The organism is Rahnella perminowiae (genome assembly GCF_019049695.1).
GTDB lineage: Bacteria > Pseudomonadota > Gammaproteobacteria > Enterobacterales > Enterobacteriaceae > Rahnella > Rahnella perminowiae.
Genome location: NZ_JAFMOT010000154.1, coordinates 1 through 57,671, shown reverse-complemented (window position 1 = coordinate 57,671; position 57,671 = coordinate 1). Strand labels below are relative to the sequence as shown.

The window sequence follows — 57,671 nt, the reverse complement described above, 5'->3', positions numbered from 1 at the left end:
ATAATCCCTCAAGCCGCCCGGAATAAAGCGGCGTTACAGGTTGAGTTTATTTGAATAATTCACGGTTTATCATCTGACGGGAAATGTATGAAATCCTCTGTTCACGTTCGTTCTCTCTCTGCGCTCGCGCTGTTAGTGCTCTCTTCCGGCCAGCCGCTGTATGCAGCTGAACAACCGCAACAAGGTGGCACACTGACGTGGGGCGTGGAAACTGAACCTAATACGCTCAATCCGCAGTTAAACGGCCAGTCAAAAGCCGAGCTGATCCTGCGCGTCGCTTATGAATCACTGTTAGCGCGCAAGCCGGACGGTTCGTATATCCCGTGGCTGGCCACCGGCTATAACGTGTCTGGCGACGGCAAAACCTATACGTTTACCCTGCGCGATGACGTGAAATTCTCCAATGGAGAAAAATTCGATGCCGCCGCCGTCGCCGCAAACTTCCGTCATGCACAAGATCCGGCGTATTGCGCAGGGTCGAGTATTTGTGCGCTGGCCGGGAGAATCGCCAGCGTCGCTACGCCGGATGCACACACCGTCAGCATTACGCTGAAAGATGTTTACAGTCCGTTTCTGTCCTTTGCTGCCGGTCTGAAGCTGATTTCGCCCTCTTCCTGGTCTTCGCCGCAGCTGAAATCCGGAGGCACCGACATCGCGGGTACCGGCCCGTTTATTCTGAAACGCTATGAGAAAGGCCAGCAGATTGAGTATGTGCGTAACCCCGCTTACCACTGGGCATCAGCCAATGCTAAACATCAGGGCGCGGCGTATCTCGAGGGGGTGACTTACCGTTTCCTGCCTGAATCGTCAGTGCGCACCGGCGCTCTGCTTTCCGGCCAGGTGGATGTCATTGAAGGCGTTTCGGGTAACGATGCCGGTGAGTTCAAAGATAATCCTGATTTCTCTTACCAGCACGCACTCAATACCGGCACGCCTTATTCGTTGTTTCTTAATGTGAAATATGGCCCGACACAGGATGTGAATGTCCGTCAGGCGATTTTACAGGGGCTGGATATTTCCCCGATCTTGCAGTCGATTTATCGCGGCGAACGCACCCGCGTCTGGGGCATTACATCACCGGTGGATCCGCTGTATGACGCCAGCCTGAGCGGTAAATACGGCAATAACCCGACCCTCGCCAACCAACTGCTTGATGACGCAGGCTGGAAAACCAGGGGGGCTGACGGTATCCGCACCAAAGACGGCCAGCCCCTGCGCATTGAAATCATTCAGGCACAGGCAACGGTGCGCGATCAGCGTGATGTGCTGTTACAGGCAATACAGGCGCAGGCACGGCAACGCCTGGGCATCGACCTGAAAATTCGTTATGTCGATTCCGGGACCTATACCGAAGTGCGCAAAACCGGTCAGTTTGGCTCGATTGCTAACTCCAATACGGATACCGACGGCATCGATATTGAAAACCACTATTTGCCGGTCGAGGGCGGCGGTTCAATCAACTACAGCCGCACCGATGCGCCGGAAATCATTCCGCTGCTCAAAGGCGCGTCGCTGACGCAGGATAATGCACAGCGCAAAACGTTCTACGGCCAGTTGCAGAATTTCGCGGTGTTGCAGCAGGCACTGGCGATCCCGCTTTACGAGCCGGAAGACCAGATTGCGGCAGCGGCTTACGTCCACGGTGTCGGCTTCAGGCCGTTCAAACAGATGCCGGAAAATGCCTATGACGTCTGGCTGAGCAAGCATTAATCAGAAGTAAGGAGTCAGCACATGTCGGCTGAAACTGCATTTATTTCACCCCGCAGGCCGAAGGCCAAACCGTCATGGGGCGGGCGGATCACCCGGCGGATACTCACCGGCGTGCTGGTACTCTGGGCGGCGGTCACTTTGTCGTTTATCAGCGTTTACCTCGCGCCGGGCGATATTGTCAGTTTACTGATGGGCGAACAGGTGCACACCCCGGCGATTGAGGCGGCGATCCGCGCTGAATGGGGATTGGATCAGCCATTGTATCTGCAATATCTGCATTACCTGTGGCGGGTACTGCACGGCGATTTTGGCCGTTCGTACCTGCTTAATACGGACGTCAGTTCACTGGTGTTATCGCAACTGTGGCCAACGCTGAAACTCACCGCTCTGGCGCTGGTGGTCAGCCTGGTCTTTGCCGTGCTGATGGCGGTCACTACCGCGCACCGTCGCTGGGGACAGCGTATCGCCGGCTGCGTGGAACTGATTCTGGCCTCTACGCCCTCTTTCTGGCTTGGCATCGTGCTGCTGTTTATCTTCAGCTTTACCCTGCGCTGGTTTCCGGTCGCCGGTGACCGCAGTTTTTCGTCACTGGTGTTACCGGCGTTGTCACTCGGGCTGGCACAAGGCGCTGTCGTTTCGCAGGTGCTGCGGCGCGGGCTGGAAGATGCACTCAATGAACCTTTTGTTCTGACGCTGCGCGCCTGGGGTTTGGGTAACACCGTTATCCGTTTACGCCATGCGCTGCGCCATGCCGCGCTGCCAGCCGTCACCCTCACCGGCTGGCTGATCGGCGGTCTGCTCAGCGGTGCGGTGATCACTGAACAGGTGTTTGGCCGTCCGGGTTTGGGCAAAATTACCGTCGATGCCGTGCTGGGTAAAGATTTGCCGGTAGTACTGGCGGTGGCGATTTTTTCGGCACTGGTGTACGTAGTGCTGAGCACACTGGTGGACATTTTGTACCTGTTTATCGATCCGCGCCTGCGCGACGCACCCGCTGCCGGAGAGGAAAATCCATGAGTCAGTTTCTGATGTCCGGGCGCATCACACGCCGCTTTCCCGCCGGCTATTTACTGGCTGCCAGTTTTTTATGTCTGGTGCTGCTGGCGGTGGTCTTCCCCGGTTTGCTGACCCATCACGACCCGTTAAATGCCGATCCGGTCAATGCGCAGCTTCCCCCTTCTGCCGGGCACTGGCTGGGCACCGATCAGCTTGGCCGCGACGTGCTGGCGCGCATTATTTATGGCAGCCGCTATTCCCTGCTGATCAGTCTGGCGGCGATGGCCGTGGCAGTGAGTATTGGCAGCCTGCTCGGCCTGCTGGCAGGCTTGTTTAAAGGACCGGCGGATGAACTGATCAGCCGCGCGGTGGACGTGGTTTCTGCCTTTCCCGATCTGCTGCTGGCGCTGATGCTGATCGCGTTTACCGGCCCCGGCACCACCAATCTTATCTTCGCCCTGGGGGTGGCCTCGGTGCCTCGCTTCACCCGCGTGGTGCGGGCACAGACCTTCGTGGTGATGTCTTCCGGTTATGTCGAACAGGCCCGCACGCTGGGGCTGAAACGTCATGTGCTGGTCTGGCGTCACGTTTTGCCGCACGCCATTGCGCACGTTCCGGCGCTGGCTACGCTCGGGCTGGGCACAGCAATTATCGGCACCGCCGGGCTGAGTTTTCTCGGTATGGGGCCGCAACCGCCGACCGCCGAATGGGGGCTGATGCTGGCCGAAGGCCGTAATTATTTGCGCAATGCCTGGTGGATTGGTGTCTGGCCGGGTGTGGCGATCACCCTGACCGTCATTTCTGTGAATACCCTCGGGCGTCACTGGCAGGCGACTTTTGAAGGAAAACGCCCATGAGCAGCGAACTGTTTATTGATATCCGAAACTTGTCGATTTTCTTTCCGTCTGCGGGTGGTGAGAAAGCGGCGGTCAGCGGGCTGAATCTGCAACTCCGGCGCGGTGAATCCATTGCATTTGTCGGTGAATCCGGTTCGGGGAAAACGGTCACGGCGCGCAGCCTGCTTGGCTTGCAGGATGACAAAGCGCGTATTACTGCGGATCGTTTTATGATCGGCGGCGAAGACATGCTCGGCGCGAGCCAGCGACGCTGGCGTAAAATTCGCGGCAGCCAGATTGGCTATGTATTGCAGGATGCGCTGGTCTCACTCGATCCGCTGCGACAGATTGGACGACAACTTCGCGATGCGCTCACTGCCAGCCGCCAGACCGATCCGAAGACACTCAGTGCACAGGTGATCGCTTCGCTAAAATCGGTGGGATTTCCCGATGCGCAAAACCGCCTCGGTGCCTATCCGCATCAGCTTTCCGGCGGTTTGCGCCAGCGTGTTTTGATTGCCAGCGCGCTGGCCGGAAATCCCTCTTTGCTGATTGCCGATGAACCCACCACTGCCCTGGACATGACAGTGCAAAAGCAGATTTTAGATCTTCTGCAGCAGCGGCGTGACAACGGCCAAAGCCTGCTGCTGATCAGCCACGATTTGGCGGTCGTCGGGCAACTGGCGGACCGCATTCTGGTGATGCATCAGGGGAAAGTGGTCGAAGAAGGCCCCGGTGAAAAACTGCTGACCGCACCGGATCATCCGTATACGCAACAATTGCTGGCGGCGGTTCCAAGCCCGGCAACGCGCGGTTTGCAGCTCTCCGGTCAGCGTGGCGTCCCCCTGCCTGTGCGCAATATCTCAACGCAAAATCCTGTACTGGAAGCCAGTAATCTCAGCAAAGAGTACGCCGGGAAAACGGTGGTCAGTCACGTCAGTCTGCACCTGTTTGCCGGAGAAACGCTGGGTATTGTCGGCGAATCCGGCTCAGGGAAAACCACACTGGCCCGCATGATCCTCGGGCTGACCGAACCGGTTTCCGGCACCATTAACATCCAGGGACACCGCTGGAGCCAGGTTGAGGAAGCGCAGCGCAGGCTGCGACGCCGGGGTATTCAGCTGATTGCACAGGATCCGCTGAGTTCGTTTGACCCGCGCTATAACGTGGAGAAAATCATCGGCGAAAGCCTCGACAATGCAGGCATTTTTGGCGCACAGCGGCGCAACCGCATCCGGCAGTTGCTCGATGAAGTGCAGCTGGGCGACAGTTTTTTGCACCGTTATCCGCGCGAACTTTCCGGCGGCCAGCGTCAGCGCGTGGCGATTGCCCGCGCCTTTGCCCCGAATCCGGCGCTGCTGGTGGCCGATGAGCCGGTGAGTGCGCTGGATGTCTCCGTTCAGGCCCAGGTGCTGGACTTACTGGCAAAAATGCAGGCCGAGCACCGTACCGCGCTGTTATTTATCTCGCACGATTTAGGTGTAGTCCATCATCTGGCTGACCGGGTAATGGTGATGAAAGACGGCAGCGTGGTGGAGCACGGGCAGGTCGATGATGTGTTTCACCGCCCTGCCCATCCGTGGACGCGGCAGCTTATCCACGCGCTGCCGTCGGCGGGTTTAGGTGTGCAAACGGCGGCGACGCCGTAAGGCTTTACCGGCTAACGCAGCAAGCGACGCGCACAGCAGGTAATACATCAGTCCGACAAACAGGAAGATTTCCGCCGGGTAAATTTGCACCCGGTTATTGACCTGCCCGGCCACGGTGGTCAGCTCCGGCACATTCACGATGAACGCCAGCGACGTATCTTTCACCAGCGAAATCAGCAATCCGAGATATGACGGCAACAGGTTCGGCCATGCCTGCGGCAGTAACACGAACAACAGCACCTTGCCGTAGCTCATGCCGGACGCGATCCCCGCTTCGGTTTGCCCGCGCGGCAAGGCTTCCAGACCCGCCAGCGTCGAATGCATCACCGCCGCCGAGGTAAACCAGGCCAGTGCCAGGATCACCGTCAGCGGGCCGGGAATCGATCCGCCAAACACCACCGGCAGCAGGAAATACAGCCAGAAAATCACGAAAATCAGCGGGATCCCGCGGATAAAGGATGCCCAGATGAACAGGATTTTTCGCGTCCGGCCGCCGAAACGCCACGCCAGTGCCGCCATCAGCACCCCGGCCAGTAACGCCAGAACGCCCGCCGATGCCGCCATGATTAATGTGAGCAACACCCCGCCCGGCTCACCGTCGGCCAGTCTTCCCCACAGCAGATAAGTGAAATTATCCTGCAAAACAGACCAGTCAAATTCCATCGCGGGTTTCCTCCGTCATTGCCGCCTGCGGCCTGCGCTGCGGACGTTTCGGACCAAACGCCGTCATCAGCCCGCCGAGGAACAGCCCGAGCGCCAGATACAGCAATGTTCCGACCGCAAACCCTTCGAAGGCGTGTGCGTTATAGCTTTCAATCTGACTGACCTGATACGTCAGTTCCGAAAAACCGATGCCGGTCGCCAGCGAGGAAAGCTTCATCAGATTCAGATACTGACCGGTGACTGGCTGCCAGGCGTTGGTCAGCGCCTGCGGCAAAAGAATGGAAAGCAGCAATGTCTTGCGGCTGAACCCCTGCGAAATCGCCGCTTCAGTCTGGCCTTTGGGCACGGAATTCAGACCCGCCTGCACTTCTTCCACCAGAAACGCCGCCGTGAACAGCGCCAGCCCCCAGGCGGCACACAAAAATTCCGGCGTCAGCCATGAAATGTTGCCCGGAAACGTCGCCCACGGATGATTGTCGCCGATGTAAAAACGCCAGCTTTGCGGCAACGCGCCGTAAGCGGCGAAATACCAGAACAACAGTTGCACCAGCAACGGCGTATTCCTGAAAACAGAAACAAACGCCGCCACTGCGCCGCGGGCAATACGTGACGCGCTCAGACGCAGCGCGATCAGCAGCACTGTCAGTAACGTGGCGATCAGACTGCCCGCAAGGCTGACATACAGCGTGGTAAGAAAGCCGGAGATAATCCACTGCAACGGCTGGCCGCTCAGCACACCCGCCCAGTCAGGATGCCAGATCATCGCCCTGCTCCTGTCTGCGGATGCAGCGGAAACAATACTTTCTGCAAAAACCGCTGCGCACGCGGGTGCTGCGGACGCAGGAAGAAATCTTCCGGCTGTGCCTGTTCAAGAATTTCGCCTCCGTCCATAAAAATCACCCGGTCGGCAATTTCACGGGCGAAGCTCATTTCGTGCGTTACCACGATCATCGTGATGCCGCTTTTCGCCAGCTCCTGCATCACCAGCAATACTTCGCCAATCATTTCCGGATCGAGCGCTGATGTCGGTTCATCAAACAAAATAATGCCCGGATCGGTGACCAGCGCACGGGCAATCGCCACGCGCTGCTGCTGTCCTCCCGAAAGCTCATCAGGATAATGCAGCGCTTTATCCCCCAGCCCGACACGCCCGAGCAATGCCCGTGCTTTTTCGCGTGCCACATTTTTCTTCCAGCCATGCACTTTGATCAGCGCCAGACTGACATTGTCCTCGGCAGTGAGATGCGCATACAGATTGAACTGCTGAAACACGAAACCGATATGTGTGCGCAACTGGCGTAATGCCGCACCTTTGAGGTTTTGCGCCGGCTGATCGTTGATGAGAATTTCACCGCGGGTGACGGATTCAAGCTGGTTTATCAGGCGGATCAGGGTGGATTTGCCGGAACCGGAAGGCCCGCAAACGGCCACCACTTCGCCGCTGTCCACACGCAAATCGACGTTGCGGATCACCTCATGCGGACCAAAAGATTTACTGACCTGACGAAATTCGACGGCGGCGGTTTTAGCGGCCGGTGAATGTGAAAAAACCGCAGGCGATGCTGCGGTTGAGATAGTGTCCTGCTGCATGTGTCTTACCTTGCATAAAACAAATTATTTGGCTTCAATTTTGAACAGTCGCGGCTGAGGAGATTTAGTCTGCGGGCCGAACCAGACGTTATAAATGCTGACCGCCTGGCCATTTTTCTCCAGATTCAGCAGTTCGTCGTTGACCACTTTCAGCAGGCTGGTTTCGCCTTTTTTCACGCCAACGCCAATCTCTTCCTTGCTCAGTAATTCAGGCAGCACTTTATATTTTGCCTTGTCCGGCGCGCCATCCAGCAGACCGGCCAGAATGGTGCTGTCCTGGGTAATCGCCTGCACGTTGCCGTTACGTAAAGCGGAAAGCGCCAGCGGAATATCGTCATAAGACAACACACGGGATTGCGGGAAGCGGTTATGCAACTCCTGCTCGCCGGTGGTGCCTTTCACCGCGCCAATGCGCGCCGTGGCATAGGCATCCAGTTTATCCGGTGAACCCGCAGGCACCAGGAACTGCTGGCCGGTGACGAAATAAGGCACGGAGAAGTCGATTACTTTCGCGCGTTCCGGCGTGATGGTGATATCAGCCACGATCAGATCCGCCTTGCCGGACTGCAACAACGGAATACGGTTGGCCGGATTAGTCGGCACCAGTTGCAATTTCACACCCAGTGTTTTCGCCAGCGCTTTGGCGAAATCGACGTCATAACCGACAATATCGTGCGTTTTCGCATCCACAGACCCAAACGGCGGATTGGAATCAAAAGTCGCCACTTTCACAACACCGGCTTTTTTGATATCCGCCAGCTGGTCAGCATGGGCGGCAAAAGTGGAAAGCGTGCTGAGTGCCAGAAACAAACCGGCAGCAATTTTGCTTGTTGTCATTTGACGTTTATTAAACTGAATAACGGCCATCGTTTTTCCTTATGAATAGTCTGCAGAGGGCTCGCGCCCCAAATTTACAAAGCAGGAGATTTAATTTTTTTTCTTTTGTGAGTCAGAGGATTGCATAAGGAATGAGGTCGGTGCCACTAACAAAAAAGGATATAGATGGATCAATTAAGCATAAGCTTTTCGGATGGGTTCACTGAATGTTGAAATGGAAATTCCGCTTGCTCATTTTAAAACCCTGGGCTTGATGCCCACGGTCTTAACCTTGGAGTTGGAGTTGGAGTGGAAATACTGCTGACCTATTCCTCCCCATATGCCTGCGTATGAAAATCAATCTCCCATCGCAATACGTCATCGTACAGCGCTGATAATGCCGATTTCTCAGCCTCACTGAGCGTTTGTGCACATCGGTCCAGTTCCGTTTTCAGCCAGCCTGCCTGCTGGAAAAATTCCTCCTCCGCATGCAGTTCTACCCAACGGCGGATATCTTCGTCGGACAGGCTCTTCTCACTGACACGCTTGCACCAGCTGTAATACATCCATTCCGCGCCAAACATCAGGACGATAAATTGCGCATAACTGCCCTCGCGGGCAACGTTCAGCATGCCGTCGCGAAAACGGATGACGCCGGGTAAATCGTTCGGATAATCCGCGGGGCTGACCTGCCGTTTTGCCAGCACGGCGTCGAACCAGGTGATCTGCGTATCCAACAGCGCATTCAGCACGCCAGTCAGCCAGCGTTGCTGGCTGATATCCGGTGCCTTGCTGATACCCAGCGCAAAAATCGCAATTGCAGTGGAAACAAACTGGCCTTCAAACACCAGATAACGGTTAAACACTTCCGCTGGCAACCGGTCCTGCTCAATATCACAAACAAAACGGTGTTGCTGCATCGCCTGCCAGGTGTCCTGATGTTCGCGCAGCAGACGCTCGCTGAAAGTTTCCATCATTATTCCTCCAGTGCCACACGGGCGGCGGCCATAAAATGTTTCACGCGCGCCAGTTCCACATCATTCCACCACACACCGCCTTCTTTCAGGGCGCTGGCAACAATCACCCCTTGAGTACGCGACAAGATTTCCACCACATTATCCGGCGTGACCCCCGAACCGACCAGCAATGGCAGTTCGGTTGCACTGCGGATTTCGTCAATTTCACTGAGCGTTGCACTGTCCCCGGTACGCTGGCCGGTGGCGATTACCGCATCGGCTTCAAAGAAATCGACATCACGCGTCAGTTCTTTGATAGAGCGATCGGCCACTATCGCATGGCTGCCGTGTTTAACGTGGCTGTCGGCGAAAACACGAATATTTTCAGCACGTAACTGGCTGCGGTAGCGTAATGCTTTGGCTGCCGCGCCTTCGATAAATCCTTCGTTGGCGATATACGCATTGGCCCACTGGTTGACGCGCACAAAATCCGCGCCGCCTGCCAGCGCGGTCGCCAGTGCAGGAATTGCGGCGTTCGCCAGCACGTTGATACCCAGAGGCACATCAAAACGGGTGCGGATACGGTCGGTGATCACCGCCATCAGCGCGGCGGTTTCCGGGCCGATATCTTCCGGTTTGGAAAAAGGAATATCGCCATGATTCTCAATAATCAGGCCATGCATGCCGCCGGAAATATAATTATCCGCATCGCGAAGTGCACGCTCAATAATATCAGCAACACTTTTTCCCGTGTATTTTGGTGAGCCGGGAAAAGGGTCACAATGAATAACGCCAATCACCGCTTTCTTTCTTGAAAAAATATCTTGTATTGCATTGATTTTTTCTGCTGATATAGAAGACATCTTCTTAATCCTGTTTAAGGAAACACAATGTGTGTTTATGTTGTCGGTAATATTACTGTCGATGAAACCTGGGCAATAGCAGATATCCCCGCAAAAGGATCCTCTGTTCATGGTAATAAAATATCACAAGACATCGGTGGCAAAGGAGCAAATCAGGCAATACTGCTGTCCCGCTGTGGAATTAATACAACATTAATTGCCGCCATCGGAAATGACCTGAACGGTCGCTGGATTTACGAAAAAATTCATCACGAACCCCTGCACCATGCGCCTGAATATTTATTCCCCTGCAACAGCGATACCTCACTGATATTTAACTGTGCCGATGGCGATAACGCCATCATTACCACGACCACGGCGGCGGATTCACTCAGCATTGAGATCATCACCCGGGCGCTGGTGCGGGCCGTACCTGGCGATATTCTGCTGCTGCAAGGCAACTTCTCGTTTGAGAAAACCCGTGACCTGCTTTTACTGGGCAAACAGCGCGGTATGACCACGGTGTTTAACCCTTCGCCGGTGCGCGATGGCTTCAGCCAACTGTGGCCCTGGGTTGACATCGCGGTGCTCAACCAGCCCGAAGCCGAAAAGTTGCAACCCACCGGTGTGAGCAATCTGGTGATAACGCAGGGCGCGCGCGGGGCAATGCTTATCAATGCCTCGCAACAACAGTTTTGCCCGGCAACCCCGGCACTGGCGGTGGATACCACCGGTGCGGGCGATACGTTTCTCGCCGTGATGCTGGCATCAGCGCTGCTTCGCAAAACTGAAATCGATGCCCTGTCACTCACTCACGCCAGCCTGGCGGCGGCTATCACCGTCAGCCGTCCCGGTACCTGCAGTGCGTTTCCCGATGTGGCCGAACTGAAAACACTCCTCAGCCACCGCGGATAAAAAAACTGACCGGTCTGCTTTATACAGACCGGTTAGTGTCTTATTTAAACATCGTGCGATAGGTATCCACGTTAGCTTTGGTCACCACCGTGGCTGGCACCAGAATGCGCTTCGGTACGGTTTTTCCGGCGGTAATGTCATTCAGGGCTTTCAGTGCCTGTGCGCCCATCTGCTCAGGATCCTGCTGCAATACGGCCACAACATAGCCCCCGTCAATGCCACTGATGGCTTTCGCCGTCAGATCCCAGCCAAACACTTTGATGTCTTTCTGACGCCCCTGGTTTTCCACCGCGGCAATGGCCCCGAGCAGTGCCGGTTCACCGGTAGCATAAATAGCCGTCATGTCCGGGTTACCGGTGATCAGGTTTTCCGCCGCAGTCATGGCGTTATCCTGAATGTTTTGTCCGTCCACCACATCCGCTATGGTGATTTTTTTATTGGCTTTGAGAGTATCGACAAAGCCTTTCTGGCGGTCGTTCTGAATCGCTGAGTTCAGTGCCCCGACAATGCCGATGCGCGCTTTGTCGTCCATATCTTTGTGCACGTAATCGAGGAAATATTTACCGAGGATTTTGCCGCCCTCGGTATTATCCACCCCGACCTGCGCCGCCTGCGGTCCTGCTGGCAACACGGCATCAATGGCGATCACCGGGATTTTTGCCGCTGCGGCTTCTTTAATCGCGGGCATAATTCCGTTTACATCAATGGCATCAACCAGGATGCCTTTGACACCCTGCTGAATATAGTTTTCGATGGCATCATTTTGCGCCACCGGATTATCCGTGGCGTTAAAAATCACTAAATTCTTACCACTGGCTTTTGCTGCGTCCTGCGCGCCTTTATTCATCTGGTTAAAAAACAGTGCCTGCTGGTTAATTTGCACCAGAGCATAAGTAGAAGCTGCCGCTGTTGCATTCGCCATATAAGTGCCTGACGCTAATATCGCCGTTGCCAGCGCTAAAACACGAAATTTCCCGGTGTTAAATAACATCATCAATGTCCTCTTGGAATTTGAGTTATAACCAGCATTGCCCCGGCGTAAATACGCAGGTGCAGTCAGTGTTTTGGCAGGACAAATAGCAAATCAATCGCCGGTTCGCCTGAAGATAAATATCAGGCAGATGGCTGAGGCCGCTAAAAAACATTCAGGCAACCCGTCCATTACGGTGCGCAGATAAAATGTTTTTCATCGGTGGGGAATTGCTTCCCGGTGGTGCAGGTAAACTGCCTATTACAATTCTCTGAGTCAGAGTTTTTGTCAAGTGCTAATTTCATCCTGCGTTTCATTGCCGGAAAATGCTATAACTGCGACGATTAGTTATGTTACAGATACCCTTTCTCCAACGTGGCCTGATGATGAAAAAACGCGTGCTGTTATCGGATGTAGCAAATCTTGCCGGTCTCTCCAAGGCCACCGTTTCGCGCTATATGAACAACAGTATCGTGCTTCCGCAGAGCACGGTCAGCCGGATTGAAGCAGCCATTACCCAGCTCGATTATCGCGGTAACAGCCTGGCGCGACGTCTGAGCAAAGGCGGCAGCGAAACCCTCGGTCTGGTGCTGCCGGATATCACCAACCCCTTCTTTGCCGAACTGGCCGATGCCGCAGAAGAAGCCGCTTTCGAGCACGGTTACAGCCTGGTGCTGTGCATCACCCGCAATAATCCTGAGAAAGAAAGCCAGTTTATTCACTGGCTGGATACCTGTCAGGTGGAGGGTTTGCTGTTCACGACCAACCGGCCCGATAACGGCAAACTGCGCAAGGAAATTCAGCGCCACCAACGTATTGTCCTGCTCGACGAGGACATTCCCGGCAGTCTTGCGCCGAAAGTTTTTGCCGATAACGTTCAGGGCGGCATGCTGGCGACCCAGCATCTGATCGCCGCCGGTCACCGCGATATCGCGTTTATCGGCGGGCCGGATGCGCTGATGAGCGTGAGGGAACGCTATCAGGGTTTCTGCACTGTTCTGGAGCAGGCCGGTTTACACTGTCCGCCCGAGTGGGTGATGTATGGCGAGTACCAACGTGAGTTCGGTCAGCGCGCGCTGCATCAGCTGTTCAGCCATGAAAAACGCCCTACCGCCGTCTTTGCCGCCAGCGACTTTTTAGTGCTCGGGCTGCTCGATGGTTTGCGTGATCTTGGCCTGCGGGCACCGGAGGCACTTTCGCTGGTTGGCTTCGATGATGCCAGCTACGCCGACTTCACCCAACCGCGTATCTCCACCATCCGCCAGCCCGCGCGGGAGCTGGGCCGCACCGCCGTCAGCCTGATGTTACGCCTGCTGAATGGCGAGGAAAATGTCCCGGCTGAAACACGTCTTCCCGTTAGCTGGATCGGCCGGGACTCCATCCATCCTCGCTGAACCCACGCCACAATGGCGCAACTTATGCACGATTTTGGCGCAAAACTTGCGCAAAACAGTCACAGCAAGTAAACCGGTTTACTGGATAATTTAAAATTATTTAACCTTATTTCAACCCCTTAGAAACACTTCCTCTCCTTCCTTTTCGTCTCTGGCATAGAAGCTGCTTAATTCCCCGTGGCGAACAAATAGTGCAGCGTTTTGACCCAGGGCCCAGGCAACCGTTCTGTCATTTAGGTAAACCGGTTTACAAGGTTGTAAGCCGTGAATGACAGAACACTTTTCTTTATGCCTCAGTCTCTTACACCTTATGTCTGACCACAGGAGTTTACGATGCAACAGGCACAGCCCGCAGTAGCGCGGGTAGAGATGGTCAATATCACCAAAACCTACGGTTCGATACGCTCATTGCGTGGCGTGAACCTGAAACTGCAACCCGGCGAAGTGCTCGGGCTGGTCGGGGATAATGGTGCGGGCAAATCGACGCTGACCAAAGTGCTGTCCGGCGCTGTTGTGCCGACCAGCGGTGCGATCCGCATTGACGGCGAAGAGATGCACTTTACCAACCCGGCGGATGCCCGCCGCTGTCATATCGAAATGGTGTATCAGGATCTTTCGCTGTGCGACACGGTTGACGTCGCTGGCAATCTTTTTATGGGACGCGAGCCGCTGAAACATGTGCTCGGTATCCCCTTTCTTGATCAGACAAAAATGCACGCTGATGCCGGTGAAATGCTCAAAGGTCTGGGTATTTCGATTCCGGATACCCGTCTGCTGGTGCGCAACCTGTCCGGCGGGCAGCGTCAGGCGATTGCGATTGCCCGTGCGGCGGCGTTCGGGCCGAAAGTGCTGATCATGGACGAACCGACCGCCGCGCTGGCCGTGGCAGAAGTGGAAGCCGTGCTGGATCTGATCCGCCGCGTCAGTGCGCGCGGGGTCAGTGTGATTTTGATTACCCACCGGTTGCAGGATTTATTCCTGGTCTGCGACCGCATCATGGTGATGTACGAAGGCACTAATGTGGCGGAGCGTCAGGTGGCAGAAACCAGCCTGGCCGACATCGTTAATCTTATTGTCGGCGAGAAATTCACTGCACAATCTGCCGCCGCGCACTGAGGTAAACGGGATGAGTATGATCAACTTAAGCGGAACACGCGTTATCCGGCATTCTTTGCCGCGTCGCATGCTGCATAACCACTCGGGCGTGATCAGCATCGCGCTGTTTTTCATTTTTTGCTGCGTGGTGTTTTCACTGATCACCAGTAGTTTTCTCAGTGCCACTAACTGGCTGAATATCATCCGCCAGAGTGCGCCGCTGCTGATTGTGGCGGCGGCCATGACTCTGGTGATCACCACCGGCGGCATAGATCTTTCGGTCGGTTCAACGCTGGCACTGGTCGGTGCACTGTCGGCCATTGCGCTCAATCACTGGGGACTGCCCTGGCCGGTGGTGCTGATTGGCGGCTTAGTGCTTGGCGGACTGGTCGGCGCGATCAATGGATTCTTTATCGCCTGCGAAGGTATTCCCGCATTTATCGTCACCCTCGCCATGCTGGCAGTGGTGCGCGGCGTCGCCTTGCTGATAACCCAGGGTTATTCAATTCCGATACCCGCTGACAGCCTGTTCACCTTCATGGGCCGCGCCTGGGTGCTGGGGATCCCGATGCCTGCGCTGATCGGCATTGTGCTCCTGCTGGTCGCGCACATTGCGCTCAATCATATGCGTTTTGGCCGTTACGTCACCGCCATTGGAGCCAATGCCGAAGGCGCCCGCCGCAGCGGTATCAACACCAAATCCGTCACGCTGCGGGTGTATGTCATCAGCGGCATGGCCGCCGCACTGGCGGGGATGATCATTACCGCGCGGCTTGGCAGCGGCTCCTCAAATCAGGGCGAAGGTTTTGAATTGCAGGTGATTGCCGCCGTGGTGCTGGGCAGCACCAGTCTGTTTGGCGGGTTCGGCACTATTCTCGGCACCCTGCTGGGCGCGATGTCGATTGCGATTATCCAGAACGGCCTGATCCTGTCGCACATTTCACCGTTCTATACCCAGATTGCCACCGGCACCATCATTTTGCTGGCCATCTGGCTGAACACCCGCATTCTCAACCCGGCGCGTTCGCCGTCGAAAGGATAGCCGATGAAAGGATCTATTTTCCGTCACGCCGATCCGCTGCCGGTCGGGGTAAACAGCGGCCATGTGATGACGGTACTCGGGCCTCTGCCTCTGGCGGACATGGGCGTGACGCTGATGCACGAACACATTCTGCTGGATGCCTCAGGCAAATGGGTCGCGCCCTGTTGTTGCAGCGAACGGCATGTGGCTGAGATGCCGGTGAAAATCGAAAATCTGGGCGAATTGTCACTTAATCCGCTGATGAGCCGCGACAACTGCCAGTTGTTTGATGTGGATGTGGCAATTGAAGAACTGATGAAGTACCGCGCGCTGGGCGGTCAGACAGTGGTTGATCCGACCAATATCGGTATTGGACGCGACCCGAAGGCATTGCAGCGAATTTCACGCCTGACCGGGCTGAATATTGTGATGGGAACCGGGCTGTATCTCGAGCCCTCGCATCCGGAATGGGTTAAAACCATTTCCCTGGAGCAACTCACCGGGAAGCTGATTTATGACGTCGGCGGCGCAGAAGAAAAACCGGAAGTGATCGCCGGGGTTATCGGCGAAATCGGAGTCTCCAGCCGTTTTACCGCTGATGAAGAGAAATCGTTACGCGCTGCCGGACGCGCCAGTGCCACCACCGGCGTGCCGGTTGAAGTGCATCTGCCCGGCTGGGAACGTCTCGGCCACAAAGTGCTGGATATACTGGAGCACGAAGGCGCCGACCTGCGCCATACCGTGCTGTGCCATATGAATCCGAGTTTTAGCGATAAACGTTATCAGCGCGAACTGGCACAACGCGGCGCGTTTCTCGAATACGACATGATCGGCATGAGCTACTACTACGCCGATGAAAATGTCCAGTCGCCTTCCGATGAGGAAAACGCGCGGGCCATTCGGGAACTGATTGATGACGGTTTTATCGGTCAGATCCTGCTCTCGCAGGACGTGTTTCTGAAAACTATGCTGACGCGCTACGGCGGGCATGGCTACGGCTACATTCTCAAACATTTCGTTCCCCGGCTGCGCAGGCACGGCGTCACCGGTGAACAGCTTGAAAACCTGATGATGACTAACCCGCAGCGCGTTTTTGGTGGGTAATAAGGAGAAAGTGATGCAGAAGAAAGTTTTGCTGGTGGGTGAATCCTGGACCAGCACCTCAACCCACGTCAAAGGCTTCGATCAGTTCGCCACAGCCACCTGGCACAACGGTGCCACCGGTTTTCTTGCCGCACTGGCCGACAGTGATTATGCCCTTACCCATATGACCGCCCACGAAGCGCCAGTCAGTTTCCCGCTCACGCTGGCGGAACTGCAACAGTGGGATGCCATTATCCTTTCCGACATCGGCGCAAACACCCTGCTGCTGCATCCGGATACCTGGCTCAAAAGCCAGCGCACCGCCAATCGCCTGACGCTGCTTCATGATTACGTCGCGGCGGGTGGCAGCCTGATGATGATTGGCGGCTATTACAGTTTTCAGGGCATTAACGGCGGCGCACGCTATCGCAATACCGCTGTAGAAAAAGTGCTGCCGGTGCGCTGTCTGGCATGGGATGACCGGATTGAAACGCCGGAAGGCAGTTATCCGCAGATCAAAGAAGCCCATGCAGTTTTTACTGATATTCCCCCCGAATGGCCGTGGCTGCTGGGGTACAACGAAGTGGAGATGCATCCGGAAGGCAAGCTGCTGGCGACCGTGGCTGGCACATCGCATCCGCTGGTGGCGGTGCGGGAATACCAGCTAGGCCGCTCGCTGGTGTGGACCAGTGATATGTCCGCGCACTGGCTGCCGGAAGAGTTTGCTGCCTGGCCAGGTTACCGTCAGTTGTGGATCAACTGTCTGGACTGGCTGACGGAGAACACCTGATGAACTCCGTTACACTGTCACTCGCCCGGCAACTGCTGGGCTTTAACACCATCAATCCGCCCGGCGATGAAGCCGGATGTATGGCTTTTTTTGCCGGATGGTTACAGGAACAGGGTTTTGACGTGATGCTGCGCAGTTTCGGCGAAAAACGTTTTAATCTTATTGCGCGCATCACCGGCAGTCAGCCCGGCCTGCCGCTGGCATTCACCGGCCATCTGGACACGGTTCCGCTGGGTAATCAGGGCTGGCAGTTCGACCCTTTTGGTGCGGATGTCACCGAAGACCGGCTGTATGGCCGCGGGTCCAGCGACATGAAAGCGGCGGTAGCGGCATTTGCCGTGGCCTGCGTGGTGCATCAGAAAACCCTGCGCGCCGGAACCGGTGTGGTGTTGATTATTACCGGCGGCGAAGAAACCGGCTGCGATGGCGCAAAAGCGCTGATTGATGCCGGTGATCTGCCCGAAACTGGCGCACTGATTGTCGGCGAACCGACCGCCAATTATCCGGTGATCGGCCATAAAGGCGCGTTGTGGCTGCGCTGTGAAACCCGTGGCAAAACCGCGCATGGCGCGATGCCGGAGCTGGGCATCAACGCCATTTATCTGGCTGCGGAGGCGCTCGGCAAAATACAGCATTTCGAACCGGGTGCACCGCATCCGCTGATGAAAAAGCCGACACTGAATGTCGGGCGCATAAGCGGCGGGCTGAATATCAACTCCGTGCCCGATCAGACGCAGTTTGATGTCGATATCCGCACCGCACCGAACCTGCAACACGCCACCATACGGCAGAATCTCACCACAGCGCTGGGCAATACGGTGACCATTTCGACACTGGTGGATTTACCCGCCGTGCTCAGCGAGGCAGAAAACAACTGGATCACCCATGTTTACCGCCGCTGCCAGCCGCTTCATGCCCGGCCGGTAGAGGCGAAAATTGTGCCCTATTTCACCGACGCCTCGCTGCTGCTGCCCGCGCTGGGTAATCCGCCGTGCGTTATACTCGGACCGGGAGAGCCTGCAATGGCGCATCAGACCGACGAATACTGCCTGCTGATCCGGCTGGCACAAGCTGAAACGTTGTACGGCGAGTTGCTGACTGACTGGCAGGTGATGCAATAGCCGCAGCTTGTGCAGAAACCGGCCGGTACATCCCCACCACCTCACCGACAATCAGCAGCGCAGGCGTTTGCACCAGTCCGGTAAGGATCATGTCTGCCAGTGTCTCCAGCCTGCCGGTCAGTACCCGCTGTTCCGGCCGGGTGCCGCGCTCAATGACTGCGACCGGGGTCGTCCCCGGTAAGCCATGCGCCATCAGCTGGTGGCTGATGGTTTCGCTGTTGGCAATGCCCATATAAAACACCAGCGTCTGACGCGCTTCGGCCAGCGCCCGCCAGTCAACATCCGGCTCACCCTGTGCGCCATGACCGGTCACAAACCGCACTGACTGGGCCAGACTGCGGTGGGTCAGCGGAATACCCGTGGATGCCGCACACCCCATCGCCGCCGTGATACCCGGCACGATGTGACACAGCACGCCGTGCTGCTGGCAATGTGCCATCTCCTCGCCGCCGCGACCGAATACAAACGGATCGCCACCTTTGAGGCGCACCACGCGATACCCGGTCTGGGCCAGACTGACCAGCAACTGATTAATTTCTTCCTGTCCCAGCGTGTGATTGCGCGTCGATTTACCGGCATCGATACGCAGCGCCTCGCCGGGGATCAGCGCCATCACCGGCTCAGACACCAGCCGGTCAAACACCACCACATCCGCCTGCTGGATCACGCGCAGCGCTTTCAGGGTCAGCAGCTCGACATCCCCCGGCCCCGCTCCGACCAGCCAGACTTCACCGCGACACACCGGATTACGCCGGCTGGCACCCGCCAGAATTTGCGCGATCTGCTGCATCTGTAATGTTTTTTCGGGAATGTTGTTCATTGGCTGTCTCCCGCCGTCAGCGTGGCACGCTGACCGGCAATGATTTTTTTGAGTTCAGGAATGCATGAGCCGCAATTTGTGCCGCATTTTAGTTTTTCGCCAAGCTGTTGCACGTTGTGACATCCCTGGCGGACGGCTTCAGTGATTGGCATTTCCCCCACGGCATAACAGCTGCAAATAATGGCACCGGCGGGTTTTTTATCGCTGCCGGCACGGCCGGCCAGTAATGCCAGTCGCTGCTGTGCCGTGTGCGGCGGTGTGGTGAATGCCGCCAGCACAGCCTGCCGGTCGGGTGACGGCGGCCTGCGGCGGGCATAGAACGCCAGTTGTAACGCGCCGTCAGACCAGGCCAGCAGGCTGAAACCGTCATCGCCCAGGTGCGCGGTCTGGCAGATCAGGTTGCCCGTGGCGTAAGACTCCTTCAGCCACGCCATCCAGTCTGCCGGCAGCGAAGAGTCGGCCAGCGTAAAGTGGGTCACACCCGGCTGAGTGATCAGGCTCCAGTACGTCGTCACTGGTGGCGTAATATTTTCACCACGCACAAACAGTTCGGCCTGCCACGCGGCAGGCCAGCGGCTCAGGCTGACCGGCATATGTTTGCTTTCCGGCTGTCCCGACAGCGGATCAACATGCGCTTCAATCAGCGCATCAACCCGTGCCTGCTGGCTGAACCGGCTGTTCCAGTGCATCGGCACAAACACACTGCCGCGCCGTTGCAGAGGATCAGGTTCGGCGCGCAGCAACAACCAGCCGTGCGAGGAGGCAACGCGCACCAGATCGCCGGACCGGATCTGCGGCGCATCGTCGGGATGAAACTGACAAAACGGTTCACTGATGTGCTGCATCAGCCGCGCTGACTTACCGGTGCGCGTCATCGTGTGCCACTGGTCACGAACCCTGCCGGTGTTCATGATCAGCGGATATGCAGCGTTTGGCTGATTGACCGGCAGCCTGGGCGTGACCGGGATCAGCCGCGCTTTGCCGTCAGGATGGAAGAACGTGTTATCCGTAAACAGGCGCGTCGTGCCCTGCGGATTTGCCGCATTCACCGGCCACTGTACAGGCCGCAGGGTGTCCCATTCCTCATCCGAAAGCTGCGCCAGCCCGCTGATATCAAATGCCCGCGAACCGTGATTTTCAAAGCCGGAAAGCGCCGCATGTTCACGGAAAATCTCCGCCGGATGCTGCCAGGCGAATGCTTCGGCAAACCCCAGACGCTGCGCGACCTGACAGAGGATCCACCAGTCCGGTTTCGCCTCACCCGGTGCGGGCAGAAACGCACGCTGGCGCGAGATACAGCGTTCGGAATTGGTCACGGTGCCGTTTTTCTCGCCCCAGCCCAGCGCGGGCAGGCAGATATGCGCGGCGCGGGTGGTATCGGTGTCGCGCATCATGTCAGAGACTATCACCAGCGGGCAGCGCGCCAGTCCGGCCCGCACCCGGTCGGCATCCGGCAGCGATACCAGCGGATTAGTGCCCATGATCCACACCGCTTTTATCCGGCCTTCTTCTACCGCGCGGAACAGATCCACAGCGTTCAGTCCGGCTGTTTTTGTTACGACGTCACTTTTCCAGAAGCGCCCTACGCGGCTGATATCTTCCGGCGTAAAGCCCATGTGCGACGCCAGCTGATTGGCCAGCCCACCGACCTCCCGTCCGCCCATCGCGTTCGGCTGACCGGTAATCGAAAACGGTCCGCAGCCCGCGCGCCCGATATGGCCGGTTGCCAGGTGCAGGTTAATAATGGCGTTGCATTTATCCACGCCGGAACCGGACTGGTTGATCCCCATCGAATACAGCGTCACCAGCCGCTGGCTGTGGCCTATCATCTGGTAAAACGCCAGCAACTGATCCACCGGTAATCCGCAATACGCGGCGGTACGCGCCACTGTCCAGTCCCGCGCCGCCCGCAAGGCATCTTCAGCCCCCTGCGTATGGTGTTGCAGGAAAGCGCTGTCGAGTTTTCCGCTCTCCGCCATCGCGTTCAGCGCACCACAGAACAACGCCGCGTCACTGCCAGGTTGCAACGCCAGATGCAAATCGGCGATATCACAGGTGGCGGTCTGGCGCGGATCAATAACAATAATGCGCATCTGTGGCCGGTCCTTTTTGGCCTGCGCCAGCCGCTGATACACGACAGGATGCGCCCATGCTGTATTCGACCCGGTCAGCAAGACGCAGTCGGCCAGTTCCAGATCCTGATAACTGCACGGCACGGCGTCGGCCCCGAACGCGCGTTTGTAACCCGCCACGGCAGAAGCCATGCACAGCCGCGAATTGGTATCCATATTTCCCGCGCCGATAAAGCCTTTCATCAGTTTATTGGCGACATAATAATCTTCGGTCAGTAACTGACCGGAACCGTAAAACGCCACCGCCTGCGGTCCATGTTCGCCGATGACCGCCCGCAACCGCTGCGCTATCGTATCGAGAGCCAGCGCCCAGCTGACCGGCTGATGATCAATTTCCGGCTGCAACAGCCGCCCCTGTAAACCCAGCGTTTCTCCCAGCGCGCTGCCTTTTACGCATAAACGCCCGTGACTGGCCGGATGTGTTTTATCACCGCTGGCACTGAACCCTCCGGCCTGCGGCTGCATGCTGACACCACACCCGACGCCACAATAGGCGCAGGTGGTCAGTGCTGGTGTTGTGGCAACAGTTTTTTTCATACACTGACCGTCGCGATAATGTCGGTGTCGGCGGTTTTCACCCCCGGCTGTTCCTGTACCCAGACGCGGCCATTTTCCACTTTCACCGGCCACACGTTCAGTGTCGTCTGCGCGTCGTCCACGCTGCGCCCGTCGTGTAAACGGAAACGCTGTTTGTACAGCGGCGAAATTACCACCGGCTCACCTTGCACATCACCCACCAGCCCGCGTGCCAGCACGTTGGCGTCGCTGTCCGGCTCATGGTTACTCAGCGCGAAAACCTGCTGCGGATGATCCGGCAAATGGAACAGCGCAATCTGCCGGTTAGCCAGCCGCGCCGCCATACCGGCATTGGCCGGTATGGCACTCAGATCGCACAAAGCCACCCAGCCCTGCACCGCCATCACCGGCGGGTTGACCGCGTTAACGGCAATAACAGCCCGTTCCTGCGACGTTGCCGGTCGAACCTGCTGACGCTCCGTCACCATCACTACCGTTTCATCCGGCTCGCTGCTGTTGACGAACGGGCGGAACAGCGCCAGCCGGTCCGGATCTGCCAGCGTGGTTTGCCATTCGCACTGATACGTGCCGACCACTGCGTTCATCTCACTTTCCAGTTCTGCGCCAATGTGCAGGCTGTCTTCCAGCACCACCTGACGCAGGTAATCCATGCCGCCTTCAAGGTTATCCATCCAGGTGCTGGTACGTTGCAGGCGGTCAGCGGTACGGATGTAAAACATCAGAAAGCGGTCTACGGTGCGGATCAGATCTTCCGTGCTCATGTCCTGCGCCAGTAAATCAGCGTGGCGCGGTTTCATGCCGCCGTTGCCGCACACGTAGAGGTTCCAGCCCTTTTCGGTGGCAATCACGCCGACGTCTTTGCTCTGTGCTTCGGCGCATTCACGGGTACACCCCGAGACCGCCATTTTGATTTTATGCGGGGAGCGCAGCCCCTTGTAACGATTCTCCAGTTGCAGCGCCAGCCTGGTGGAATCCTGCACCCCATAGCGGCACCAGCTTGAACCGACACAGGATTTCACCGTGCGCAGCGATTTGCCATAGGCGTGACCGGTTTCAAACCCGGCGTCCACCAGTTGCTGCCAGATTTCTGGCAGTTGTTCGAGGCGGGCACCGAATAAATCCACCCGTTGCCCGCCGGTAATTTTGGTATAGAGGTTGTAACGTTTTGCAATCTGGCCGATAGCGATAAGCCCGTCGGGGGTGATTTCACCGGCCGGAATGCGCGGCACCACAGAATAGGTTCCGTCTTTCTGAATGTTGGCGAAGTAACGATCGTTGGTGTCCTGCAACGGTAAATGCTGTGGTTTGAGCAGGTAATCGTTCCAGCAGGACGCCAGAATGGATCCCACCAGCGGCTTGCAGATTTCACAGCCGCGACCGTGGCCGTGTTTCTCAATCAGTTCATCAAAGCTGCGAAGCTTGCCCATACGCACCAGGTGATAAATTTCCTGACGTGAATAGGCAAAGTGCTCGCAGACGTCTTTTTTCACTTCTACGCCCATTTCGGTCAGCGCGAATTCCATCACCTGTTTGGTCAGCGCTGCACAGCCGCCGCAACCGGTCGCCGCTTTGGTGCAGGCTTTGACCGCCGCCATATCGCCGCAACCGCCCTTCACCGCGTCACAGATATCTGATTTGCTGACGTTATGGCAGGAACAAATTTGCGCGCCGTCCGGCAGTGCCGCGACGCCCGGCGTGTGTGGCGCTGCACCGGCACTGACGGGCAGGATCAGGTTTTCCGGACTGGCGGGCAGCGGCATATCGTTGAGCATCATCTGCAACAACGTGCTGTATTCGTTGCTGTCGCCGACCAGCACCGCGCCGAGCAGGCGTTTGCCGTCCTGCGAGACCACGATTTTTTTGTACACTTCCGCCGGACCGTCGACCCAGCTATAACTCTGACTGCCCGGCGTGCGGCCATGCGCATCGCCGACTGAGGCCACTTCTACGCCCAGCAGTTTCAGTTTAGTGCTCATGTCCGCGCCTTTAAACGCCACCTCGCTGCCGGAAAGCGTATCGGCCAGCGTGCGCGCCATCTGGTAGCCGGGGGCGACCAGACCGAAAATCTGCCCGTTCCATAAGGCACATTCGCCGATAGCAAAAATGGCCGGATCAGAGGTACGGCACTGATCGTTAATCACAATGCCGCCACGCGGCCCGACCTCCAGCCCGCACTCTTTTGCCAGCTGATCGCGCGGACGGATACCGGCGGAGAACAGCACCAGATCGGTTTCCAGATGACCGCCGTCAGCAAATTCCATGCGATAGCGACAGGTTTCACCGGTCACGATAGCGCGGGTTTCTTTGCCGGTATGCACCTGCACATCCAGCGCTTCAACTTTGCGGCGCAGCATAGCGGCACCACCTTCATCAAGCTGAACCCCCATCAGCCGGGGCGCAAACTCCACCACATGTGTTTGCAACCCGAGATGTTTCAGTGCATTCGCTGCTTCCAGCCCCAGCAAACCACCGCCCACCACCACACCGGTTTTGCCGGTGGCTGCACAGGCCTGAATCGCCGCCAGATCGTCCAGCGTGCGGTAAACCAGGCAGCCCGGCGCATCGTTGCCCGGAATTGGCGGCACAAACGGGTAAGAACCGGTCGCCAGTACCAGCAAATCGTAAGCCGTCTGGCGCCCCTGATGATCAACCACAAACCGGTGGCGGGTGTCGATATGACCGATACTGTGCCCGAGGCGCAGTTCAATGCCGGTCGACTCAAAGAAACCCTCTTCTACCACCGACAGCGACTCAGCACTGCGACCGGAGAAAAACTCAGACAAATGTACCCGGTCGTAAGCGGGTGACTTTTCTTCTGCAAAAACAATTACCTGGTATTGAAGATGCAATTCACGCTCGACCAGTTGTTGCAGGAAATGGTGGCCGACCATGCCGTGTCCGGCCATAACTAATACGGGTTTCGACATTACTGTGCTCCTGGTTACCCCGGCGGGTAACTGTTCTGATTTAACGGGCGGAAGGCCGTCAGCGGCCGGTTCATCGCCGGGGCTGAAGATGCTCAGTGGCATCCGGTGGATGACGGGATTGCTGATGCGGGCGAAGTACGCCGGTCCGTCGCTGATATCGCCCCAAAGCAGTACGCCGGTAAGCTGGTTGTCGCGCAGCAACAGGCGGCGGTAGTGACCGACAACCGGATCAGACATCGTGTGAATTTGTTCGCCGTCACCGCCGTGCAGTTCACCGGCGCAGAACAGATCAATGCCGGTTACTTTCAGACGCAGCGGTGCCCTGTGCTCCACCGAAGAAACGACCGGTGCACCCGCCAGACGGGCCGCCAGCGCCACAGCCTGTTGCCAGCACGGCGCGACCAGACCGGCGGTCAGGTTCCCCTGCTGGCAGCATTCACCGATGGCCGAAATAGCCGGGTCGGTGGTTTGCAGCGTGTCGCTGACCAGAATGCCGCGATCACAATCCAGTCCGGCAGCCTGCGCCAGCGCAATATCGGGCCGGACACCGGCGGCCACCACCACGCGCCGCGCAGGAATTTCACGCCCGTCGCTGAGTATCACCGCTCTGACGTTGCCGGAAGGGTCACCGGCATATGCCACCGTCTGCGCCTGCAAAACCGACCTGATACCGCGTGTCCCGAGGCTGACACGAAGCAGTTCTGCGGCATGTTCATCAAGCTGGCTGTCCATCAGATGAGCGCCGCGATGCAACAGGCTGACCTGCATGCCTCTCAGCGCCAGTGCGGCGGCGGTTTCTACCCCTAAAACGCCGCCGCCAATCACCGCGACCGGTTGTCCGTCGTCCTCTCCGCGGAGGATGTTTTCCACATCCTGCTGATTTCTGAAACCGTGAATACCCTGCAGTTGTGCGCCCGGCACCGGCGGCATAAAAGGCCGCGAACCGGTGGCGAGCACCAGATGGTCATAATCAAACACCCGCCCGCCAGCCCGCACCCTGCGGGCAGCGCGGTTAATTTCTGTCGCCGCCTCCCCGGCGACAAACGTGACGTTGTGACGTTTGTACCACTGCGCGTCATGGGTCACGATCTCATCGAAATGTTTCTCCCCGGCAAGTACCGGTGTAAGCAGAATGCGGTTATACGCGGGTTGATTTTCTTCGCCGATGACCAAAATGCGGTAACGGTCCGGCGCACGTTCGCACAGCCTTTCCACCAGCCGTACGCCCGCCATTCCGTTGCCGATCACTATCAGAGTGGGTTTATCCATTGCGCTTATCCCGCCTGCTGAATCAGGCAACCGACCGGTGTTTTTCATACAGGAACTGCAGAACCTGCTGACGGTACTGGTGGAACATAGGGTCGTTCGCCAGTGCCAGCCGTGAGCGCGGGCGCGCCAGTTCCACCTGCAACACGTCGCCGACTTTTGCTGCCGGTCCGTTGGTCATCATCATTACGCGATCCGAAAGCAGCACCGCTTCGTCCACGTCATGTGTAATAAGCAAAATCGTGGTTTTCAGACGCGACTGGATCTCCATCACCGCATCCTGCAAATGCGCACGGGTTAAAGCGTCGAGTGCGCCGAAGGGTTCATCCATCAGTAACACTTTCGGTTTCATCGCCAGTGCACGGGCGATGCCCACCCGCTGTTTCATACCGCCGGAAATCTCACCCGGACGTTTATCGGCAGCGTGTCCCATGTGCACCAGGTCGAGGTTGTGCGAAATCCAGTCACGCATTTCACTTTTACTCATTACCCCTTTGAACACCTGATTCACCGCCAGCGCGACGTTCTCAAAAGTGGTCAGCCACGGCAGCAGAGAATGGTTCTGAAACACCACGCCGCGTTCCGGGCCAGGACCGGTAATTTCCTGGTTATCACACAGCAGCACGCCTTCCGTCGGACGGCTCAGCCCGGCAATCAGGTTCAGCAAGGTGGATTTTCCGCAACCGGAATGACCAATCAGGCTGACCGTTTCACCCTGTGCAATATCAAAGCTGACATTGTCGAGCGCCAGAAACGGGCCTTTGGCGGTCGGGAAACTCTGGCTGACGTTCTGCACGCGGATAATGGCTTGGTTGTTTTTCATCTCAGGCTCCTAACGGTTGTCATAACTGAAGCGGCGGGCAATGGCCATCAACCCCTGTTCCAGCACCATCCCCACCACCCCAATCAGCAGAATGGCGATAATGATGTTTTCCACGTTGAGGTTGTTCCATTCGTTCCAGATCCAGAAACCAATCCCGACGCCGCCGGTAAGCATTTCGGCGGCAACAATCACCAGCCACGCGATACCAATCGACAGACGTACACCGGTGAGGATGTAAGGCAGTACGGCAGGAAAAAGGATCTTGCGCATCACGGTGAATTCACTGAGTTTCAGCACCCGCGCGACGTTGAGATAATCCTGCGGAATACGCATTACGCCCTCAGCCGTGTTGAGGATCATCGGCCAGATCGAGCAGATAAAAATGGTCCACGCCGAGGCGGGTTCTGCGCGCTGGAATAACAGCAAACCGATAGGCAACCAGGCCAGCGGACTGACTGGTCGCAGCAATGAAATGATCGGATTAAGCATGCTGGCGATAAAACTGAAGCGCCCGATCAGAAATCCCGCCGGGATGCCGATCAGTGCCGCCAGCCCGAAGCCCATCGCCACACGTTTAAGCGACGCCAGAACGTTCCAGCCAATGCCCATGTCGTTCGGCCCGGCGATGTAAAACGGATCGGCGAAAATCACTTTCGCCGCTTCCCAGGTTTTCAGCGGGGTCGGAAACCCTTTACTGCTGAGCGCGGCAATTTGCCAGATGGCGATCAGTACGATGGCTCCCAGCAGCGCCGGAATAGCTTTTTGCAAAACACGGTGCATCACGACGCGCAACCGTGCGGTATCAGTCGTTTTTACGGCACTGACCGGCGCGGCTGCGTTCTGCGTTACCGGGGCGATCGGTACAATTTGTGCACTCACCGGTTCAGGCAGCGCGACAACATGAGATTTTGAATTCATGGACATCAGCGACCTCACTTAACGTTTCATGGCAAAACTATTGGCATATTCGGCAGGGTTGCTGCCGTCCCAGACTTTTCCGTCTATCAGCGTGCTGCTGCGCATATCACCGGACGGCAGGTTGATGCCACCGGCTGCAGTCGCCGCCTGTTTATAGACGTCAATACGGTTAATTTTTTGGGCGACGGCCAGATAGTCCGGATCATTGTTCAGCAATCCCCAGCGTTTGTGCTGAGTCAGGAACCACATGCCGTCGGAGAGATACGGATAGTTGACCGCGCCGTCGTTGAAGAAACGCATGCTGTGTGCGTCTTTCCACTTTTTGCCCAGTCCGTTTTCGTAATCGCCAAGCATCCGTCCCTGAATCGTTGCCACCGGCGTATTGATGTAGGCTCGTGCTGAGATAACCTGCGCGGTTTCGATACGGTTGGCGTCAGAAGTGTCAATCCAGCGTGAGGCGTCAAGTACCGCAGCGGTCAGCGAACGGGCGGCGTTGGGATTAGCCGCGACCCAGGCCGACGTGGTGCCGAGAATTTTTTCCGGATGATCCGGCCAGATATCCTGTGACGTGACCGCAGTGAAACCTATTTCGTCCTGAATGGCGCGCTGATTCCAGGGTTCGCCGACGCAGTAACCGCTCATGTTGCCGATCTTCATGTTCACTGCCATTTGCGGCGGCGGCACGACCACGTTACGCACATCGTTAAACGGGTGGATACCGGCGTTCGCCAGCCAGTAATACAGCCACATGGCGTGAGTACCGGTGGGGAAAGTCTGCGCAAAGGTGTAGGTGCCTTTCACGCTGGCATCGACCCTTTTTTTCAGCGAGTCCCCGTCGGTGACACCGGCCTGTTTCAGCTGATTAGAAAGCGTGATCGCCTGTCCGTTATTATTGAGCGACATCAGCATTGCCATGTCGTGCTGCGGACCGGATACGCCCAGTTGCAGGCCATACACCAGCCCGTAAAGCACATGCGCGGCATCGAGTTCGCCGGACACGAGTTTGTCGCGCACTGATGCCCAGCTCGATTCCTTGCTGGGGATAATTTTGATGCCGTACTTTTCATCAAATTTTTTCACTGCCGCCATCACCACGGAGGCACAATCGGTCAGCGGAATAAATCCGACGCGGATTTCTTTTTTCTCGGGCGCATCTGAACCGGCCGCCCAGACGCTGTTCATAAAGCCCGGCATCATCATGCTGCCGCCCAGTACCGCACTGCCGGCAATAAAGCGGCGGCGGGAGAATTGTCCCGGAGTTTTTTTATCATCTGGCGTCATTGCGGCTTCCTGTGATGTTGAAAAATGAACAAAAAAAAAGCGTCCAGTCAGCGCTCAGTTTCCTGAACGCTGACGGACGCCTTTATCCGTAATCCTGACTAAACCGCCATTGGTTTAGTCCTTATGTCGTAAAAACAATGCAGCTTATATGCCAACTTCGTACATCACTGTAAAAACAGACTGTTAGCGGCTTTGCCGCGTCATTCCCGCCGCCCGGTGCACCGCGACAGAACGTGGTGCACATCACAATGGCACACCAACAGTGCAGATACTCCTTAAGGATTAATCACTTTTCTTCCCTAATACTGCCGACACCGCGAGCATCGCTTCGGCGATGTCCGACAGTTTCTTGTTCTGGTTCATCGCCATATCACGCAGGGTTTTATGCGCCTGCGGTTCGGTCAGCCCGTGATGTTGCATCAGCAATCCTTTGGCGCGTTCCACCAGCTTTCGCTCAGCCAGCGTCGCGCGAAGCCCGGCCAGTTCAGCGTCGAGTGCCTGTAACTGACGGGATTGCTGCTCGACCAGTTCCAGGACGGAACGACTCAGTTGCGGCGGGATCAGCGCCGGATAATGCGAATCCTGCGGGGGAATTTGCCCGATATCCTGCTGCTGAAGGGCAAGAGACGCCTGCGCTTCACGGATCCGCTCGCGGCAGCACGCCATCAGAACGTCTTCAAGCACATCTTCCACCACTTTCATCCCGTCAATACGTGCCGTGGTCACCTCAAACCAACGCAGCGCGGCAGCCGGACCCTCGTCCGCCGGTGTGGTGCGGGTACAGGCAATTCGCCGCAGGCGCTCGAACTCGCTGCTGTCGGTGTCCAGTTGCTGTTGCCACAGCGCCAGACAGCGGGCATCGGCAAACTCCCTGAAGGTTTGAAAACACCGCTCCTGGCCTTCGATCAGTGCCAAAAGCTGCTGGTGTGCCACGTCATCGAAATGCCGTGCGGCAAATCCTGCTGCGCCGGTTGCACGCTCCTGTCCGGCCAGTTCTTTACCCTGCATAAAACTGAACATTGCCAGTAACGTACGCGAAATGGACGGATCACCTGAAATATCAGCGGCTTCAAACACCAGCGCCAAATGTGTGCGGATAATCTCGCTGTATTGCCGCATCGCTTCCGGCTGGCTGATATCCTGTACCTGCACCTGACGGCGCAACACCGGCAAGGTGCTGAGGCTGTGTAAGACGGCAGCGATACGGCTGAACAGACGCGGCGCATTACCTATGCTCTGACCGTTCAGATCCAGCGCAAGCAACTGCTGATCCACTGCCTGTTCCGCCATCCGGACCTGTAGCGCCCGCTCACCCAGTTGCTCCGCCCACAGTTCGCCGTGCGAACATAAATAGATATTCGCCGTGCCCCGTTCACGTTGCAGCATGTGGATCAGCCTGCTGACCGCGCCGACCAGCCTGCCCATTTCCAACAGCTGTTGCAGGCAGAGAATTTCACTTTTTTTCGATGCCAGTACAAAATTAAGGGCAGAAAGGGACATGAATGAACCTGATATTGGCCAGAGATTGAGAAAGTAAAGCAAGAAGTGTGCCGGAAGGGGTAAGGCAAAACGGCCCGGTCAGCGCCCTCTCCTGCGAAGCGGAGAATCGGGGTGGGTATGACAGTAAGATTCAGAAATTTAAGTGGAGGTAAACGGGAAATTCCGGGCGCATTACTGTGCCCTTTTATGATAAACAGGTAAAAGTCATCTTAAAGATAAATATATTGTTCATAAAAAGCTCTCCCTGATGATAATTGAACGTATCAGGTATTTTGCGGTGCTTAATAAGTGATTCATCAAATCACACGCAGGCCACACAACCCCTATAAAAACAGAGAGTTGCAAAAACGCTTATCCGGTGTGAAATTTATCTGACTATTAAAATCTTCCGGCAGGCGTTATATTTCTGCCGGTTTATGATCCGGCCTGTGAGGCCGCGAATATTCAAAAATACCTGAACATCATTTATATACGAAGAAATTTATAACACCGGAGGTTATATGTATTTACTGGGCTACCATGGCACAAGTGCCGCTTCTGCTTTGCAATTAGTAAAATATGGCCCCAGGGAAAGCCATGCCTACGCTGCTTTAGGTTCAGGGTTATATGTCGCAAGAGATGATGATTTTTTAGTGGGTTATTTTTCACGAGCCGCCGAGTCACGTGATATGTTCAATCCCGCGCATCATGGAAAAAAAGCTGTCGGTATTAATCCTTTCAAAGGCCCCACTATTTTGAAAGTATTTTCGCGTGTACCTTTATTCCAGCTGAAGGAATGCCGCTGGGATATTATGGAGTACAGTCAGTGTAAGTTCCATTGCCGCGATAATTTAAATGACTTACAAGGCATGGCTAATAATCTGCAAATGGTTATTCCCCCGCAATATTTTCGATTCCTGCGTATAGTTCAGCATGTAAAAACAACGGCCAGAAGTGAACGTCCGGTCTCCTGGCCGGTTAATGAGTCTCCGTTAAGCAATAGCCGGGATAAGGCGTTGCCCCTTAAGAGACGTCACTCTTTTTAACACGCGTTAAACGGCGCACCAGATCCATTTCGGCGCGCCGGAACGGAATACCGTATTCGTCGAGTACGTCGTGAAACCATAAATGAGCGTAATCGTGATTGCCCTTGCGTACCGAAGGCCAGGGCAGTGTCGTCTGGGTTTTGCCGCGCACTAATCCCCATTGATAACACCCGGCATTCAACGCGCTGAACAGGGGAAGTTGCTCCTCGAATACGCTGCCGACATGGCGCGCCAGCCACTCGGTACATAATATCGGGCGGCCAAATTTCTGCCAGAAACGCAATGCCTGTAAAAGTTTTGGTGTTGCGACATACGCATGAAAACTGATGACATCAGAAAGCCCGGCCGCCGCAACGTCAACCGGATGCGTGAAAAACTCGCTTTCGGGCTGATCCAAATCCTGTGAGACATGCCATGCACCCACGGTCAGCGGCTGAACCGGATCCTCCCCGCGCGCCCAGACAAACACCTTTTGCATCAGTTCGAGAGCAAATACTTCCAGTTTTTCGTCATACAACACTTCTTCCAGTCCGGTAGCGAACGTGCCACGGTTTCCCGGCTCGTTGTACAAATCCCAAATGGCAACGCGGTCATCGGTGCGGAAATGACGGATGATGTCACGCACATAGCGTTCCACTTCCGGCCACATCTCGCGGTTGCAGACCACATCACGCCCCGGACTGGCGGCCGCCTGACTGTTGTGTTTACCCGGTTCCGGCGCTTTTTGCGGCCCCAGAAACGGCTCGTCACCGGAAAATCCGCAATCGTCCAACAGCGTGAGCATGACCCTGATTTCATGACGACTGGCAATATTGAGAAACTGATCGATGCGCGACAGCAAACCGTCGCGATCGGCCTGCCAGACGATGAACGGCAGGTTGATGCGCAACTGGTTATAACCCGCCTCCTGCGCCCAGCCGAGTTCCTGATCAATGGTCAGTGCATCAAAGGTTTCACACTGCCACAGTTCCGTCCAGTTCACCGCCGTGCGCGGCAGATAATTAAATCCGCAAATCCAGCCCTGTTGTTCACTCCACACTGCCGCCTCTTCCCTGCTCCATTGCGCTTTCATTTATCGCTCCTGATATAAAATGCATTAACGTCTATAAAGAGCCATTTTTTATTCCCTCTTAACCACGACGGCAAATTGCATGTCCGGGTTATTCAATTGAGATCACACTCTTTTTACGTAATTTGCAGAGCCGGCAGGCAAATTTAAGCGTTCTGAAAGCGTGTAAAAGGCAAAATACGGCGACGTGATGCCCCGCAGGGAGAGGCGGGAATACCCGGTTTTGGGTATTCCCGTGACGGATCAGTCCAGGTCTGCGCCGTTACTGGCAATCACTTTCTTATACCACCAGAATGATTTCTTTCTCTTTCTTTCCAGCGTGCCATTCCCGGCATCGTCGCAGTCGACATAAACGAAGCCGTAGCGCTTGCTCATTTCACCGGTCGAGGCGGACACCAGATCGATACAGCCCCATGACGTATAACCGATCAACGGAACGCCGTCGGTGATCGCCTCCCCCATGGCGCGGATATGTTCACGCAGGTAGCTGATGCGGTAATCGTCATTGATTTCACCCTGCGCGTTGATTTCATCTTTCGCGCCGAGGCCATTTTCGACCAGGAATAATGGCTTCTGGTAACGGTCGTACATCATATTCATGGTGATGCGCAGACCAAGCGGATCAATGCCCCAGCCCCATTCGCTGGCTTCGATGTACGGGTTTTTGAGTGATTTAACAATATTCGCCGCGCTGCTGTTGTTGTCGTTCATATCTGCCGACGCACAGCGTGAGGCGTAGTAGCTAAAGGATACGAAATCGACGGTGTTTTTCAGGATGTCATCGTCGCCCGGCTCGGTCACCACGTTCACGCCCTTCTCTGCAAACACGCGCCGGGTATAAGACGGATATTCGCCCCGTGCCTGAACATCAATGAAAAACAGGTTCTCCCGGTCCTTTTGCAGGGCCGCCCACACGTCAGCCGGTTTGCAGGTTTGCGGATAGAAGTTCCCCCCCGCCAGCATACAGCCGACCTGATTATCAGGATTCACTTCATGGGCAATTTTTGTCGCTAAAGCACTGGCCACCAGCTCATGGTGCGCCGCCTGATATTTCACCTGTTCCTGATTTTCACCCTCTTCAAAGACCAAACCGGCACCGGAGAACGGGCTGTGCAGCAGGATATTGATCTCGTTAAAGGTCAGCCAGTATTTCACCAGCCCGTCGAACGCTTCAAAGCAAGTTCGGGCATAGCGGGCGAAAAATTCCACCATTTTACGGTTGCGCCACGAGCCGTATTCGATCACCAGATGCATCGGCACATCAAAATGGCATAACGTTACCAGCGGCTCAATGCCATGCTTTTTGCACTCCGCAAACACATCCCGGTAAAACGCGATACCTTCTGCATTCGGGGTCAGCTCATCACCTTTCGGATAAAGACGGCTCCAGGCAATCGAAGTGCGAAATACGGTAAAACCCATTTCTGCCATCAGCGCGATGTCTTCTTTGTATCGATGGTAGAAGTCAATCGCCTGATGCGCCGGATAAAATTCACCGGCCCTGAGGGAGAAACGTTTTTCCTGACCGGTTTTGACTGCCAGACGCTGCGCGCCATGCGGGATCATATCTACCGTCGTCAGTCCCTTACCCCCTTCAAAACTGCCACCCTCGGCCTGGTTTGCGGCAATTGCGCCGCCCCATAAAAAGCCCTCAGGAAATGCTGATGCTGCCATGTGAAATCCTCTTCTTTAATGTGATTTTGCCGCGCCTGATGAAACTGCAAAGGCAACGGAAGCCGGGGTATCTGCCGGTTTTATGTCTTTCGGTGCCACCGTGTCGACAGGAATGTCTTCAAATCCGAGCAGCAGCGTGGTGAAGAAGGAAATCACCACGGCGAGGATCATCACGCCCGCCACCCAGACAATACTCATCGGATTCGACGGGTCGAAGAACTGCACACTGGTAAACAGCCCCGGCGATGCCATCGAATGGCTGGCGAGTCCGCCTAATCCCGCCACACCCCCGCAGATAAATCCGCTGATTAAGCAGGCGATCAGCGGACGTTTGAGGCGCAGTGCCACACCATACAATGCAGGTTCGGAAATCCCGGCGACAATGGCTGAAGCCGCCGCGGCCAGCGCCGTCTGACGCAGTTCCGGATTTTTGGTACGCCATGCGACCGCCAGTGAAGAACCCCCCAGGGACAGGTTTGCGCCGATTTCGGATGGCATGACCATGCCTTCTTTACCGGTTTCAGCGATGGTCTGAATAATGGTTGGCGTAAACACACGGTGCATGCCGGTCATCACCAGCAGCGGCCAGGCCGCCCCCATAATAGCGACTGACAGCCAGCCCAGATAACTGTGTACGGTATACACCGCCGCAGAAATCCCGGTGCCAATCCAGATGCCCAGCGGGCCGATCAGCATGATGGCAACGGGGGCTGCGATCAGCATAATCAGCATAGGTTTCAGGAAGTTTTTAGTGACGACCGGCGTGATACGGTCCACCCATTTTTCAATGTAAGACAGCAGCCAGGTCATGCACAGCGCCGGAATAACGGTGTAGGTGTATTTCACCGCCGTGACTGAAATGCCGATAAATTCGACTTTCTGCCCCTGCGCCGCTTTCGCCATTAAATCGATAAATGCAGGATGGACAAGGACACCGGCAATCGCAATCGCCAGCGACATATTGGTTTTAAACTTCACCGCCGCTGATGCCGCCACCATAACCGGCAGGAAGAAGAATGCGCCGTCGCCAATGGTGTTGAGGATGACGAGCGTTGAAGCGCCCTTACCTAACACACCGGTCATATCCAGGATCATCGCCAGCAGTTTCACCATGGAGCCACCGATAATGGCCGGGATCAGGGGCGACATAGTGCCGATCAGCGCATCCAGGATGCCGGAGCCGATGCGTTTGAGGGTGATTTTGTTTTTTACCGGCGCGTCATTGTTACCGGCAGAAAACCCTTCCGGCAGCAATTTCAGCACTTCAGCGTACGCCTGAGAAACGTTGTTACCGATGATCACCTGACACTGTTTTTCGTTGCGCACCACGCCCATCACGCCGCTAATGGCTTTCAGTGTCGCGGCATCAACGGCCGATTCGTCATTCAGTACGAAACGTAGCCGCGTCATGCAGTGCGTCACTGCCGCCACGTTCTGTGGGCCGCCGATGGCATCAACAATCGACTGTGATATTGCTGCAAAATTTTTAGACATGAGTAACAACTCTCTCGGATTCATAGGGTTATGAATGTTTTTCAGAAGCACTGACTTCTGTGAAACCGCTTTTTATGAAACATGGTGGTTTTGGTGAAACAATAGGTAACCGGTTTCACACGAGAATGTGCAGTTCCTTGCGAGACTTCAATAAAAAATTGCAACGTCGTTTTATTTTTGTGATGGTGATCTCTCACTATCGTTCTGTTATGCCAAAAACATCGCAAAACCGCTGAAATGTGTAGAATGGCGGCTCATTTTTATCTTTCAGGAAACCCTGATGTCGACAATGCAGGAAGTGGCAACCAAAGCGGGCGTTTCCAAAGCCACCGTTTCCCGTGTGCTTTCCGGTAAAGGTTATGTAAGCCAGGAAACCAAAGATCAGGTCTTTAAAGCCATCGAGGAAGCGGGATACCGGCCGAATTTACTGGCGCGCAACCTGGCGACCAGCAAATCGATGTGCATCGGTCTGGTGGTGACCAACACGCTGTATAACGGCAACTATTTCAGTGAGATAATTTCTCAGGCGGCCAAAAAACTCGACGCCAACGGACGTCAGCTGATCCTGGTTGATGGCAAACACAGCGCCGAAGAAGAACGCGAAGCCATTCAGTTTCTGCATGATTTACGCTGTGACGGCATCATTATTTATCCGCGTTTTTTATCCGTGGATGAAATGGATGAACTGATCGACAAATATAATAAGCCGGTGATGGTCGTTAACCGTAAACTGCGCAAACATCAGAGCCATTGTATTTATTGCGACCACAAAGGATCCGGTTTTAAGGCCACGCAGGCGCTGATTGAACGTGGCCACCATCATATTGCGTTTATCACCGGCTCCCTGGATTCCCCGACAGCCATTGAACGTCTTTCCGGTTATAAAGAAGCGCTCGCAGCAGCCGGACTGCCGGTCAAGGAATCGCTGATTGTGCAGGGGAAATGGTCTGCGGCCAGCGGCGCTGCCGCCGTCGAAACCCTGCTGACGAGCGGCGAACCGTTCAGCGCTATTCTGGCCAGTAATGATGAAATGGCGATTGGCGCGATGAAAAAACTCAACGAAGCCGGTATTTCGGTACCTTCACAGGTTTCGGTGATCGGGTTTGATAATATTCCCACCGCACCGTTTCTTATTCCCGCATTGTCGAGCGTGAAAGACCCGGTCAGCGATATGGTCAGTGAAGTCATTTATCAGATTATTTCTATGCTCGACGGCGGCTATTTATCTGAACAGAATAAATTCGTGTCAGAGCTTATTCTGCGGGAGTCGGTGATTGACGGGCCTTATCTAAACCGAGCTGAAGTGGTAGACTCAAACTGTTAATTCGTTGTTTTTATGGATATTATTATTGAAATTACTTATAGGGAATAGTTAGTCAAACAAGTGTTTAGAAGGAGTTAAACGATGAGTGAAATGATTCACAAAAATATTCGCACGCCAAAAATTTTATCAGAAGGTGATATTGGACGCCCTGTCAGTGCAGGCGCAATGACAATTCAAAACTGTGCCGTTATGCGCCCGCTTCCCTGCATTGTCATTCTCGTCCACGGCGTGAATGATGTCGGTGAGGCTTACCAGGATCAGGATACCGGCATTTGTGCCGGACTGAATACCCGCCTCGGGCGTCAGGATCTTCATCCCCATGAATGGAAAACGCACGAATTCATGATTTCCGACGCCAGTGACAATGTCGCGAAACTCACCTGTAGTGTGCAGGATCACACCTGTATCGGGGTCGCTAACCGTTCACCGGTTATTCCGTTTTACTGGGGTTATAAACCGGTCGACCATGACACCTGGGAGCAGGATCAGAAGCAGTACCGAAAAGACTTACCTGAAAAACACCATAACGCTGACCTGCCTTACGATACCTACCGCGAAAATGATGCTGTCAAAATACGACAACATGACAATCAAAATATCGACAATCTCAATAACTGGCTTGACCCGACATCCGCCAAAGGCGGCGGCACTTTTGCCAATGCCACCACCTGCATTCCGGATATGTTTGGTCCCGGTGCATCCGGCCGTATTTTAGAAGCCGTCGGGCTGTTCAAATCCCGCAGTGATCTCGAAAATCACGGCGACTGGAGTCATCCTATTTACCAAAACCCGCACCGGATTTATCAGGCTTATGCCGCACGCCGACTGGCGGATCTGATTTTAGATATTCGTCGCAATGAGCTTACACGCGATGACACTATTAATATTGTTGCCCACAGTCAGGGCACGATAATTACCATGCTGGCCAACATGTGGGTGCAGGCTGAAGGCGCGGCACCCGCCGACTGCGTAATACTCAATCATTCGCCGTATGCGCTGGAGAACCGCTGGCTGGAAAACGCCATGCCCGGAAATCAGCAAACCCGTCAGGGACGACAAAAAACGCTGCGCAATTTTTGCCAGCTTATGTCTCAAAACGCTCTCTACGCACCGGGTGCAACCTCTCATGACAGTGCCTATCTTCAGCAATTGCACGACACCGGCTGTATTTCATTAAATAAATCACCGTGGGACGACCCGCTATATAACCGTAATAATTTCGGCAAGGTGTATAACTATTTTTGTCCTAACGATCAGGTGGTCTCCATGTCGCCCATTCAGGGGTTCGGCTGGCGGGGGATCCCCGATAAAATCAAAGCACAGTCAGGTGACAACCTCTATCAGCGTGTTTTCTGTAAAGACGTCGTTGTCGGCGATAAGACAGCGTTTCATTTTGAGATGCCTGCACGTCAACCTGATGACTCAGCCGATACCGGCTATTCATTTACCGACGTCACCGTCAATGCCCCGGTTTTACCCGATCCTTTTGTCTTTAAGCTGATGGCACAGGGAAAAGGTTATAAGGCGGCGCTGAGCGGTAACGATCCTAAAATGGCTAAAGCCGCGATGAAAGCCGAACGTTTTCCTGCCGAATGTATTGATGTCCCCGCCTCCGCACAATTTCAATATCTGGATAATGGTGTGGCGCTGAACGAAGCCCAGCTGGAAGAGCTGAGAAGCCAATATCCCTGGGATATTGTCAGCGGCATTTATCATGAACTTAATGGCTATTTCCGCCAGCTGGTAGTGCTGCGCCGGATGACAGATAAAGAACTGAACCGGGCAATAAAAATGGATACCACGTTCAGCCAGCACTCCTCTATTGTGACCAACATTGAAGTGGCGCAGAAATCTACCGCGTTTGATCTGGCCATCGGACAATGTCAGGCATTTGAATATCAGGATTTCTGGGAAGGATTGTTATTAAAAGCTGACTGGCGTCGTGAAATGAATCCGGATCCAAGTGTTAAAAAGTACTATCTGGATGGCGTACTACCGAAAGCAGTAAAGGCACTTATGAACAAACCCGAACGGGAAAAAGGAATGCCTATGGGAGATTTCGGTGTTTTGAATGATTATGGCGCTCGTGTCAGGCCAAATAGTCTGGGTACGAATCTGACAGATGTTTTGCAGTGGGAAATGCCAGCGCCTCAGATTTGAGCAAGGAAGTTCTATGAAAAGCACTAAAATAACATTAACAAGCCTGTTGATTTTTTGGTCTGGAGTCGGACTATCAACCCCCTACAAGACGCCTCTACAAGTTGTTTATCAATTTGACGCTCATCGTTATCTCGAACTTGAAGGAAATCATTGCGAAGGCGCGTTGTGGTACGTCGACATAACAAGAAATATACGGACTGAAGTGGTCCATCGTGACAACCCAATATTTCGGATTTCATTTTTTAAATTTGTGCATCCATTTGAAAAATATATTGCAATTCCATGGGATGACTTATCTGGTTTCTTGATTTCAAAAGATTATGGCCGTACATGGGAGGGAGCCCGTTTCTCCCCCGGTACCGGCGCGGTTCAGTACGGGGCTGACGGCCCACAACGGGACGAAATCGAATCCATCACTGTCGTCAACGATCAGGGCTATGTGTTGACCAAACACGGCGACCTTTATATGAGTTCAAAACCGTTTGACGACCCACGTCTTGAACCCGGCGGAAGCGGCATTGATTATACCGTTGCAAATAGCCGTGGACAGATGCAAACCCATCATATTCGCCCCGGATATGGCGGAGGTAAATGGGGCAACGAATACGTTTCGTGGAACTCATTCGCCGGACCAAAACACTGGACCATCGATACTTACAGAGCCAATTTCCAGAACATCCCCAACAAAGTCCCAGAGGTGAAAAATTATACCGGCTGGGATCGTATGCGGTGTGATCCGGATTTGGGTTTATCGGCAAAATGAAGCCGAAACCGCAAATAAAACCTGAGTGCTTTTAAGCGCCAAAGATGAAGCCGCACCCTGTTGCGGCTTTTTTATTGAAATTTTAACAGTATGTAAAACATGAACATTCTGTGCCTTTTTATTAAAGCCTTAATCTGTGCTGCCGATAACTTCCCTGTTATTTAAAACTCCAATAACAAATTTCACTTAAGACCGTTATTTTTGCTAAATATTCTTAAATTTAAGTAGGTTAGAAGCAAAATTTGGCGAAGTGAGAATTTTCTTATGCTAACGTTTCACAAGCACACCACAGCAAAAATGCGTCGGGAACAGGCGCACTATTTAGCCGGACTCTGATTTGGACGGACCCCGTGCAGAGACGGCCAGCTATCAGGCAAATAATATGAGTGAAGATTCTGATGTACTTTATCGATTGCTGGTTCAGCGCGTAGAAGACTACGCCATTTACATGCTGACGCCCGATGGCCATATTGCGAACTGGAATGCCGGTGCGCAGCGGGCAAAAGGTTATACGCCAGAAGAAGTTGTCGGTAAGCATTTTTCCTGTTTTTACACCGAAGAAGACCGACAAAACGGATGGCCACAACGCGGGCTGGAAACAGCACGTTCCACCGGCCGTTACGAATCCGAAGGCTGGCGACAGCGCAAAGACGGCACGCGCTTCTGGGCGCACATCATTATTGAAGCCTTGCGCGAAGCCGGGGAGATCATCGGATTTGCCAAAATCACCCGTGATATCACGGAGCGTCGCGAAACGGAACAGGCACTGTTACAGGCCAAAGAACTGGCCGAATCCAACAGCGAACAACTGTCGTCTTTATCACAGTTCCTTAATACCGTGATCGCGAATATCCCCTCCTCGGTGATTGTCGAGAATGCTGTCTCACGTGAAATTCTGCTGGTCAACCGCCAGGCAGAGCGTCTGCTGGGGATCCCCCGCGATAAAATGCTCGGCAAGCGCCCGCAGGATTGTATGGGTGTCGGGCTGAGCACTTTTATTAATAAACAGTCGGATGAATGTCTGCGTGCAGAAGGCGTACACCGCAGCGAGCAGCAATTGCTGACCGCCATTGGCGACCGGACATTGCAGACCACCAGTTCAGTGATCCGCGGGCACGATCCGCAGACCAGTTACGTTATGATGATTGCCGATGACGTGACAGATCAACAGGCCGCGCATGCCCGTATTCATCACATGGCGCATCATGATAATCTGACCAGTCTGCCGAACCGTATCCTGTTCAGCCAGCGCCTCAACGAGGCGTTGCAGCGCGATAGCTATACGCAAAGCCATACTGCCACGCTGTGCCTGGATCTCGATAATTTCAAGAATGTGAATGACGCGCTTGGCCATCAGATTGGTGATGAGCTGCTGCGTGCAATTGCCAAACGTCTGCGCATGACGCTGCGCGATGACGACACACTGGCGCGCATCGGCGGTGATGAATTTGCCGTGGTGCTGCCGGGGCTGAAAGACATTTCCGCCGCACATCAGATTTCCAAACGTCTGATTGAATCGGTACGTCCTCCGGTGATCATCGACGGCCATTCACTGACCGTCGGCCTGAGCATCGGTATTGCGCTCGCCGGTTCGGCGCAAAGCACCCCGGATCAACTGCTGCGTCGTGCGGATATGGCATTATATGAAGCCAAACGTAACGGCCGTAACCGTTACGAAGATTTCCGCCTGGAGATGGATGCCGCCGCGCGCAAACGCCGTGTGGTGGAAATGGATTTACGCGACGCCATTACCTGTAATCAGTTACGTCTTTACTACCAGCCGATTACTGATGCCCGTCACGATGCGGTGATAGGTTACGAGGCGCTGATGCGCTGGCATCACCCGGAAAACGGGCTGATCATGCCGGTCGATTTCATTCCGATTGCCGAAGAAACAGGGCTGATCCACAGTCTGGGTTCCTTTGCCTTGCACGAAGCCTGCCGCGAAGCCGTCACCTGGAAAGACAATCAGACGATTGCCGTTAACCTCTCGCCGGTACAGTTCAAAAACAGCGGCCTGGTGTCGGTGGTGGAATCAGCACTGGAAGCCTCGGGTCTGGATCCGTCACGTCTGGAAGTAGAAATCACGGAATCGGTACTGCTCGACAATACGCTCGGTAATATCAGCACATTGAGAAAACTCAAATCGCTGGGTGTACGGATTGCGCTGGACGATTTCGGCACCGGTTATTCATCGCTGAGTTATCTGCGGTCATTCCCGTTCGACAAAATCAAAATTGACCGGTCATTCATTAACGACATGCATGACAGCCGCGAAGCCCTGGCGATCATCCGTGCCATCACCGGCATGAGCCGCAGCCTTGATATTCAGACCACGGCAGAAGGTGTGGAAACTGATGAGCAGTTCCGGCGTCTGAAAGAAGAAGGTTGTACGTTGTTCCAGGGATACTTCTTCGGACGACCTCAACCCTCAGAGTTACGACTAACCGGGTTTGCACCCCTCTGATGATAGTTATTAGACACGGGTTTTGTCGGGAGTGATCGGGGGAACAGCGGTATATAAACCTGTTATTTCTGACGATAACCCCAAACAAAGACCGCGGGTTGCCACCCACACTGGCCCTAAGAGGCGCCTGTCGCCGCGCCTCTTAGGAATCTCCGGCTCTTTCACAGCGCGCTCCGCTTGCTGGCTATGTTTCAGGTATCTCAGCGACAGGCTGGAAATCTTGCCGCTTCGCGGTTCCTTCACCCGGTCCTGGAGCCTCTGGTCTCCAGGCCGCTCCATTCAGCAAGATTTCTGAATCGCCCGCACGATCTTAAATTCAAAGGCGGATTATTTTGGGTTTTGCCTTGCACGCTCCCTGCGAAAACCTGACCAGTAGTCACAAACTGGCAGACGAAACCACTGCCCGCATCCTCTCCGGCCTGCGAATTATTCCTTAATACCCCGCCCGGGCCTTTCCTTCTTTGGTGAAGCAACGATATAGCGAACCATTAGCTAAGTTATTCCGCTTATTTGATCGACTTCTCATACCGATAAATCACGCACCATTACGATCCGTTAACATTATTTTAACGCACTACACTTGTGCATATCAGATAAATATCAATGTCTTATAAACCATAAATCGATCCTCTCTCTAAAGCGGGTGATTTTTTATACATTTGAAATTAAAAACAAATTCTCCGTTTTGCAAAACTTTCTCATGAACCATTACAAAATTGGTTCGGAAAATGCAAAGGACTGACTAACGATTTAATTCCCAGCGGGAAACTGAAATATGACAACACACTCCGGGGCGCAATCTCCTTCTAACGGCACCTCGAATTCAGCACTTGAACAGCTGCGACAGCTGATACAACAGCATCCGGATCAGACTCAACCGCTGCCGGCAGAACGCGATCTGATGCAGATGTTTGATGTCGGCCGCCGGGAAATCCGCCGGGCGCTGGATGTGCTGGAAGAGGAAGGCCGGGTGTGGCGCAAGCAGGGGAAAGGCACGTTTATCGGACCGAATGGCCCTGCCCGGCCGCTGAGTCTGCAGGCGTTGCCGAAACAATCTAATTTGCAGGAAGTGATGGAAGCCCGTCTGCAAATTGAACCGGGGCTGGCGAAATATGCCGCCCTGCGTGCCACGCCGGAACAGATCCAGCTTATGCGCCGTTTACTGGACAAGGTGAAAACGATGTCACGCGGCGACCCGGATCAGATTGAGCTTTGGGACAGCGCCTTTCACCGCGCCATCGCCGATGCCGCCGGTAACCGGTTGTTGCTCGGTCTGTTCGATGCCGTCGACGCCATACGTCGGGATCCGAGCTGGCTGGCGGTGCGCAACGCGGCGCGTAATCAGGAGCGCCTGAACCGTTACGACGATCACCACGAACGCATCGTAGAACACATTGCCGCACGCCAGCCGAAAGAGGCCGCAAAAGTGATGCGCGAGCATCTACTGGCGCTGCAACAGGCATTTCTTTCCACCCTGCATGATGAGGAGGATTTTACTGATGACTGACCCGGCAGGCCCCGTCACACCACTGTTACACATCAGCAACCTGCGTGTGCAGTTTTCCGGTTCACCGGCCACCGTACTCGACGACATTTCCTTACAGCTTGAAGCAGGAGAAACACTGGCGCTGGTGGGCGAATCCGGTTGCGGTAAAAGCGTCACTTCGCTGGCACTGATGGGATTATTGCCCGCCGGCGCAAAAGTATTGCAGGGGGATATCCGCCTGAATAACACCTCCCTCACCGGTCTGTCGGAGCGTCAGTATGCTGACCTGCGCGGTCAGGAGCTGGCAATGATTTTTCAGGAACCGATGACTTCACTCAATCCGGCGCTGACACTCGGCGATCAACTGGCCGAAGCGGTGATGCGTCATCAGGGCGCCGGCAAAAAACCGGCTCGTGAACAGGCCCTGGAAATGCTCAAAAAAGTGCAGATCCCGGCCCCGGAACTGCGGATGGATGCCTATCCGCACCAGCTTTCCGGCGGCATGCGTCAGCGCGTGATGATTGCCATGGCACTGGTCAACCGTCCGCAACTGCTGATTGCCGATGAACCCACTACCGCGCTGGACGTCACCATTCAGGCGCAGATCCTCGCCCTGCTCAACCGTATTCAGCAGGAAACCGGCAGCGCGTTATTGCTGATTACACACGACCTGGGCGTGGTGGCAGAAGTCGCCGACAGCGTGGCGGTGATGTACGCCGGGCAGATTGTCGAGCAGGGTCAGGTAGCCGATATTTTCAATAATCCGCAGCACCCTTACACCATCGGACTGATGGGGTCGATGCCATCGCTGGCCTCACGGCAGGGTGCACTTTCCACCATCCCCGGTGCCGTGCCGTTACCCAAAGACATGCCGCAGGGATGCCGTTTTTCAACGCGCTGCCCGTTTGCCGCCGAACGCTGCCACCGGGAGCGCCCGCCGTTGCGCGCCCTGAATCAGTCGCCGCACCACGTCGCCTGTTTCTTCGCACCGCTGGAAAACCATTTCACGTTGTCCGCCGAAGGAGCCTGCGCATGAGCCTCGCCCCCCGCCCCATTCTGGAAGCCGCCGGACTGAGCAAAGTCTTTAAAGGCCCGTCATCATTATTCAGCACACCGAAAATCGTGCAGGCAGTCGATCGTGTGTCCTTACGCGTCTGGCACGGCGAAACGCTGGCGATTGTCGGCGAATCCGGCTCAGGGAAATCGACACTGGGCCGGCTGTTGTTGCAACTGCTCAGCGCCTCTGACGGTGACGTATTCTACGAAGGCGAAAACCTGAAACGGTTTTCCGCTGACCAGATGAAAAAGCTGCGCCGCGACCTGCAAATCATCTTTCAGGATCCGTTTGCCTCACTCAACCCGCGCATGACCGTGGAAGAGATCGTTGGCGAGCCGCTGTGGCTGCACAACATTGTCAGGGGTAAAGCGGACAGGCAGGCGAAAGTACGTGAACTGCTGACCACCGTCGGCCTGCCATCCGCTTTCAGTAACCGCTATCCCCATGAGTTTTCCGGCGGCCAGCGCCAGCGCATCGGTATCGCCCGCGCGCTGGCGTCCTCGCCGAAACTGCTGCTGGGAGATGAACCGGTGTCGGCGCTCGATGTGTCGGTGCAGGCGCAGGTGGTCAATCTGCTGGAAAGCCTGAAACAACAGTTCGGGCTGACGATGATTATCGTCGCACACGGTCTGGCTGTGATCCGCCATATGAGCGACCGCGTAGCGGTGATGTACCTCGGGCAAATCGTCGAACTGGCCAGCACCGATGACATTTTTGATCAGCCGCTGCATCCGTATACCCAGGCGCTGATTGCGTCCGCGCCGTTGCTCACGCCCGGCGTTAAACGGCCGGTGCCGGTGCTGCAGGGCGACATGCCCAATCCGGCCAATATGCCTTCCGGCTGCCGTTTCCATACCCGTTGCGCCTATGCCACCGACGCATGTCGGCAGGTGGAGCCGCAACTTGAAACCGTCAGTGACAACCGCATGGTGGCCTGCCACCGCTGGAGCGAACTGCAACGGGATCGCACCTCGGTGCTGATTCCGTCGCCGTCCGCTGCATTTACCTTACGGCGTGCGCTGTTTGAACAGGCAAGCCAGTCCCGGCTTTCACTTTCCACCCCAACATCAACCCAGGGAACCCGACCATGAGATATGCACCCCGCTTAACTGCCTGCATTCCGGCCTTAATGTTGCTGACGTATGCGGGCCTTGCCCACGCAGAAAGCACCCTGCGCGTCGGCCTTGGCAGCGATCCTGACATGCTGGATCCGGCCACGGCGCGCACCTATTACGGACGTTTCGTGTTCAGCGCCATGTGTGAGCGTCTGGTGGATGTCGATCAACACCTTAAAATCGTGCCGGGCCTGGCGAAAGACTGGTCATACAGCGAGGACGGCAAAACGCTGACCATGAATTTGCGCGAAGGCGTGACCTTCCATGATGGCGAGAAATTTGATGCACAGTCGGTGAAATACAACATCGAACGCTACCTGACGCTGCCGGGTTCCCTGCGTAAAAGTGAGTTGTCATCTGTTGAATCCGTCGACGTCACCGCGCCGTACACCGTGGTTTTCCACCTGAAAACGGCGGACGCTGCGCTGCTGATGCAACTGACCGACCGCGCGAGCACCATTCTGGCCCCTGCGGCCACTGCCAAAGGCAACGTGGCGGCGCACCCGGTCTGTTCCGGTCCGTATGAATTTGTCAGCCGCGTTCAGCAGGACCGCATTGTGCTCAAACGCTTTGATAACTACTGGAACAAAGGCGCGTATCACTTTGATAAAGTGGTGTTTCTGCCGATTCCGGATGCGTCAGTACGCTTAGCCAACCTGCGTGCAGGCGATCTGGATATTACCGAAGGCATTGCTGCCAGCGACACCGCAACGGTCAAAGCCGACAGCAATTTGCAACTGGCGAGCACCACCGGCCTCGGGTACATGGGGCTGACGATCAATATCGCCAACGGCACCGCCAACACCAATACGCCGCTGGCGAAAGATGCCCGCGTGCGTCAGGCACTGTCGCTGGCGATTGACCGCGACGCACTGAACCAGGTGGTCTTCCAGGGGCAATACACCCCGGCGAATCAGGCCTTCTCGCCTGCCAGCCCGTATCACGCTGACATTCCGGTGCCCAAACGCGATATCGAAAAAGCCAAAGCGCTGCTGGCACAAGCCGGCGTAAAAACCCCAATGACTATCGATTTCCTGGTCGCCAACAACCCGACGTCACAGCAGGTTGCGCAGGTACTTCAGGCGATGGTCAGCGAAGCGGGCATTAACCTGAATCTGCAAATGACGGAGTACGCCACGCTGCTTGATCGCCAGCAACGCGGTGAATTCAAAATGAGCATGTCCGGCTGGTCAGGACGTCCGGATCCTGATGGCAATATTTTCTCATTCATCCATACCCAAGGCGGCCTGAACGACGGCAAATACAGTAATCCGCAGGTCGATCAGTGGTTACAGGAAGCGCGTCTGACCAGCGATGTGGAAAAACGTAAGGCACTGTACAAACAGGTGGTTGAGCAGGAAAACATCGACGACCCGCTGTTATACCTGTACTTCGAACCGCGTATTTTCGGCATGAGTAAAAAAGTCAGCGGTTTTGTGCCTTACGCCGACGGCCTGATCCGGTTACGGGGTCTGACACTGAACAAATAATTGACTGGGGATAGACGATGTTAGAACTGGTGATGAAACGGCTGATTTCAGCCATACCGACACTGTTTCTGGTTACGCTGATGGTGTTCTCGTTGCAGAAATTACTGCCCGGCGACCCGATCACCGCGATGGCCGGTGAGGAGCGGGATCCGGCAGTGATTGCGCAGTTACGCGAGCAATATCATCTTAATGACCCGATCCCCAGCCAGTATTTCCACTGGGTCGGCAACGCGCTGCGCGGCGATTTCGGCACCTCGCTGCGCACGCAGGAACCGGTATTACAACTGATCGCCAGCAAACTGCCGGTCACGCTGGAACTGTCGCTGCTGGCAATGATCGTGGCGCTGATTATCGGCATCACCATGGGCGTGCTCGCGGCAGTTCATAAAGGCACATGGATAGATAACGGTACCAATTTTCTGGCGCTGTCGGGAATTTCGATCCCTCATTTCTGGCTGGGTGTGCTGCTGATTATGCTGTTCTCGGTGAAACTGCACTGGCTTCCGGCGTCCGGTTACGTGCCATTCTCAGAAGATCCGCTGCAAAACCTGAAAACCATGCTGCTGCCTGCGGCGGTGCTCGGTACCGGGCTTTCTGCCACCCTGATGCGCCACACACGTGCGGCGATGATTGCGGTGCTGAAAGCCGATTACATCCGCACTGCCCGTGCCAAAGGCCTGCTGCCGAAAAAGGTGATCATGAAACACGCGCTGCGCAATGCGCTGGTGCCGGTCATCACGCTCACCACGCTGCTGTTCGGCGAACTGCTGGGCGGCGCGGTGCTCAGCGAGCAGGTTTTCACTATTCCGGGCTTTGGCAAAATGATCGTTGATTCAGTGTTCAATCGCGATTACGCCGTGGTTCAGGGCGTGGTGATGGTGGTCGCGGTCGGTTTTCTGCTGATGAATCTGCTGGCCGACGTGCTGTACGTGCTGGTCAACCCCCGCATGCGGAGAGCCTGAGATGAGCGCTTCTGTGATTTCCGTGACAACGTCACTCCCTGCCCGCGAACCGAACCGCGTGCTGCGCAAATTCCTGCGCAACAAAAGCGCGGTGACCGGCGCGGTGCTGGTCGCAATGTTCGCGATAATGGCGTTGCTCGCCCCGTGGATTTCGCCGTTTGACCCGATCAAAGCGGATTTTATGGCCGTGCGTAAAGCCCCTTCCGCTCTGCACTGGCTGGGCACCGATGAACTGGGGCGTGACATTTTATCGCGCCTGTTTTGGGGAGCCCGCACCTCGCTGATGGCCGGTTGTGTGTCGGTGATTATCGCGATTGTGATCGGCGTTCCGCTGGGGCTTCTCGCCGGTTTCTGGCAGGGCTGGCTGGACAGCATTATTTCCCGTGTGGTTGAAGCGTTGCTGTCGTGTCCGTTTCTGGTGCTGGCGATTGCGCTGGGGGCATTTCTCGGCCCGAGCCTTGGCAATGCGATGATCGCCATCGGGCTTTCTGCCATGCCGATTTTCGCCCGCCTGACCCGAGCGCAGGTAATGAGTATCCGCAACGAAGAATATATTGAAGGGGCGCGGGCAATCGGCCTGCCCGACCGCTGGATCCTCTGGCGCTATGTGCTGCCGAATGTGTTATCGCCGATCCTGGTGCAGGCGACGCTGGCGATTGCTTCGGCGATCATCACCGAAGCCAGCCTGTCGTTCCTCGGCCTCGGCCAGCAACCGCCGGACGCCTCGTGGGGTGCGATGCTCAACACGGCGCGCAGCTTCCTTGAGCAGTCGCCATGGATGTCGATTTTCCCCGGTCTGGCGATTTTCCTCACTGTACAGGGTTTCAATTTGCTGGGTGACGGGCTGCGTGATGCGCTCGACCCGCGTTCCGAATAAACCGTTTGCTGCTTTTTTAAGGAAGAATACATGTCTGAGAATTACGATTTTAACGTGGCTTATCCGACCCTGCGTCCGACCATGATGGGCGACAATGCGGTCTGCGCATCACAGCCGCTGGCCGCCCAGGCGGGCATGAAAATGCTGATGCTGGGCGGAAACGCCGCCGACGCGGCCATCGCCACCGCCATCGCACTCACCGTGCTCGAACCCAGCGGCAACGGCGCAGGCAGCGACGCATTCGCGATCGTCTGGGACGGCAAAAAAGCCCACGGACTTAATGCATCAGGCCGTTCACCGGCGGCGTGGACGCCGGAATATTTCGCCGCCAAAGGGTTAGACGCCGTACCGACCTATGGCTGGGATGCGGTCACCGTACCGGGCGCCGTCTCCGGCTGGGTGGCACTGGCAAAACGCTTCGGCACCCTGCCGCTGTCCACACTGGCACAACCGGCGATTGATTATGCCCGCAACGGTTTTCCGGTATCGCCGCTGATTGGTCGCCTGTGGGAGATCGCGGTGAAAAAACTGCATAACCAGCCAGGCTTTATGGAATGTTTCGCCCCAGACGGACGTGCGCCAAAAATCGGGGAAATCTTCCGTAATCCGGCACTGGCCGACTCGCTGGAACTGATCGCTAACACCGAAGGTGAAGCGTTTTATCGCGGTGAACTGGCCGAAAAAATGGTAGCGCACTGTCAGGCTAACGGCGGTGCGATGACGCTGGACGATCTGGCGAACCACCAGGCCGACTGGGTAGAAACCCTGCAGCAATCCTTTGCGGGTGGTTCGGTTCATGAACTGCCGCCGAACGGTCAGGGCATCGCCACGCTGATTGCACTGGGCATTCTCGACAAGCTGAATGTCGGCAGCCAGCCGGTGGATTCAGTGGAAACCACGCATCTGTGCATTGAAGCGATGAAACTGGCACTGGCAGATCTGGATCAGCATGTCACCGACAGCGACCATATGTTCTTCGATCCGCAACTGTTCCTGAACGATGATTATCTGGCAGAACGGGCAAAACTGATTGACCGCACAAAAGCCAGTGACGTGACCTACGGCGCGCCGCGTCCGGGTGGCACCGTATATCTGACCGCCGCGGATGCCAGCGGCATGATGGTGTCTTTCATTCAGTCAAATTACATGGGCTTTGGTTCCGGCATTGTGGTGCCGGGTACCAGCATCAGCCTGCAAAACCGTGGTTGCGGTTTCACCCTCGACCCGACCCACGCCAACTGCGTCGCGCCGGACAAACGCACATTGCATACTATTATTCCGGCCTTCGCACAGGACGCTGCGGGAAAACCGCTGATGTCGTTCGGCCTGATGGGCGGCCCGATGCAGGCGCAGGGGCATCTGCAACTGGCGCTGCGCGTGATGCTGTATAAGCAAAATCCGCAGGCGGCTATTGATGCGCCGCGCTGGCGCATCAACGGCGGCCGCCAGGTGGCGATTGAATCAACGTTTAACCACAATACGCTGGCGGCACTGCGCGCTATGGGCCATGAACTGATCGTTGAAGACCCGCTCGGCGGCCATTCATTTGGCGGCGCGCAGGTGATTGTCACTAATCCGGCAGGCGGTTATCTGGCTGGCACCGAATCCCGTAAAGACGGACAAGCACTGGTGATGTAGGTCTGGTTTCACTCTGCACCGCAAGTCGGTTTTGCCTTGCTCCTCCCCCAAAGCGAAGGGGGAGGGAGTTACTGCCATCTTTGTGACTTCCCTTCCAGATATTGGCTAAATCATTGTAATTCGATCCCATCGCTATAAATATTTGAAACAGCGTTCTATAAATGAATGGGTGAGTACTTTACCCTTTCATATGGAGAACGAATGTATGACCAGCCCACTGTTTCATGGCGTGATCCCCCCTGTCGCAACGATCCTCAATGAGAATGAGCAGCTTGACCGACCGGGGATGGCGCGTCTGATTGATTTTGCTATTGAAGGCGGCGTAAACGGCCTGTTTTTCCTCGGCAGCGCGGGAGAATTCGCGCATATGTCTCAGGCGCTGCGTCATGAAGTGGCGGAGTTTTGCACGGAACATGTTGGCGGGCGCGTACCGGTATTGATTGGCGCGGCGCATCCGGGCACGGCAGAAACGCTGGCGTTCGCACAGCACGCGAAAAGCGTCGGTGCCGACGGCGTCGTGGTGGTGAATCCCTACTACAACCCGGTAACCGAAGATGCGCTGTATCTGCATTACCGCACGATTGCTGAAGGTGCCGGTTTGCCGGTGATCATGTACAACTATCCGGGACTGACCGGTCAGCCGCTGCCTGTCAGCCTGATCACACGTCTGGCGCTGGAGTGTCCGAACATTGCCGGCCTGAAGGACACCGTGGACAGCCTGAACCATATCCGCGAAACGATTCAGGCCGTGAAACCCCATCGCCCTGATTTCGCCGTATTCTCCGGTTATGACGAATATCTTTTTGGCACGCTGATACTGGGCGGCGACGGTGCTATTCCCGCCAGCGCCAATTTTGCCCCGCAACTCACCTGCGGGATTTACCGCGCCTGTAAAGAGAAAGATTTCGCCACCGCCGTGGAACTGCAACAGCGGTTATCTTTCCTGCCGCCGCTTTATACACTGGATACGCCGATCTACAACGTCATCAAATACGCCATCTCTCAGGTCATCAGTGAAATACCGGTGTATTCACTCAAACCGGCTCTGCCGCTGAGCAATGAGAAGCAAAAGGTTGTCCGTGAGATTTTGCAGAAAGCGGGTGTGTTGAACTGACCGCATTGGCTGCAAAACCTTCTCCCGTCATTTCTCTTCACCGGGAGAAGGAATCTAAATCGAAATCATTACTATTCCGCTTTAATATTCGTTACTCTATTCCTATGATTTATCGAGCCGAATGACTTTCATAGCGTAATGATGCAAACACTCCTCGACAGTTTCCGCGAAACGCCGGTCAGCTGGGTGGCAGAAACGTTCAAACCCATGTCGCCTCTGGTGACCAATGCGGTGCCTATGTTGCGACTGACCACCGCAGAAGGCTGCGCCAGCGTGCTTAAACGTTATCTGGACGCCAATGCGGCCGATGCCGCGCAGTGCGATAAGCGCCGGGCGCGGATTTCAATGTGGTCGCAATGGTATTTTGCCACCCTGTTGCCAGCCTGGGTGATTGTCTCCCTGCGTCACGGCTGGCAGTTACCTATCGCCGCCGACAATGTCTACCTGTGCATGCAGGAAGAAGGATTACCGGCACAAATTTATCTCGACGGTGAAGGTGAAGCCCTGATATCCGCAGAACCGATGGCGCGCTTTGATGTGATGATCGAGCAGCAATTGCGCCCCGTTTGCGAAGCGCTGGCGGAATTCTCCGGCCTGAAACCGGGGATTTACTGGAGCAATGCGGCGATCCGTGTCGGCTGGGGCGTTAAGCAGGCAGAGCTGGTCGGTGCGGATATCTCAGACGGCATGCGCCTGATGGAATCGCGCGAGCTGCGTTATGGCGGTAAAAATCCGTTATTTCAGCCACTGCGTGCTGAAGATCCTTCTGATCCTGACAGTCCGCAGTACCGTAAACAGTGCTGCCTACGCTACGATCTGGAAGACCATGCCATGTGCCCTTCCTGCCCGTTATTGCTAGCAGAACGCAAATCCGGCAAAAGACGCAAAACCGTTGCCGGTTAAATCAAACACTTACAAACGCTGACTAAGCTTAGCGTAAAAAATGATTGGATCTTAGCGGCAGATAATTATAAGAATTGGGTTATATAGACCAACGAGGTATTTATCATGACTATGAAAAAACATGAGAGCTGGCCCTCGGCTCTTAACTCGCTGGCCTCAGAGGTGATGGTTTCTCTGGCGCAACCCGTTAACCGCGTATGGAACACGTTAACCGGCAGGCAGCAGCCGCTCAGAGCAAGGATTGTTCATCGTTATGCTATTCCGTCTACCCGGACCATCAGCGTAACGGAAGGATTCTTCGGTTTTATTCCGGTTGAATCCTATGAAAACGAACGTTTTATTCTGGAAGTCGCTTACGCTGACAAACAGTATCAGGTAGAAGTCCCGCGGGCTTACTATCAGAAAAGTAATATCGGCGACGGCATCGATATCCACACGCTGTAACCGCAACGTGTTTAAACAGGCTGCTCCTTTCGAGGCGCAGCCTTTTTTTATGCCAAAAACCTGTCTGACCCCGCAGTTCCCGCTTTAATTTTGTTCAATACATGAAAATTATTGACATAATAATCACCGGAATTTAGAAAATTATTTACATCCTATTCTTATAACAAAGTTCTTTTGCTGAAGAGGTTAATGATGACCCGCACCGGACAGATTTCCCCAGCCACCGCCAGTCAGTCACGCCGCGCCCTCGTCGCCGGTTCGGTCGGTAATTTTATCGAATGGTATGAATTTGGCGTTTACGGTTATCTGGCGACCCTGATTGCCGGTAACTTTTTCACCCTGGAAGGCCAGACCGGCATGACCGGTTTACTGCTCACTTATGCGTCGTTCGCGCTGGCGTTTTTCTGCCGCCCGATTGGTGCGATCATCTTCGGGCGTATCGGTGACCGCATCGGCCGTAAACCGACACTGATTGCCGTCGTTCTGCTGATGACGCTGGCCACCGCGATCATTGGTCTGCTGCCGACTTACGCGCAGATTGGCGTGGCCGCCCCGTTATTACTGACCCTGATGCGTATGTTCCAGGGCCTGTTTGCCGGCGGTGAATTCGGCGGAGCGGTCTCCCTGATGACCGAATTCGCGCCGAAAGGTAAACGCGGTATTTATGGCGCGTGGCAGTCGTTTACCGTGTCGCTGGGTCTGCTGACCGGCGTGGCGCTGGTGGCATTGCTGGTCCAGACCCTTCCTGAAGCACAAATGAAAGACTGGGGGTGGCGGATTCCGTTCCTGCTGGCCCTGCCGATGGGGCTGGTGGCGCTGTACCTGCGCCTGAAGCTTGATGAAACGCCGAACTTTGTCGCCAGTCAGAAAGACGAACCTGAAGTACAAAAAACGGCAGCCGGAAAAGCATCGGCTGTCGCTACTGCCAAAGCCATCGCACTGGGAATTGGCCGCATGATGGGATGGTCGGCGGGCGGTTATACCTTCCTGGTGGTCATGCCGTCATATTTGCAAACTTCCCTGCATGCCACTTTTTTACAGGCGCTGGTCGCCACCGTGCTGGCGAATGTCGGTTTCGCGCTGGCCATCCTGCCTTCCGGCTGGCTGAGCGATAAAATCGGCCGTAAAAAGGTCATGATGATTGCCGTCTTCGCCGTGATTGTGCTGAGTTTCCCGCTGCTGCATTTGCTGCAAGACCCGCAAAGCAGCCTGCTGGTGAAAGGTATTGCAGTGCTGATTGCCGGCGCAACAATAGGAATGATTGCCGGTCCAGGCCCGGCGATGCTGGCAGAAATGTTCCCGACCCGCGTGCGTTATACCGGTCTGGGATTATCCTATTCCCTGTCGAATGCCGTGTTTTCAGGCTGTGCCGGGCTGATTATTACCGGTCTTATCAAAGAAACCGGCAATCTGGATATTCCGGCCTATTACGTGGTCGCTACCTGTCTGGTCAGCCTGTTTGCACTGATGACGTTGCGCAAGGATGATCATTTGCGTGATCTGGATGAATAAGCGATGAACGACACGCATTTGCAGTCGCGTCTGAACGCATTACAGGGTAGCTTCTCGCCGGCGGAAAAGCGGATCATCACTCTTATCCGCCTTGATCCGCCGGGTGTGGCCAACATGGGCGTGACAGAACTGGCGAAATACGCCGAAACCAGCACTGCCACGGTGGTGCGCACCAGCAAACGGCTGGGTTTTAGCGGCTATCCGGCGCTGCGTCTGGCATTAGCCGCAGAATCATCCAGCCCGATGCCCGCCGGAATGCCGCTGGCGGCGGATATCAGCGACAATGATCCGCCCAAACAGATACTGCAAAAACTGCTGGAATTCGAGGTCAAAGGCGCGACCGAAACCACGCAACTCCTCAGCGCAGCCACGCTGGAGCAGGCAGTCAGCCTGCTTGCACAGGCGCACCGGATTGATATTTACGGTGCCGGTGCCTCGGCACTGGTGGCGCAGGATTTTTGTCAGAAATTGCGACGCATCGGCGTTGTCGCCCAGACTTTTGGCAGCAGTGATGAAAGTCTGGTCAGCGCCTGTCAGTTAACAGCTGCGGATGTTGCGCTGGCGATTTCCCACTCCGGCCAGACAGCGGATGTGATTGAAGCCCTTGCGCAGGCAAAAGCGGCAGGCGCGAAAACGCTTGCCATTACCGCTAACGGCCGTGCTGCCCTCGCCCGTAAAGCAGATGTCGTGCTGCGAACCAGCAATCGTGAAATGGGTTTTCGCGCAGCGGCGATGGCGAGCCGTACCAGCCAGCTGCTGATCATCGACTGCCTGTTTATCGGTGTCGCCCAGCGCCTTCCGGGCGCGCGCGACGCCTTGCGTAAAACCCATGATGCCGTACGCAGGCGACGCCGCTGATATTCTTACGTTCTCCGGCACGCCTTCTATACTTCATAAAACACCGGAGTTTATGAGGGCATGCATGTTCACCCATCGTTTGGTCTTTCCTGCCAGCGTACTGCGCGGGCGCGGCGCCATAAAACATCTGGGCGCGATGTGCGGGCGCTTAGGCCAGCGGGCAATGTTAGTGGGTGGCAAACGCGCCATTGCCAGTGTCGAAGCGAAAGTCGCGGATCAGCTTGAACAGCAGATGGTCAGTTATCTCGGCAGTGAAATCTTCAACGGCGTGTGTTGTCAGGAAGAAATCAACCGTCTGGCGGACGTTTTCCGTACACAGGGCGTGGAGGTGATTATCGCCACCGGCGGCGGCAAAGCTCTGGATACCGCTAAAGCGGCAGGCGTGGCGTGCAATATTCCGGTCGTCACCCTGCCGGGCATTGCGGGCACCTGTTCGGCGGTGACCTCGCTGGCGTTCCGTTATCATCAGAATGGGGAATTCCGCAACATGATGCCCTTGTCCAGTGGCCCCGCAGCGGTAGTGATCGATGCGGATTTGCTGGCAACCTCACCGCTGCAATGGCTCTCGGCAGGTATCGGCGATACGCTGGCAAAATGGTATGAATACCGCGCCATCAGCGATCTCAGCCAGCTGACCGGCCTGGCGGGCGTCGCCAGAACCCACAGTGAATTGTGTTATACCCTCATCAGGCATTTCGCCGCCGGTGCCTGTTTCGCGGTGCAGGACGGTAAAGCCAATAACGCGCTCGAACAGGTGCTCGATGCTATTTTCCTCTACGCCGGTCTGACCTCAGTCATGAGTAACGGCGCTCACACCGGTGCTTCTCATGCACTCTACGAAGGCTTCACCGCCTGTCCGAAAACCCGCCATATTCCTCATGGTTTGCTGGTCGGTTACGGTAACCTGTGCCTGCTGGCACTGGAAAACCGCAGCGACGATGAACTGCTGGCCGCTCTCGCGCTGGCCCGCGCCAGTGCCATACCGACGCAGTTAGCGCATATCGCCACAGGGCTGACAGAGCAGGATCTGGCCGTGATTATCGACCGCAGCCTCACCACACCGGATATGGCGAACATGCCAGGTGATATTACATTTGAAGATGTCAGAGGTGCGGTAGAAAGAGTGGAGAGACTCGGGGCAAAAATTAATTGATGTGAGAACGCACATCAGAACGTTTTTGAAAGATAAATGGTGAAAGTTTCGGTTTCTCAATTGCCGTGATCACTTATCGGGTTGCGCCGAAACCGCCCAAAGGAGGAAAGTGCTTTTCCTCCTTTGGATTCCTCCTCGCTTTTTCAACAAGCGCTCCGCTCGCTGGCTATGTTTCAGGTATCGCAGCGACAGGCTGGAAATCTTGCCGCTTCGCGGTGCCTTCATTTCGGGATTGCAGCCTAGGGTCTGCAACCTCTCATTCAGCAAGCTTTCTGAAACGCCCGCACGATTTTAAAGTCAAAACCAATCCGCTTTGCATATCAAAATCAGTAAGGTTGTGAAGTAGAAGCCTGAGGCCGGTTCCAAAATACCGCCGGACGAGAGGTGGAAAACCGCGCATGTTTTTGCGCGGGTTGTAACCCGATGGGAGGGAAC

The 57,671-nt window shown here is 55.5% G+C and carries 45 protein-coding genes and 1 pseudogene; 29 read left to right on the top strand and 17 right to left on the bottom strand.

Annotation, left to right across the window (positions count from 1 at the left end; genetic code table 11):
- The first annotated feature begins 87 nt into the window (after positions 1 to 87).
- From J1781_RS03830 to J1781_RS03815, 4 genes are read left to right on the top strand one after another with little or no spacing between them, the layout of a single operon-like run.
- On the top strand, positions 88 to 1,710 hold the full coding sequence (locus J1781_RS03830) for an ABC transporter substrate-binding protein (protein ID WP_129951402.1): 1,623 nt from the start codon (positions 88 to 90) through the stop codon (positions 1,708 to 1,710).
- A gap of 21 nt (positions 1,711 to 1,731) precedes the next feature.
- Entirely contained in the window at positions 1,732 to 2,727 is a 996-nt protein-coding gene (locus tag J1781_RS03825; protein ID WP_129951403.1) for an ABC transporter permease, read from the top strand.
- A complete protein-coding gene (locus tag J1781_RS03820; RefSeq protein WP_238483246.1) occupies positions 2,724 to 3,563 on the top strand; it encodes an ABC transporter permease in 840 nt (279 codons plus the stop codon). The genes J1781_RS03825 and J1781_RS03820 overlap by 4 nt, the downstream gene beginning before the upstream one ends.
- Positions 3,560 to 5,191: a dipeptide ABC transporter ATP-binding protein gene (locus J1781_RS03815; RefSeq protein WP_129990651.1), complete on the top strand. Its 1,632-nt coding sequence runs from the start codon at positions 3,560 to 3,562 to the stop codon at positions 5,189 to 5,191. Before J1781_RS03820 ends, J1781_RS03815 begins: the two co-directional genes overlap by 4 nt.
- Here the strand turns inward: J1781_RS03815 and J1781_RS03810 are convergent.
- The 6 genes from J1781_RS03810 to J1781_RS03785 all read right to left on the bottom strand — a co-directional run bounded on the left by J1781_RS03810 (position 5,162) and on the right by J1781_RS03785 (position 10,079).
- Positions 5,162 to 5,854 carry an amino acid ABC transporter permease gene (locus J1781_RS03810; protein ID WP_129951405.1) on the bottom strand — a complete coding sequence of 231 codons (693 nt, stop codon included), beginning with the start codon at positions 5,852 to 5,854 and terminating at the stop codon, positions 5,162 to 5,164. The two genes, J1781_RS03815 and J1781_RS03810, sit on opposite strands and share 30 nt — an antisense overlap.
- Complete coding sequence (locus J1781_RS03805; RefSeq protein WP_217233231.1) at positions 5,844 to 6,617, bottom strand: amino acid ABC transporter permease; 774 nt, start codon at positions 6,615 to 6,617, stop codon at positions 5,844 to 5,846. The genes J1781_RS03810 and J1781_RS03805 overlap by 11 nt, the downstream gene beginning before the upstream one ends.
- Positions 6,614 to 7,444 (bottom strand): amino acid ABC transporter ATP-binding protein, encoded by an 831-nt coding sequence (locus J1781_RS03800; RefSeq protein ID WP_238483245.1) that lies wholly within the window; start codon positions 7,442 to 7,444, stop codon positions 6,614 to 6,616. Before J1781_RS03800 ends, J1781_RS03805 begins: the two co-directional genes overlap by 4 nt.
- A 24-nt stretch (positions 7,445 to 7,468) precedes the next feature.
- Positions 7,469 to 8,281 (bottom strand): ABC transporter substrate-binding protein, encoded by an 813-nt coding sequence (locus J1781_RS03795; RefSeq protein WP_235172886.1) that lies wholly within the window; start codon positions 8,279 to 8,281, stop codon positions 7,469 to 7,471.
- 305 nt (positions 8,282 to 8,586) lie between these two features.
- A complete protein-coding gene (locus tag J1781_RS03790) occupies positions 8,587 to 9,234 on the bottom strand; it encodes a TenA family protein (protein WP_217233234.1) in 648 nt (215 codons plus the stop codon).
- A gap of 2 nt (positions 9,235 to 9,236) precedes the next feature.
- Positions 9,237 to 10,079, bottom strand: a complete 843-nt coding sequence (locus J1781_RS03785; RefSeq protein ID WP_217158090.1) for a BtpA/SgcQ family protein — start codon at positions 10,077 to 10,079, stop codon at positions 9,237 to 9,239.
- Between the two features lie 27 nt (positions 10,080 to 10,106).
- Between J1781_RS03785 and J1781_RS03780 the strand changes: the two genes are divergently transcribed.
- Positions 10,107 to 10,973, top strand: coding sequence for a PfkB family carbohydrate kinase (locus tag J1781_RS03780; protein ID WP_217138709.1), 867 nt, complete (start codon positions 10,107 to 10,109; stop codon positions 10,971 to 10,973).
- Between the two features lie 40 nt (positions 10,974 to 11,013).
- Here J1781_RS03780 and J1781_RS03775 read toward each other — a convergent pair whose 3' ends face one another.
- On the bottom strand, positions 11,014 to 11,967 hold the full coding sequence (locus J1781_RS03775; RefSeq protein ID WP_217138710.1) for an ABC transporter substrate-binding protein: 954 nt from the start codon (positions 11,965 to 11,967) through the stop codon (positions 11,014 to 11,016).
- A 359-nt stretch (positions 11,968 to 12,326) separates the two neighbouring features.
- Between J1781_RS03775 and J1781_RS03770 the strand changes: the two genes are divergently transcribed.
- The 6 genes from J1781_RS03770 (at position 12,327) to J1781_RS03745 (ending at position 18,447) form a co-directional block, all read left to right on the top strand.
- Positions 12,327 to 13,337, top strand: coding sequence for a LacI family DNA-binding transcriptional regulator (locus J1781_RS03770; RefSeq protein WP_217138711.1), 1,011 nt, complete (start codon positions 12,327 to 12,329; stop codon positions 13,335 to 13,337).
- Between the two features lie 369 nt (positions 13,338 to 13,706).
- Positions 13,707 to 14,453 carry an ATP-binding cassette domain-containing protein gene (locus tag J1781_RS03765; protein WP_217138747.1) on the top strand — a complete coding sequence of 249 codons (747 nt, stop codon included), beginning with the start codon at positions 13,707 to 13,709 and terminating at the stop codon, positions 14,451 to 14,453.
- A 19-nt stretch (positions 14,454 to 14,472) separates the two neighbouring features.
- Positions 14,473 to 15,474, top strand: a complete 1,002-nt coding sequence (locus J1781_RS03760; protein WP_217138748.1) for an ABC transporter permease — start codon at positions 14,473 to 14,475, stop codon at positions 15,472 to 15,474.
- 3 nt (positions 15,475 to 15,477) lie between these two features.
- Positions 15,478 to 16,557, top strand: a complete 1,080-nt coding sequence (locus J1781_RS03755) for a phosphotriesterase family protein (protein ID WP_217233230.1) — start codon at positions 15,478 to 15,480, stop codon at positions 16,555 to 16,557.
- 13 nt (positions 16,558 to 16,570) lie between these two features.
- Complete coding sequence (locus J1781_RS03750) at positions 16,571 to 17,326, top strand: glutamine amidotransferase (RefSeq protein ID WP_217138713.1); 756 nt, start codon at positions 16,571 to 16,573, stop codon at positions 17,324 to 17,326.
- A complete protein-coding gene (locus tag J1781_RS03745) occupies positions 17,326 to 18,447 on the top strand; it encodes a M20 family metallopeptidase (protein ID WP_217233229.1) in 1,122 nt (373 codons plus the stop codon). Before J1781_RS03750 ends, J1781_RS03745 begins: the two co-directional genes overlap by 1 nt.
- A gap of 22 nt (positions 18,448 to 18,469) precedes the next feature.
- Here J1781_RS03745 and cobA read toward each other — a convergent pair.
- The 7 genes and pseudogenes from cobA to J1781_RS03710 all read right to left on the bottom strand — a co-directional run.
- Positions 18,470 to 19,237, bottom strand: a pseudogene (cobA, locus tag J1781_RS03740) (uroporphyrinogen-III C-methyltransferase); the annotation flags it as partial.
- A gap of 26 nt (positions 19,238 to 19,263) precedes the next feature.
- Positions 19,264 to 21,936: a nitrate reductase gene (locus J1781_RS03735; protein WP_217233228.1), complete on the bottom strand. Its 2,673-nt coding sequence runs from the start codon at positions 21,934 to 21,936 to the stop codon at positions 19,264 to 19,266.
- Positions 21,933 to 26,132 carry a nitrite reductase large subunit NirB gene (gene nirB, locus J1781_RS03730; protein ID WP_217233227.1) on the bottom strand — a complete coding sequence of 1,400 codons (4,200 nt, stop codon included), beginning with the start codon at positions 26,130 to 26,132 and terminating at the stop codon, positions 21,933 to 21,935. Before nirB ends, J1781_RS03735 begins: the two co-directional genes overlap by 4 nt.
- 22 nt (positions 26,133 to 26,154) lie before the next feature.
- Positions 26,155 to 26,952 (bottom strand): ABC transporter ATP-binding protein, encoded by a 798-nt coding sequence (locus tag J1781_RS03725; RefSeq protein ID WP_129951412.1) that lies wholly within the window; start codon positions 26,950 to 26,952, stop codon positions 26,155 to 26,157.
- A gap of 9 nt (positions 26,953 to 26,961) precedes the next feature.
- The gene (ntrB, locus tag J1781_RS03720) at positions 26,962 to 27,876 is read right to left on the bottom strand and encodes a nitrate ABC transporter permease (protein WP_129951413.1); all 915 of its coding nucleotides are present in this window, start codon (positions 27,874 to 27,876) and stop codon (positions 26,962 to 26,964) included.
- Between the two features lie 12 nt (positions 27,877 to 27,888).
- Positions 27,889 to 29,151: a CmpA/NrtA family ABC transporter substrate-binding protein gene (locus J1781_RS03715; protein ID WP_217233226.1), complete on the bottom strand. Its 1,263-nt coding sequence runs from the start codon at positions 29,149 to 29,151 to the stop codon at positions 27,889 to 27,891.
- Positions 29,152 to 29,433: 282 nt separating this feature from the next.
- Positions 29,434 to 30,651, bottom strand: a complete 1,218-nt coding sequence (locus J1781_RS03710; protein ID WP_217233225.1) for a nitrate regulatory protein — start codon at positions 30,649 to 30,651, stop codon at positions 29,434 to 29,436.
- A 500-nt stretch (positions 30,652 to 31,151) separates the two neighbouring features.
- Between J1781_RS03710 and J1781_RS03705 the strand changes: the two genes are divergently transcribed.
- Positions 31,152 to 31,676: a hypothetical protein gene (locus J1781_RS03705; RefSeq protein ID WP_129951416.1), complete on the top strand. Its 525-nt coding sequence runs from the start codon at positions 31,152 to 31,154 to the stop codon at positions 31,674 to 31,676.
- Here J1781_RS03705 and J1781_RS03700 read toward each other — a convergent pair.
- The 3 genes from J1781_RS03700 to ascF form a co-directional block, all read right to left on the bottom strand.
- Positions 31,654 to 32,748 carry a glycoside hydrolase 5 family protein gene (locus J1781_RS03700; RefSeq protein WP_217233224.1) on the bottom strand — a complete coding sequence of 365 codons (1,095 nt, stop codon included), beginning with the start codon at positions 32,746 to 32,748 and terminating at the stop codon, positions 31,654 to 31,656. The genes J1781_RS03705 and J1781_RS03700 overlap by 23 nt on opposite strands.
- Positions 32,749 to 32,988: 240 nt before the next feature.
- Positions 32,989 to 34,419, bottom strand: a complete 1,431-nt coding sequence (locus tag J1781_RS03695) for a 6-phospho-beta-glucosidase (RefSeq protein ID WP_217233223.1) — start codon at positions 34,417 to 34,419, stop codon at positions 32,989 to 32,991.
- Positions 34,420 to 34,434: 15 nt separating this feature from the next.
- Positions 34,435 to 35,913 (bottom strand): PTS cellobiose/arbutin/salicin transporter subunit IIBC, encoded by a 1,479-nt coding sequence (gene ascF / locus J1781_RS03690; protein WP_217138722.1) that lies wholly within the window; start codon positions 35,911 to 35,913, stop codon positions 34,435 to 34,437.
- 280 nt (positions 35,914 to 36,193) lie between these two features.
- On the opposite strand from ascF, the gene J1781_RS03685 reads away from it, so the two are divergent.
- The 17 genes from J1781_RS03685 to J1781_RS03605 all read left to right on the top strand — a co-directional run bounded on the left by J1781_RS03685 (position 36,194) and on the right by J1781_RS03605 (position 57,236).
- Positions 36,194 to 37,237, top strand: a complete 1,044-nt coding sequence (locus J1781_RS03685; protein ID WP_217233222.1) for a LacI family DNA-binding transcriptional regulator — start codon at positions 36,194 to 36,196, stop codon at positions 37,235 to 37,237.
- A gap of 81 nt (positions 37,238 to 37,318) precedes the next feature.
- Entirely contained in the window at positions 37,319 to 39,397 is a 2,079-nt protein-coding gene (locus J1781_RS03680; protein WP_217233221.1) for a Tle3 family T6SS lipase effector, read from the top strand.
- A gap of 13 nt (positions 39,398 to 39,410) precedes the next feature.
- Entirely contained in the window at positions 39,411 to 40,160 is a 750-nt protein-coding gene (locus tag J1781_RS03675) for a T6SS immunity protein Tli3 family protein (RefSeq protein WP_217233220.1), read from the top strand.
- 382 nt (positions 40,161 to 40,542) lie between these two features.
- Positions 40,543 to 42,627: a putative bifunctional diguanylate cyclase/phosphodiesterase gene (locus J1781_RS03670; protein ID WP_217233219.1), complete on the top strand. Its 2,085-nt coding sequence runs from the start codon at positions 40,543 to 40,545 to the stop codon at positions 42,625 to 42,627.
- A 775-nt stretch (positions 42,628 to 43,402) separates the two neighbouring features.
- On the top strand, positions 43,403 to 44,134 hold the full coding sequence (locus J1781_RS03665) for a FadR/GntR family transcriptional regulator (RefSeq protein ID WP_047612502.1): 732 nt from the start codon (positions 43,403 to 43,405) through the stop codon (positions 44,132 to 44,134).
- Entirely contained in the window at positions 44,124 to 45,149 is a 1,026-nt protein-coding gene (locus tag J1781_RS03660) for an ABC transporter ATP-binding protein (RefSeq protein ID WP_377423193.1), read from the top strand. Before J1781_RS03665 ends, J1781_RS03660 begins: the two co-directional genes overlap by 11 nt.
- Positions 45,146 to 46,261, top strand: coding sequence for an ABC transporter ATP-binding protein (locus tag J1781_RS03655; RefSeq protein WP_217233218.1), 1,116 nt, complete (start codon positions 45,146 to 45,148; stop codon positions 46,259 to 46,261). Before J1781_RS03660 ends, J1781_RS03655 begins: the two co-directional genes overlap by 4 nt.
- Positions 46,258 to 47,775 (top strand): ABC transporter substrate-binding protein, encoded by a 1,518-nt coding sequence (locus J1781_RS03650; protein WP_217233217.1) that lies wholly within the window; start codon positions 46,258 to 46,260, stop codon positions 47,773 to 47,775. Before J1781_RS03655 ends, J1781_RS03650 begins: the two co-directional genes overlap by 4 nt.
- Before the next feature lie 17 nt (positions 47,776 to 47,792).
- Entirely contained in the window at positions 47,793 to 48,737 is a 945-nt protein-coding gene (locus tag J1781_RS03645; protein ID WP_129990635.1) for an ABC transporter permease, read from the top strand.
- Position 48,738: 1 nt separating this feature from the next.
- Positions 48,739 to 49,614, top strand: a complete 876-nt coding sequence (locus J1781_RS03640) for an ABC transporter permease (protein ID WP_217219077.1) — start codon at positions 48,739 to 48,741, stop codon at positions 49,612 to 49,614.
- 30 nt (positions 49,615 to 49,644) lie between these two features.
- Positions 49,645 to 51,252, top strand: a complete 1,608-nt coding sequence (locus tag J1781_RS03635; protein WP_217233216.1) for a gamma-glutamyltransferase family protein — start codon at positions 49,645 to 49,647, stop codon at positions 51,250 to 51,252.
- Between the two features lie 205 nt (positions 51,253 to 51,457).
- On the top strand, positions 51,458 to 52,366 hold the full coding sequence (locus J1781_RS03630) for a dihydrodipicolinate synthase family protein (RefSeq protein ID WP_129951429.1): 909 nt from the start codon (positions 51,458 to 51,460) through the stop codon (positions 52,364 to 52,366).
- A gap of 138 nt (positions 52,367 to 52,504) precedes the next feature.
- Complete coding sequence (gene fhuF / locus J1781_RS03625; RefSeq protein WP_217138729.1) at positions 52,505 to 53,269, top strand: siderophore-iron reductase FhuF; 765 nt, start codon at positions 52,505 to 52,507, stop codon at positions 53,267 to 53,269.
- Positions 53,270 to 53,374: 105 nt separating this feature from the next.
- Positions 53,375 to 53,713, top strand: coding sequence for a hypothetical protein (locus J1781_RS03620; protein WP_217233215.1), 339 nt, complete (start codon positions 53,375 to 53,377; stop codon positions 53,711 to 53,713).
- A gap of 192 nt (positions 53,714 to 53,905) precedes the next feature.
- Positions 53,906 to 55,225 carry an MFS transporter gene (locus tag J1781_RS03615; RefSeq protein WP_217233233.1) on the top strand — a complete coding sequence of 440 codons (1,320 nt, stop codon included), beginning with the start codon at positions 53,906 to 53,908 and terminating at the stop codon, positions 55,223 to 55,225.
- A 3-nt stretch (positions 55,226 to 55,228) separates the two neighbouring features.
- Positions 55,229 to 56,083 (top strand): MurR/RpiR family transcriptional regulator, encoded by an 855-nt coding sequence (locus J1781_RS03610; protein WP_129951432.1) that lies wholly within the window; start codon positions 55,229 to 55,231, stop codon positions 56,081 to 56,083.
- Positions 56,084 to 56,147: 64 nt separating this feature from the next.
- A complete protein-coding gene (locus J1781_RS03605) occupies positions 56,148 to 57,236 on the top strand; it encodes an iron-containing alcohol dehydrogenase family protein (protein ID WP_217233214.1) in 1,089 nt (362 codons plus the stop codon).
- The last annotated feature ends 435 nt before the right edge of the window (positions 57,237 to 57,671 follow it).

Excerpts from the sequence above, each read along its gene's own strand:
- J1781_RS03830 (WP_129951402.1), top strand. The coding sequence starts at position 88 with ATGAAATCCTCTGTTCACGTTCGTTCTCTCTCTGCGCTCGCGCTGTTA.
- J1781_RS03825 (WP_129951403.1), top strand. The coding sequence starts at position 1,732 with ATGTCGGCTGAAACTGCATTTATTTCACCCCGCAGGCCGAAGGCCAAA.
- J1781_RS03820 (WP_238483246.1), top strand. The coding sequence starts at position 2,724 with ATGAGTCAGTTTCTGATGTCCGGGCGCATCACACGCCGCTTTCCCGCC.
- J1781_RS03815 (WP_129990651.1), top strand. The coding sequence starts at position 3,560 with ATGAGCAGCGAACTGTTTATTGATATCCGAAACTTGTCGATTTTCTTT.
- J1781_RS03810 (WP_129951405.1), bottom strand. The coding sequence starts at position 5,854 with ATGGAATTTGACTGGTCTGTTTTGCAGGATAATTTCACTTATCTGCTG.
- J1781_RS03805 (WP_217233231.1), bottom strand. The coding sequence starts at position 6,617 with ATGATCTGGCATCCTGACTGGGCGGGTGTGCTGAGCGGCCAGCCGTTG.
- J1781_RS03800 (WP_238483245.1), bottom strand. The coding sequence starts at position 7,444 with ATGCAGCAGGACACTATCTCAACCGCAGCATCGCCTGCGGTTTTTTCA.
- J1781_RS03795 (WP_235172886.1), bottom strand. The coding sequence starts at position 8,281 with ATGACAACAAGCAAAATTGCTGCCGGTTTGTTTCTGGCACTCAGCACG.
- J1781_RS03790 (WP_217233234.1), bottom strand. The coding sequence starts at position 9,234 with ATGGAAACTTTCAGCGAGCGTCTGCTGCGCGAACATCAGGACACCTGG.
- J1781_RS03785 (WP_217158090.1), bottom strand. The coding sequence starts at position 10,079 with ATGTCTTCTATATCAGCAGAAAAAATCAATGCAATACAAGATATTTTT.
- J1781_RS03780 (WP_217138709.1), top strand. The coding sequence starts at position 10,107 with ATGTGTGTTTATGTTGTCGGTAATATTACTGTCGATGAAACCTGGGCA.
- J1781_RS03775 (WP_217138710.1), bottom strand. The coding sequence starts at position 11,967 with ATGATGTTATTTAACACCGGGAAATTTCGTGTTTTAGCGCTGGCAACG.
- J1781_RS03770 (WP_217138711.1), top strand. The coding sequence starts at position 12,327 with ATGATGAAAAAACGCGTGCTGTTATCGGATGTAGCAAATCTTGCCGGT.
- J1781_RS03765 (WP_217138747.1), top strand. The coding sequence starts at position 13,707 with ATGGTCAATATCACCAAAACCTACGGTTCGATACGCTCATTGCGTGGC.
- J1781_RS03755 (WP_217233230.1), top strand. The coding sequence starts at position 15,478 with ATGAAAGGATCTATTTTCCGTCACGCCGATCCGCTGCCGGTCGGGGTA.
- J1781_RS03750 (WP_217138713.1), top strand. The coding sequence starts at position 16,571 with ATGCAGAAGAAAGTTTTGCTGGTGGGTGAATCCTGGACCAGCACCTCA.
- J1781_RS03745 (WP_217233229.1), top strand. The coding sequence starts at position 17,326 with ATGAACTCCGTTACACTGTCACTCGCCCGGCAACTGCTGGGCTTTAAC.
- J1781_RS03735 (WP_217233228.1), bottom strand. The coding sequence starts at position 21,936 with ATGAAAAAAACTGTTGCCACAACACCAGCACTGACCACCTGCGCCTAT.
- nirB (WP_217233227.1), bottom strand. The coding sequence starts at position 26,132 with ATGGATAAACCCACTCTGATAGTGATCGGCAACGGAATGGCGGGCGTA.
- J1781_RS03725 (WP_129951412.1), bottom strand. The coding sequence starts at position 26,952 with ATGAAAAACAACCAAGCCATTATCCGCGTGCAGAACGTCAGCCAGAGT.
- ntrB (WP_129951413.1), bottom strand. The coding sequence starts at position 27,876 with ATGTCCATGAATTCAAAATCTCATGTTGTCGCGCTGCCTGAACCGGTG.
- J1781_RS03715 (WP_217233226.1), bottom strand. The coding sequence starts at position 29,151 with ATGACGCCAGATGATAAAAAAACTCCGGGACAATTCTCCCGCCGCCGC.
- J1781_RS03710 (WP_217233225.1), bottom strand. The coding sequence starts at position 30,651 with ATGTCCCTTTCTGCCCTTAATTTTGTACTGGCATCGAAAAAAAGTGAA.
- J1781_RS03705 (WP_129951416.1), top strand. The coding sequence starts at position 31,152 with ATGTATTTACTGGGCTACCATGGCACAAGTGCCGCTTCTGCTTTGCAA.
- J1781_RS03700 (WP_217233224.1), bottom strand. The coding sequence starts at position 32,748 with ATGAAAGCGCAATGGAGCAGGGAAGAGGCGGCAGTGTGGAGTGAACAA.
- J1781_RS03695 (WP_217233223.1), bottom strand. The coding sequence starts at position 34,419 with ATGGCAGCATCAGCATTTCCTGAGGGCTTTTTATGGGGCGGCGCAATT.
- ascF (WP_217138722.1), bottom strand. The coding sequence starts at position 35,913 with ATGTCTAAAAATTTTGCAGCAATATCACAGTCGATTGTTGATGCCATC.
- J1781_RS03685 (WP_217233222.1), top strand. The coding sequence starts at position 36,194 with ATGTCGACAATGCAGGAAGTGGCAACCAAAGCGGGCGTTTCCAAAGCC.
- J1781_RS03680 (WP_217233221.1), top strand. The coding sequence starts at position 37,319 with ATGAGTGAAATGATTCACAAAAATATTCGCACGCCAAAAATTTTATCA.
- J1781_RS03675 (WP_217233220.1), top strand. The coding sequence starts at position 39,411 with ATGAAAAGCACTAAAATAACATTAACAAGCCTGTTGATTTTTTGGTCT.
- J1781_RS03670 (WP_217233219.1), top strand. The coding sequence starts at position 40,543 with ATGAGTGAAGATTCTGATGTACTTTATCGATTGCTGGTTCAGCGCGTA.
- J1781_RS03665 (WP_047612502.1), top strand. The coding sequence starts at position 43,403 with ATGACAACACACTCCGGGGCGCAATCTCCTTCTAACGGCACCTCGAAT.
- J1781_RS03655 (WP_217233218.1), top strand. The coding sequence starts at position 45,146 with ATGAGCCTCGCCCCCCGCCCCATTCTGGAAGCCGCCGGACTGAGCAAA.
- J1781_RS03650 (WP_217233217.1), top strand. The coding sequence starts at position 46,258 with ATGAGATATGCACCCCGCTTAACTGCCTGCATTCCGGCCTTAATGTTG.
- J1781_RS03645 (WP_129990635.1), top strand. The coding sequence starts at position 47,793 with ATGTTAGAACTGGTGATGAAACGGCTGATTTCAGCCATACCGACACTG.
- J1781_RS03640 (WP_217219077.1), top strand. The coding sequence starts at position 48,739 with ATGAGCGCTTCTGTGATTTCCGTGACAACGTCACTCCCTGCCCGCGAA.
- J1781_RS03635 (WP_217233216.1), top strand. The coding sequence starts at position 49,645 with ATGTCTGAGAATTACGATTTTAACGTGGCTTATCCGACCCTGCGTCCG.
- J1781_RS03630 (WP_129951429.1), top strand. The coding sequence starts at position 51,458 with ATGACCAGCCCACTGTTTCATGGCGTGATCCCCCCTGTCGCAACGATC.
- fhuF (WP_217138729.1), top strand. The coding sequence starts at position 52,505 with ATGATGCAAACACTCCTCGACAGTTTCCGCGAAACGCCGGTCAGCTGG.
- J1781_RS03620 (WP_217233215.1), top strand. The coding sequence starts at position 53,375 with ATGACTATGAAAAAACATGAGAGCTGGCCCTCGGCTCTTAACTCGCTG.
- J1781_RS03615 (WP_217233233.1), top strand. The coding sequence starts at position 53,906 with ATGACCCGCACCGGACAGATTTCCCCAGCCACCGCCAGTCAGTCACGC.
- J1781_RS03610 (WP_129951432.1), top strand. The coding sequence starts at position 55,229 with ATGAACGACACGCATTTGCAGTCGCGTCTGAACGCATTACAGGGTAGC.
- J1781_RS03605 (WP_217233214.1), top strand. The coding sequence starts at position 56,148 with ATGTTCACCCATCGTTTGGTCTTTCCTGCCAGCGTACTGCGCGGGCGC.